The sequence below is a fragment of the Prolixibacter sp. DSM 2831 genome, from assembly GCF_056493735.1.
The window spans coordinates 519044-576714 of sequence record NZ_CM151379.1; the positions used below are offsets into that span (position 1 = coordinate 519044).

Here is a 57671-nt window from a genome sequence, read left to right on the forward strand (position 1 = left end):
GATACGGACACAAAAAATCCCGACAGGTTATAAAAACCCGCCGGGATTCACATTTACTAACCCACTAAAACAGGATGTCATTCCCCCCGGATATGACATCCAATTAGCTTCTTACTATCAATTTTCGATTTCTTCTACTGTATCACTCTCTCTACTGGTCTGCCGGGCGCGAGCTGTGGCGTTCACTTCGTTAATCACCGTCACCATCTGGTTAAAGGCATCGCCGTAAGTAGCTGCGTCGAGCGTACTGCTCAGCTCCATGTAACCCACCAAATCGGTGAGGGCCGAAACCATATCCACCATGATTTCCAGGGCCGGCTCGTATTTCTGCTCATTCTCCGTCGATTCATCCAGCTTCTGTTTATCCACCTCCACGAAGTCGGCCTCAGCTGTTTTCAATGCCTCGTAGTAAGGTAGAAGAGCCAAATCCGTTAACGCGGTCTGCCGCTCCGGTTTATCGAGCTCCGATAACAGCGACGACAGCGAGGCCGTTTGGTCTTTGTAGCCGGCCGCATACGAGGTCGTTCCCACGCCCTCAAAAACACGGTAAAGCGACAGCGCCTTCTCTGCATTCTCCGGAATCAGTCCAACCGCTATTCCATGCAGGATGTCGCGCAGCGAGATGAAGCCCTGGTCGCGTCGCTGGTCCAGTTCGGCTTTCTTTTGCGTCAGGGCGCTGGCGCTGTTCCGTTTCTTATTGATGACCATCCGGTTATAGGCAGCCACCAGTTTATCACTTAGGACTTTCAGTCTGCTGTCCGTTTCCAGCAACGCTTTAATTATCCGAAGCAGGTTTTCCGATAAGTAAATCGTATTGTCAACGGTCAGCAGTGATTTTAAAATGTACTTTTTCATGATTATTGGTTTGATTGTGGAAAATAACTCACCGTTACAGGGTGAGGACGTTGGTACATCGGTTATGCCGGGGCACAATCGGGAGGAGTATATTGTTGTTTATATGCCAGGCCAGCCGGCTTGTGCGTTGAGTTTGTGCCTGGGTTGCGCCGTAATTGGAATCCCGATCTGAAAATTTTTGGGAAGCAATCCCGTTGAATTTTTTCGATCTGAAAACTTTGAGGGAGCCCTTCGGTTAAATTTTTTCGATCTAAAACGATTTTGAGAGCCCGCCCACCGTATTTTCCCGATCTAAAAATTTTGAGGGTGCAATCCGGTTGTCGTTTTTCGATCTAAAAACTGTGAGGGCGCATTTCCGTTGAATTTTTCCGATCTAAAACGATTTAGGGAGCGATCACGTTGCCATTTACCGCCCTCAACGGTTTTAGGAGCAATATTTACTCCGGAAGTCCTGCCCAAAAGTTTTCAGATTAGCGATCTACACCGGTTGTTCGCCCTCAAACGTTTTAGGAACGAGATCTGCTCCGGCCGGGCGCCCTAAAAGTCATGGGGGCCAATATCGGCGACTGATAAGCTCCCTCAAAGCCATGGGGCCCGGAATTCAGCGCGGACCGGCCGACCGGACATCCCGGGGGACGAAAAGCGAACTCCGGTTTCCGGCTCATTTTTTTGGGACGAGTAACTAGATTCAGGTTTGGGTCATAACAGTTAGGATTTAAGGTTTAACTTCTGATTTTTGTCAATGGCAGATAACCAGGCACCTGTCGGGAATCGTTTCCCGGCGCTGTTCATTTTCTACCGAATGTTTTTGTTTATCGTGGTCGTAACCGGATATATCTTTTACAAATACAATTTCCTAACGGGAGTCTGTCTGTATCAAAACGTTGTATGAATGTACAAAATTCCGACAAAAAGTTTCTTATGTTTTGGAGCAGGTTTTGGCCAGGCGGGATAGGATGCGGCCTTTATTTATTAGGTTCTTCCGAGCTCACATTTAGCTATCAACTAAAAAGTGTTGAAAAGTAAATACGAAAAAAGAGGGGGAAAGCGTTAAATTAGAGAGCTAATAAAGATGGTAAGACGAAAAAAGCCTCCAAATAATATACAATTTATATTTACTCCTAGGCTAAATATAGTTAGAGATATTCTAACCTATTTAGGTTAAATTTTAATTTAAGAAGCTTTAATACAAGAAAATGGAATCAATAGTTGTCTTTAACAATAAAGGGGGAGTAGGAAAGACCACCTTACTCTGCAATTTAGCATCTTACCTGCAAAAAGTGAGAAATAAAAGAGTAATGGTTGTCGATATGGATCCACAATGTAATGCTACCGCATATATGTTTCCATATCCTCAAATAGAAGAAATATATGCTAATACTAAATTAAAAAAAACGATATATGAAATTGTAAAGCCTCTTCAGAGAGGGAAAGGATTTCAGGAAGGGAAACTTCCCATACTTAAGAGCCCTTATTTCGATGTAGATATTATCGTTGGAGACCCTGATCTTTCTCTTAGCGAAGACTTTTTAAGTAAGGATTGGCTAGATGGTAAAGCTGGAGATTTCAGAGGCCTCCAAACAACACTGATGTTTCGTGATTTACTTTCAAAGCTTTATGAATATGACTATGTTTTCTTTGATGTTGGTCCTTCTTTAGGTGCTTTGAACAGGGCTGTCTTAGCCGCTTCGGATTACTTTATTGTACCAATGTCTTCGGATATCTTTAGCATTCAAGCTTTGGAAAATATTTCTAAATCCTTACGTGAATGGGAAAAACAGCTAACTAGAGGTTTATCTGACTTCAAAGATAAGGAGGGAGAAGCTTTCGTGATTGATAATGTTGAGGTCACATGGCATTTAAAGTTTGCTGGCTATATAACGCAACAATATACTGCAAAAACGGTGGGTGGTAAAAAACAGCCTGTGAAAGCTTATGAACGCATCATAAAAAAAATTCCGCCTACCGTAAGGAAGCATTTGATGCAATTAAACAGTGTGATAATTTCAAATCCCAAAATAGGTGAGATTACCAATTTACACAGCTTAGTTCCGCTGTCTCAAAATAGCAGCGTACCAATATTTGCTCTTAAAGCAGAACATGGAGTAGTTGGGGCACATTTTAATAAAGTAAAAGAGTTTGAAGAAAAGATGGGGGCTATTTCAGACAATCTATTGAATAACTTAAATGAATTGTCATGATTAGTTGGCCCAACAATTTAGTAGAAGATATTGCACGAAGAAAATGTGTACTAGTGCTTGGGTCGGGAGTTTCTAAGAATTCGGTAAATGATGTAGGAGAACGACCTAAAGATTGGAATGAGTTTTTAAATCATGCATCTGAAAATATAAATGGAAGAACAGAAATTAAGAAACAAATTCGATCAGGTGATTATTTAACTGCATGCGAATTGATAAAAAAGGAATTAGGGAGAGATGACTTTAACACATTGGTTCGAGATGAATTTTTAACTCCGGCGTATCACCCTGCGACAATTCATAAGCATATATTTAATCTTGATTCAAGAATAGTCATAACTCCAAATTTTGACAAAATTTACGACACATATGCAAATACTGCTTCTCATGGAAATATAATTGTTAAAAAATTCAATGAATCTGATATCGCAGATTCTATTAGAAGACCAGAGCCTTTAATTATTAAGATACATGGTTCAGTTGAATCTCCAGATAATTTAATTTTTACGAGGAAGGATTATTCCGAAGCAAGGACCAAATACAGAGACTTCTATCATCTTATTGATGCTTTATCTATAACCCATACTTTTATATTCATAGGATGCGGAACAAATGATCCTGATATAAGGCTAATTTTGGAAGATTACTCTTTTAGGTTCTCGAAGAATAAAAAGCACTATATAGTGATGCCTAAAAATGCTGTGCATTCAAAAGTACGAGAGATAATTAGTGATACTATGAGTTTGAAACCTTTGCTTTACGACCCCAAAGAACATCATAAGATGCTAACAGATTCCTTGGAAGAATTGGTTTCGAAAGTTGAGCTAAAGAGAGATGACTTGGCTAATACTCGAAAATGGTAGGCCCATATTTACATAATATGGCGGCAACGTTTTTTCAATACTACATATAACTTTATTTTATTTTCCTTGCACAAGTGTTAAAATAATTCACTTCAACAAAAACCTCGCAGTCCTTTTACTGCGTTGCTCCACAAAGATGCTTTAAAACACTATGCAAGTTGCACCACCTAACACATCCTAAAAAGAAACAAATAATGAGACTTACAGCAATTATCATTGCAATACTACTCAGCTCCTGCTCAAACAACTGCAAGGAAATAACCAAGGAGTTTAAAAGCTCGACAATTAAAGCATCTTTATCAAACGGCAAATTTGATGGAGCTGTTGTTCAGACCTTTCATCAGAAAGACTATTGGTTAAAATCTCTTGCCACAATATGGAAGAACGGAGATATCAGAAAAATTGTACTGACGGATAGAGAAAATGTGAGCCATGATATGGTATACCATGAAGAAAAAAGACCAAAGGACAAAAGTGTGACCATTTACTACCAGGATAAAAATGATTCGACATTCAGAACAATACCATTCAATAAAGAATTTATAGACTTCTGTGCTGAAAATGCTTTTCTGTCGACGTACTCTCTGAATAACTTTGACACTACAATCAAAATATACAATATACCGGCAAACTCATTTAAAGCAACATCTTCCCCTTTACCAATTAACATTGAAAACAATACTATCAAAGTAACTGATATCGGTTATAAGACTGATTCACTATTGGTAACACTGTATTGGATGGTTGGAACCCCAAAAACTGAATTCAAAATTAAAATAGATAAAAACGCTCCCTAACACCTTGTACAAAGGATTCCAAATCCCCAGGAGTCATACGCCTTATTTCAGCAAAAACCTCGCAGTCCTTCTGCTCCGTTGTTCCACAAAAATGCTTCGCCCGGACGTGTGCCGCTCAATTTCTTGGTCGGTGTAGTTCCGGATGGTGAGCAAATCGAGGCCGTTGTTGTAGCGTACGTCAAAATCTTCCTCCAGCTCTTCCATCAGGGTTTCAAAGTCGTGGTCGGGTTTGGTCACCGCCACCGACAAACTCAGCGCCGACTGCTGTACCATATTCACCTCGATGCGGTAGCCGGCCAGCGTGGAGTAGATGTGCCCGATGGAGGCCTCGCCCATAAAGGAGAAGTCCTTGGGCGAAATAGTGAGCAGCACCTGGTTTCGTTTCAGAATGAAAATCGGGGTGTGTTCATCGGGATGCATTTCGTCGCCAATCACCGTCCCGATTTCGCCAGCCTGCAGGAACGAACGCACATACAGCGGAATATTCTTCTCGAACAACGGCTTCATGGTTTTCGGGTGAATCACCTTCGCACCGAAATAAGTCAACTCCACCGCTTCCCGGTAGGTTAACCGCTCCAGTTTCAGCGTGGCATCGAAATACTGCGGGTCGGCATTCAGGATACCCGGCACATCTTTCCAGATGGTCACACTTTCGGCATCCAGCAAATGACCGAAGATAGCCGCCGTAAAGTCGGAACCTTCGCGCCCGAGCGTAGTCGTCAGGTTCGAGGTCGTCGACCCGATAAATCCCTGCGTGACGTAACATTTCTCCTCCCGGAAATTGACCGTCTCTTTGGTCAGTTCTTCCGATAGCTCATAGTCGATAACAGCTTTCCGCCAGGTGTCGTCCGTGCGGATGCAACCACGCGCGTCCATCCAGCGACAGGGAAATCCGTTCTCGTTCAGGTACGCACTGACGACGCGGGTCGACAGCAACTCACCAAACGAAACAATCTGGTCGTATTCGTAATCGTAATTCAGCGACGGCGGTACCGAAACACTGCTGACCAGCCGCTCGAATTCGTCGTTCACGTCGTTGCGTACCGGGCTTTCCGTGTCGGGGAACAGCTCGTCGATGATGGCAAAGTGCTCCGATTTGATGGTTTCGATGTGCTTCCACAACGCTTCGTCGCCCGAAAAATAGGTGCGCACCACCTCTTCCAGCGCGTTGGTCGTCTTCCCGATGGCCGAAATAACAACGACCAGCTCTTCGTCGCGGTAGGATTGTAAAATGGTTGCCAGGTTACGAATGGCCGCGGCATCTTTCACCGAGGCGCCACCAAATTTGAATATTTTCATTTCCGAAAGGTTTTTTATCTCCAATGAGGCTGGCTCTAAAAGTCAAATTGAAAGATTTTAAACTACTAATGCAATCTAAAATCACCCCTCCCTTCAAAGTATCCGAGCTCCCCTAAAGAGGCGGCTTAAAGTCCCCTTCAGGGGATTTAGGGGTAATGAAATGTTTTTCCTACTCGAGCAACCTATTTATCTCGTTTCAAAAACAAATACTACTTATTTTTTTGCCTGCAAATCGTTTTGCTTTCCCGACCATTGCTCCCTCATTACCGGAAGCCAGCCGTCCGGAATAATTTCCTCCTTCAACACCCGAACAGCCTCCTGGTAGCCCACTTCCATGATCCGGTCGATTTGCGGGAAGTCGAACGTTCCGAACCGGCGTGCCTCCGGCGGATCGATAAAATAATCGCAAAGTTCCCGGCTCTTCTCCACATTCTGCGCGATACTCAACTGGAAACATCGCTCGGCAATTTCGCGGGTGCCGCTTATCTCTTCCACGGGCGAGTTGTGGTTGGCATGAATGCCAATGATCACATCCACCTTGTCGCGAATAGCGTCGGCCGGCAAGTTATTGAACAGCCCACCGTCCACATAGGTTTGCCCGTCGATTTTTTGCGGCGTGAAAACGAGCGGAATGGAGCTGGAGGCAATCACGAACTCGAACAGGCGGCCACTATGCCGGACCTCATTCGCACCCGTATTCAGGTTGGCCACCGACACATAAAACGGTTTCTTCAGCGCCGAAAAGTCGTTGTCTTCAATCTTCTCGGTGAGCAAATCCTGCACTTTCTTCAGGTTCAATAGTCCACCTTTTCGTAACCGGATATCGATAAGCCGGTAGAATTTTTCATGGCGAATCATCTCCGAGATTTCATCAGGGGCATAACCGGCCGCGTACAAAACGCCCACCAGCGCCCCCATGCTAGTCCCGGAAACCACGTCGGGCTGCAGGCCATATTCCTCGAGCGCCTTCAACGCCCCGATGTGCGCAAATCCGCGGGCTCCACCGCCACTAAGTGCTACACCAAACCGAACTTTTCTACTGGTCATTATAACTGAATTTTTGCTGGTCTTTGTTCTGCAAATATGCAAAGTTGGGTAACATAAAATCCGTTTCCAATGCTTTATCAGGAAAAATTTTTATCCACCTGAATTCATTATCAAAGAAGCAGTTGATAAAAGTGCACATCGATGTACCGGTCGAATTTACGGCCGGCCTCTTTCATTATGCCCATTAACTGAAAGCCCAACTTCCGGTGTAGCGCAAAACTCACTTCATTCCCTTCGGATATAAGCGAAATTACACAGTGAATTCCCTGCTCCTTGGCATATTTCAGAATCGCTTCGCTTAACCGTAAGCCAATTCCCTGTCCCCGGAAATTCTCATCAAGATAAATGGAAAACTGCACTGTTTTTTCGTACGCCTGCTTCTCCGACCACTTCGACAGCGAAGCATAACCCACTACCTCCTCATTGACCTCGGCCACCAGCACCGGATAATCTTCGTTGTGCAGGGCCAGCCACATACGTCGCTCCTCTTCCGACAGGGGAACCGTATCGAAGGTAGTCGTCGAATGCAGCACGGCATGATTATATATGCGGGTGATGGCGGGCACATCAGCCCCAGAAGCCATTCGGATTGTCAGCATAATGATTAGTTATGAAAAGATGGAAGATAGAAAAATCAGGAGAATTCGGCAAGAAGGGGAAAAAAGGATTCCCGCGGATTTTATCCACGGATGAGCTCCGATTAGACGGTAGACTCTGTCGTGTCCTGAAATAGGTTTACACGATTGATGAACGTAAAATAACTTAATCTGGCTCCTAAGTTGGCGGGCTGTCCCCCTTTGGAGGGGGAATCAAAGGGGGAGGATTGGGCATAAAGACATTGACTACAGCTTAAGTTATAATTAAAGATTGTTAACCCCGGAGCCATCATTCTCCATCCGGTGTAGTTTTTTATATTTTTGCATCCGGATAACGAAACAGCATCGTATTGAAACGCGAAGAGTTAATTGATTTTTATGCGCAACATCCGGGGGTACAATCCCTGGCGGGGCAACTCGGTACGCCTTCCGGGCAAAAGCTACACGCAAAAGGACTGAGCGGTTCGGCGCCCTCGGTGGCAATGGCAGCGCTCTTTCAGAAGAAACCTTTTGGTGCCCTGATGCTCCTGAGCGATCGCGAAGAGGCAGCCTACTTTTACGACGACCTGCAGACATTGGGACTGGAGGAACATGTCCTCTTTTTCCCGTCGTCGTACAAGCGCAGCGTTCAATACGAAAAAATCGAGAGCGAAAACATCATTCTGCGGACCGATGTGCTGAACCAACTGGTGGAAGCCGAAGAACGGTTCATCGTGGTGTCGTACCCGGAAGCCGTGATGGAGAAGGTCATTTCCGGAAAAGGACTGGAAAAACATACGCTGACTGTTCGCGTCGGTGAAAAACTCTCCATCTCGTTTGTCAACGAAGTGCTGTTCGAATATGGTTTCGAGCGCGTTGATTTCGTATACGAGCCGGGGCAATATTCCATCCGCGGTTCCATTGTCGACATTTTCTCTTTCGCGCACGAAGATCCGTATCGTATCGATTTCTTTGGTGATGAAGTAGAAACCATCCGCACGTTCGACATCGAAAACCAGATTTCGAAGGATGCCCTGAAAAAGATCTCCATCATCCCGAACATCCAGGAAGGATTACAGGAGGAGGAGCGAATTTCTTTTTTCGAATTCCTGAAGGACGATACGTTGCTGATCACCGACGATCTGCGTTTCAGCGCCGAGCGGATGACCGAAATGTACAAGAGTGCCCGGGAGAAAAATCTGGAAACTGATTTACCCGTAGACGATTTGGTCATTAGCGGAAACGCTCTGTTGGAACGGGCTGAAGCATTGACCTGCATCGAAATCGGGCCCAAAGCGCATTTCAAATCGGAAGAGATTCCGTTTCACATCAAACCGCAACCGGTTTTTAATAAGAATTTCAATCTGCTGGGCGATAATCTTCGTGAAAATTCCCAGCTGGGTTACATCAATATTATCCTGTCGTCGAGCGAGAAACAGGTGGAGCGTCTTCATGCCATTTTCGAAGACAAAGGCGATCCCCAGGAGTTCGACCATCTTCCGTTTGCACTGAAAGAAGGTTTCATTGACCATGACCTGAAACTTTGCTGCTATACCGACCACCAGATTTTCGAGCGGTACCACCGTTTCAAACTGCGTTCGAAGAAATCGGCGCGGCAGGCCATTACGCTCAAAGAGCTGGCTAAGCTGCATCCCGGCGACTATGTGGTCCATGTCGATCACGGCATCGGAAAATTTGCCGGCCTCGTAAGAACCGAGGAGGATGGCAAAACACAGGAAGCCATCCGGCTCATTTATCGTGATAACGATTCGTTGCTGGTGAGCATTCATTCGCTGCACCGCATCTCGAAATACAAAGGGAAGGACGGCACCGAGCCCAAAATTAACAAGCTGGGAACGGCTGCCTGGCAAAATCTGAAGAACAAAACCAAGAAGAAGGTCAAGGACATTGCCCGCGAACTGATTGGTTTGTATGCGCACCGCAAAGCGGAAGACGGTTTTGCGTTTGCCCGCGATTCGTACCTGCAGCAGGAGCTGGAGGCGAGTTTTATTTATGAAGATACCCCTGATCAGTTGAAAGCTACGGTCGCTACCAAGGAAGACATGGAGAAAACCATGCCCATGGACCGGCTCATTTGTGGCGACGTTGGTTTTGGTAAAACCGAAGTGGCTATCCGCGCCGCCTTCAAAGCGGTCACCGACAGCAAGCAGGTTGCTGTTTTGGTGCCGACCACTATCCTGGCATTCCAGCATTTTAAAACCTTCAACGAGCGACTGAGTGATTTTCCCTGCCGCATCGAGTACATTAGCCGGCTGCGGAAACCCGCTGAAGTACGGCACATCCTGAGAGAGGTGGCTGAAGGGAAAGTGGATATTGTGATTGGAACGCACCGTTTGGTAGGGAAGGATGTTAAATTCAAGGACCTCGGGTTGTTGGTTATCGATGAGGAACAGAAATTTGGGGTTTCCGTGAAGGAAAAATTGAAACACCTGAAAGTGAACGTAGATACACTGACACTGACCGCGACGCCGATTCCGAGAACGCTGCAATTTTCACTGATGGGAGCGCGCGATTTGTCCATTATCAACACGCCGCCGCCTAACCGGTTCCCGATCAACACCGAAGTACACGGTTTCAACGAAGATATCATCCGCGAAGCCATTACCTATGAAGTAGCACGTGGCGGGCAGGTTTTCTTCATCAATAACCGCGTACAAAATATTTACGAGGTTGAGGCGCTCATCAAACGGATTGTTCCGGGAGTGCGCACCGTTGTTGGCCATGGGCAGATGGAAGGTTCGCAGTTGGAGAAAGTGATGCTCGACTTCATCAACGGCGAGTTCGATGTGCTCATCGCTACGACCATCATCGAATCGGGACTGGATATTCCGAATGCCAATACCATCATCATTAACCAGGCGCATAACTTTGGTTTGAGTGAACTGCACCAGCTGCGCGGACGCGTGGGCCGTTCCAACAAAAAAGCGTTCTGCTACCTGCTCGCACCGCCGATGACCAGCATGACACCCGAAGCACGTCGCCGGTTACAGGCCATCGAAGAGTTCTCCGATTTGGGCAGCGGTTTCAGCATTGCCATGCAGGATTTGGATATCCGGGGAGCCGGAAACCTGCTGGGTGCAGAACAAAGTGGTTTTATTGCTGACATCGGTTTCGAGACGTACCACCGCATTCTCAATGAAGCCATTCAGGAACTGAAGCACGAAGAATTCCAGCAGCTTTATCAGGAAGAAGAATCGCGCGAAGCCAATGAAGCCTTCCTGAACCTGCGTTTTGTGAATGATTGCCAGGTGGACACCGATCTGGAACTGCTCTTCCCCGAAAGCTACATCTCGAGCATTTCGGAGCGCATGTTGCTCTACCGCGAGCTGGATAATATCGAGGACAACGATGCTTTGGAGCAATTCCGTGCTCAGCTCATCGACCGCTTCGGGAAACTGCCCGACTCGACGATTGAACTGCTGGAAGTGGTTCGCCTCCGCTGGACAGCCATCGAGCTAAACCTCGAGAAGATCATTCTGAAGAACAAGAAGATGATTTGCTATTTCCCGTCCGACCAGCAATCGCCGTTTTACCAGACCTCACTTTTCGGAAATATCCTGCAGTGGTTGCAGACACATCCGAAGAAATGCCGGATAAAGGAGTCGAAGGGAAAACTCAGCATTATCTTCAGCGAGGTAACTTCCATTCAACATGCCGTTACGCTGTTAAGTGAAATTGCTGAGAGTGTCATTCCCGCCAAGGTGGAAACCAATTGATAAAAATTGTTAATTAAGCCTTTAGCGTTACACATCCACAAGAATCCATTAACTTTGTCCCCCAAAGAAAAAGACCACGATGCATCGCATACACCAATTAATACTGACCTCTACAGTCTGTCTGATTCTGAGCACCGGTTTGTTCAGCAGGGTATCAGCGCAGGATAGTTTGGCTACAAGCTATTCAGCTCACATTGATACTGTATTGACCAAGAATGATTTGACCAGCGATAGTCTGTTGCACGTCAATCTGAAATCGATTGACATCATTCCTCCGTTTAAATTCAAGAACCATCATCAGGAAAAGAAATACGATGAGTTGGTGGAGGATGTGAAAAAAACGTATCCGCTGGCCATGATTGTCAGCAAGGAGTTGAACCGGGTAAAGAAAGAACTCGACCAGGTTTATACTTCCCCTGCCCGCCGGAAAAAATACATGAAATGGTACCAGCATTACATCAAGGAAACTTACATGGATACCCTGAAGACGTTGAACCTTCGCCAGGGGAGGCTGTTGCTTAAACTCATCGACCGGGAAACAGGAGAAACAGCTTACGATTTGCTGAAAGAGTACCGCGGCGGCGGACAGGCCTTTCTGTGGAACTCGCTGGCGTTTCTAACGGGTTCCAGCCTGAAATCGGATTTCGATCCGGAAGAGGATGCCATGCTCGAACATATCCTTCGCCGGTACGAAGCCGGAGAGTTTCATTAACAGAAAGTAAAATCACTTATTAAAACTTTTTAAGAACTTTTTTTTTACGTCCGGATTCGCTTATTTTTACTAGTTCAAAATAAACCAGAAAGCCTATCATGGACTTAAGTAAAAAGTTGCAGAGCGACAATCCGGTTTTTTACGGATTTGGCGAGTATGCCCCGACCAACCTCACCCACAGGGACATGCTCACGAAATATGAAAAAGCTCCCACGTACATTTATCCTGAAGGAAAAGATGTTTCGCAGGCGGTAGCTGATGAGATTGCCGATTTCATTAAAGAGAAACAAAAGAAAGGGGAAAAATGTGTTTTGGGGCTGCCTACCGGTTCGACGCAGTTGGGAATTTATGCCGAACTGGTGCGTAAGCACAGGGAAGAAGGCCTGAGCTTTAGCAATGTTGTTACCTTCAACATTGACGAGTACTACCCGATGTCACCGCATTCCATCCACAGTTACAACAACTACATGCAGCGTCATCTTTATGAGCATGTCGACATTCCGGAAGAGAATATTCACATTCCGGATGGAACGATCATGTTCGATTCGGTGCACGATTACTGCCGTGAATACGAGAAAAAGATTAAGGAAGCAGGTGGTATCGATTTAATGTTGCTGGGGATTGGCCGTACCGGTCACATTGGTTTCAACGAGCCCGGTTCGGGACGGAATACCCGTACCCGGATTATCACGCTCGATCCGGTCACCCGGCAGGAAGAAGCCACCGAATTCCAGGGGTTCATCAACGTACCCCGACGCGCCATTACCATGGGAGTCGATACTATTCTGGAGTCCCGGAAAATTATATTGGTAGCTTTAGGCGAATCGAAAGCCAGTGTCATCCAGAAAACCGTGGAAGAAGATCCGGACAGCGATGTTCCGGCCTCTTTCATTCAGGAACACCACGATGTAAAAGTAGTGCTCGACAGTGGGGCCAGTTCACAGCTGGTTAGGGTGCGCACGCCGTGGCTGGTCGACAACATGGACTGGAACGACGACAGATTGGTACGGAAAGCGGTGGTTTGGTTGTGTAAACAAGCAAAGAAGCCCATCCTGAAGCTGACCGGTAAGGACTACAACGATTTTGGCCTGAGTGATTTACTGGCCACGGTCGGTTCGGCTTACCGAATCAATATCAAGGTATTTAACGACTTGCAGCATACCATCACCGGGTGGCCCGGCGGAAAACCGGAGGTCGACGACTCGAACCGTCCCGAGAGAGCCGAACCGGCGAAAAAGCGAATTGTCATTTTCAGCCCGCACCCCGACGATGATGTTATCTCGATGGGAGGAACGCTACTTCGCCTGGTAGAACAGGGACACGACGTACACGTTGCTTACCAGGTGTCGGGTAATTTCGCGGTAGCGGATGAATACATTTCCCGTTACCTCGATTTCCATCACGAATATGCTGAGTTCTATAATCCGGGAAACGAAAAAGCCAAAGAACAGAAAGATAAAGTTCTTTCGTTCCTGAAAAATAAAAAGGACGATGAAGTGGACATCATGGACGTTCGGAAAGCCAAAGGTTTGATTCGCCGGATGGAAGCGCGTTCCGCTTTGCGGTATTTCGGTATTCCCGATTCGCATATCCATTTCCTCGATCTTCCCTTTTATGAAAGTGGAAGACGACAGAAAAATCCGGTTGGCGAAGAGGATGTCAAAATCGTGATGAACCTGCTGAATGAGGTGGAGCCGCACCAGATTTTTGCCGCAGGCGATTTGTCCGATCCGCACGGAACTCACCGCGTTTGCCTCGATACTATTTTTATTGCACTCGAGCACTTGCGGACCGATAAAGATTGGATGAAAAACTGCTGGGTTTGGCTCTATCGTGGTGCCTGGGCTGAGTGGGAAGCCGACGAAATTGAAATGGCTGTTCCCATTAGTCCTATCGAATTGGCCCGGAAACGTGAAGCCATTTTACGTCACCAATCTCAAAAGGAGGGTGCCATGTTTATGGGCGAAGACGAACGGGAATTCTGGCAACGTGCAGAGCAGCGAAACAGGGCGACAGCAAGTCTTTACGACCAGCTGGGAATGGCCGAGTACGAAGCCATGGAAGCCTTTGTTAAATACTATCCGTGAGAGATTTCAACGATCCGTTGATAAGTTTCAGCCTTCCTTTCGGGGAAGGCTTTTTTTGTACCTTTATAATTCGTTACATTTGTTTAAATTATGATTATCAATTAGTACAATGAAACCCCGGCAAGCTTTTCCCACACTCCTGCTGGTTCTGGTCATTGCATTTCAGGCAGCGGGCCGGAACCCCCGAATGGCGAAACCATTGGTGAAAGAGGAGTTCAGAGGGATATGGATTGCGACGGTAAACAACACTGACTGGCCATCTAAACCGGGTCTGCCTGCAGACCAACAACAAAAGGAACTGATTCATCTGATTGACCGGATTGAGAATACCGGATTAAACGCGGTAATTCTCCAGGTCAGGCCGGCTGCCGACGCCATCTATCCATCACCTACTGAACCCTGGTCGTATTATTTAACCGGCGAACAAGGCAAAGCGCCCACGCCTTATTACGATCCACTGCGTTTTGCGATTAATCTTTGCCATCAGCGCGGACTCGAATTTCACGCCTGGTTCAATCCATTCCGGGTAACGGCCAGCAGTTATCTCCATCTGGCTCCTAACCATCCCTTGCGGAAAAACAGTAACTGGATAGTCAAATATAACGGAAAGAGCTATCTCGACCCCGGCATTCCGGAAGTACGGGAATACGTCATTAACATCATTATGGATGTGGTGAAACGCTACGACATCGATGCCGTTCACCTCGACGATTATTTCTATCCCTATCCGGTAAAATCACTGACCTTTGATGACGAAGCTTCTTTTAAAAAATACGGTGGCAATGATTACCCCAACCAGTTGAAAGAATGGCGCCGGAACAACGTTAACCTGTTCATCAGTGAGTTAAATGAGAAGATAAAAGAGGAAAAGAGTTGGGTCAAACTGGGCGTCAGCCCTTTTGGGGTATGGCGGAACCTGTCGCTTGATCCGGATGGCTCCGCCGGGAAATGCGGATTATCCTCCTACGACGATTTATACGCCGATGCCCGTACATGGGTGAAGAACGGCTGGGTGGATTACATCATTCCCCAGTTGTACTGGGAGAGAGGAAATGCTTACGGCGATTTCGATACGCTGGCCCGCTGGTGGAATAACAATGTCGATAAGCGACATCTGTACTTCGGGCAAGCACTTTATAAGGCTGCCAGCTCGGCACCCGGATGGCAGGACCCCAATGAAATAGAGAAGCAAATCGATATTGCCCGGCAGATGAACAATGCCCGTGGCTTTGCCTTTTTCAGTGCTTCGCATTTGCTCGATTTGAGCCAGGAGCAGGTTAGCCGTTTGCGACAGGAGCTGAAAGAAGAACCGGCTATTGTTCCCAAGATGGCCTGGCTCGATAGTGTTCCTCCACCCGTTCCGGGCCATTTCCGGCTCGAGTCGACCATTAATGGTACCTGGCTGAAATGGAAGCTGCCGGCTAACTATAATGACGATCGTGTCCATTATGTGGTCTATCGGGTAAAAAAAGATACGACGGGAAACAATCCGATAACCGACGTTTTTGAAGTAACGGAACAACGTCAGCTGTTTATTCCTCCGTCTATGCGTAATAAGCTGGTTGACGAATGTTTCCGCGTATCAACTATCGACAGATTAAACAACGAAAGTGCTCTTTCGCCACTCATACAGATAAACGGGACTGAATTTAAATTAATGCAATAAATTTTGCTGCATTTAGTAACTGGTCATATGTATGTTATATTTTGAGTAACTTTGTATTCTCACTAAAACCGAACCATGGACGAGATTTTTAAAAAGATTGGAACAACTCAGACCCTCAGCCAGAAAATCGAGCGGAATATCGAGAAGGCTATCCGTGATAAGAAACTGGAAGTTGGTTCCCGTCTTCCCTCCGAGCGTGAATTATGCGAAATGTTTGCTGTCAGCCGTACGGCTTTGCGTGAAGCGTTGAGACGTTTAAGTGCCCGCGGTCTCCTCGAAATCCGGAAAGGTAGCGGAATGTACGTGACCAAGTTGGGAATGCAGGATGCTATTCAATCACTAAATCTGTATTACGACCTGAAGTTCGACAATAACCTGATAAAGCAGATTATAGAGGTAAGAAAAGCATTTGAACCTCAGATTACGATGATGGCTGCCCAAAACCGGACCGAAGAAGATCTCAAACAGATGGAGAAAAACCTGCTTGAGTTCGATAAGTGCGATCCGGATAATACCCAGTTAGAATCGGATATCGATAACCGGTTTCATATCTTGCTGGCCCGTGCCACTGGTAACCCAATTGCCATCGTAACCATGGAACCCATTCACAACCTGCTTCCGCGTATGCGCAATCTGATTTACGGTAGCATCGAAGGGGAAAAGGAAATTACCCTGGGCTATCACAAGGAAATTGTGAATGCTATCCGGGAAAAAGACGGTGAACGTGCTTCGGAACGTATGCAGGCACACATTAACCGCAACATGGAGGTTTACGAAAAGTTTCTCAATAAGGGAGAATAAGCTGTTTGCCCACACATATAACCCGGCTCCACTACAGCCGGGTATTTACTACACTGTTGAATATCGAACCGAACTGGTAACGTAGCCCGATGCCGCTCGAAATCTCGAACGATGTGGGCAGTTTGCGCGTGTTCAGTAATAAGTCCTCGTCTGAAATATCACCTAACGGCAGATACAATTGGTCATGAATGCTTTCGGCATTGAAACCGAAATTCACCGAAAGGCCTTTGGCTACCCGGAAATTAATGCCGGTATTGAATTGCAGACTGTACTTCTCGGGCATTTCCAGGTATTGATTTCCCCGCACCCTTGCTTCGATACCGCCCCAGGGCTGCACCATCTCGAAATCGACCGCGAGGGTATGTTTCCACAACCACTCCTTTGTTTTATCGAAAATGGTCTTTTCATTGTAGCCCACCGTTTCGCCGCCGGCATAATAAGCAACCGTGAAGGTGCGTTTATCCGCTTCGTCCCACGGAAAGAAGTTATACTCAACTGCCGGTTTCAGGCTGTAGGAATACTTGATATTACGATAGGTGCTGGAATACAGATTGAAGAATCCGCCGAACGACCAACGGTCCGATAAACTCCTGACAACACTGGATGAAAAACCCTTGTAAATATTTTCTGTTCGGACCGTCTCATCGTAGGTTGAGGTATCGGTTTCTACCGTTTTTTTATACTCGCGGATGTGGCTGGAGTAATTGATGTTATTCCGCACCCGCCATTCCTCGGTCACTTTAGAGGCACGTCCTGAGAACGAGTAGTCGAAGTTCTTCTTCCGTTCCTCCATGCTCAGCCCGCCGTTTCCCTGGATGCGAAACACCCAGTTGTGCCACGGGTCAACCAATGGTTTGGTGTCCGCGAAAGCGGTATCTTTTTTATTTCCTTTGATATTCACCGATTCAGCGCCGGTTGCTTCATTCACAAATGGCATTACGCCCATTTTCAGGGTACGAAGAAAAACATCACGCACCTCGTTCCAGGTTTGCGACGGGTAGGTATTGCAGTTCAAAGTAAAATCGCCAATTTGGTCGAACATGACGCTGTAGAAAGCCATGGAGTAGTTGGCACCGCCACTTCCGGTGGTCCGCTTCTTGACAATTACATGCACATCGGCAGCATTCGGGTCGTTTACAAAATCGACAAACGAAATATTTCGGCGGATGTAATTAAAATCAACGATATTTCCTTCCAGGTACAAACGCACCGGACCTTCTTTTCTTCCCTTACCGGGAAGCTCTTTCCCAACAACTCGCTGAAGAGGAAAAACCAGCAGAAAAAGCGCAATAAGATACAGTAAAAACGGAGTAGACCCTTTTTTCATAGTTAGCTCAAAATAGGTGGATGGCGGAAAATTGCAACAAATGTATAGAAAACGTTTATTATTTGAAAGATATTTCATTACGATATCATACCGGAATAGGATGATTTAAGGCTTGTAAACCAATTTGTTTCGCTCAGGATGACCAAATGCGTACCAGAAGAAGTGTCCCTGTCAGTGGTAACTTATTGTTTGGCTTACGGTAAGCATAAAAAGATTTTATAAAATTGCCTTGCTTTTTGAGCCTTTCGGCAGAAAAGATTGTTTCACACAAAAAGTAATACACACAGCTCATGACAACCAGTTTTTTGCTATTGATTCTCGGTTTGGTATTTCTCATCAAAGGTGCCGACTGGCTGGTATTTGGAGCCTCGGCACTGGCGCGCCGTTTCCGCATTCCGGAGCTGGTCATCGGATTGACCATTGTTTCGTTCGGGACGTCGGCACCGGAGCTGGTTGTCAATAGTTTCGCCGCGTTCCAAAATCATCCGGACATTGTTCTGGGGAACATCATCGGGAGTAACAACTTCAACCTGTTTCTCATCCTCGGAATTTCAGGCCTTATTCTTCCGCTAAGCGTACAAAGCACCACCGTGTGGAAAGAGATTCCCTTCTCGTTGCTGGCTGCACTGGTATTATTGATTCTAGCCAACGACCAATGGACAGGGCATGCAATCGATGTGATTTCGCGAACGGATGGCATGATTCTATTGCTCTTCTTCGCTCTGTTCTGGCTCTATCTTTTTCGGCAGGTGAAAAAAGAACGACTTAATTCATTGGCAGAATCCGAAACATCTTCGGTGAGTAACCGGAAGATGGCAGCCTATATTTTGGGTGGGTTGGTCATCCTTATCATTGGTGGAAAGGTGATCGTTAATAGCGCGGTGAATATTGCCCGTCATTACCACATCAGCGAGCAAATCATCAGCCTGACGATTGTTGCCGCGGGAACGTCGCTGCCTGAATTGGCTACTTCGGTGGTAGCCGCTATACGCAAGAACAACGATATTGCTGTGGGGAACGTCATCGGGTCGAACATTTTCAACATCTTTTTCATTCTGGCTATCAGTTCGCTCATTCGTCCCATTTCATTCGATGTTTCCTTCAACCGAGACATTCTGTTGCTCATTGGCGGAACATTATTCCTCTTCATCGCCATGTTTACCGGTAAGGTACGCAAGCTCGACCGCTGGGAAGCTGCATTACTGCTGATTGCTTTTGGTGTGTACTTTTACTTCATCACCTGATGCACGTGCGGCATCTCGGTGAAAGCAATATGCAGCCCGGCCTGTTTAAGTGCATTGGCAAAACTGTCGCAAATATACTCTTCGCCCACCATCTCATCGATACCAAACAAGCCCAGTTCTTTGCGTACTTCCGGTTTTACTCCTGACAGGATGACCCGGATACTCCGTTTCTCCATCTCTTTCAACAGCTCGATGAAATTGTGAATCCCGGTCGAATCGATGAAAGGAACATGCCGCATCCGCAGAATCAACACGTTTGATTTGTAGTGAATGTTTCGCAATGCATCGCGGTATTCCTGTGCTGCCGCGAAGAAAAAAGGACCGCTGATTTCGTATACATCCACACCGCGGGGCAATGCCGAATAGTTCTCGATCACGTCGGTATCCTGCTCCATCGGTTCCACTGATGACAATTTGCCCATCCGCTGCATAAAGAGCAAGGCTGAAAGCACAATTCCCACCTCGATGGCGACCGTCAGATCAACCAATACGGTCAGGAAGAAAACCGTCAGCAACACCAACACATCGTATTTCGAGCCTTTCAACACCGAGCGGAATGAACGCCATTCACTCATGTTATATGCCACTACGATCAGAATACCGGCCAGCACCGGCATGGGAATCAACTTGGCCCATTTCCCGAAAAACAACATAATGAGCAGTAAGGTCACCGCATGAATCATTCCTGCCAACGGGGTTCGTCCACCGTTTTTGACGTTCGTAGCCGTCCGGGCAATGGCTCCGGTAGCCGGTATTCCGCCAAAGAGCGGCGATGCCAGGTTGGCAACTCCCTGCGCAATCAGTTCGGTGTTCGAACGGTGATGTCCGCCAATCATTCCATCAGCCACCACCGCCGATAGGAGTGATTCAATGGCACCCAGCATGGCAATGGTCAGGGCAGGCTGAATGTAATGCTGTAAATTAGCCCAGTCCAGATGTGGGAACTGAACCGAAATAGTTCCCTGTATTTCGCCAAACACGCTCTCGATGGTATGAACCGGGAGATGGAACAGAGCCACGATGGGCGTAATGATCAGAATCGCCAGGAACGAGCCGGGAATCCGTTTCAGAAGCCGTCCACCATATATGGTGATCAATATAGTCGCTATGGTAATGATGATTGCTGCCGGATTCACCTGGCTGAGTGATGTCAGGTAAACGCTCCATTTCTGAAGAAAACCGGCTGGTAAATGTTCGGGATGCAGTCCCAGGGCATCTTTCACCTGTGTGGTGAAAATCACCAGGGCAATACCGGAGGTAAAACCCACCGTGAGTGGACGCGGAATAAATTTCAGCACCGCTCCCAGTCTGAGCAATCCAAATAAAATGAGAATCACGCCGGCCATCATGGTCGAAATCGCCAGGCCTTCGATGCCATAGGTACCAACGATACCCGCCACCACCACGATAAAAGCACCGGTAGGCCCGCCAATCTGCACGCGACTTCCACCTAAAAAGGAAATGAGGAAACCTGCCACGATGGCGGTCACCAATCCTTTTTCAGGCGAAACGCCCGAAGCGACCGCGAAAGCAATCGCCAACGGAATCGCCACAATACCGACAATCACACCGGCCAACAGATCGTTCACAATCGTTTGCCGGGAATAACCACCTTTCAGGATGGTAAAGAATTTGGGTTTGAAAATGCTCTGCATCGATTTCTGGAAGTAAGCTGCAAAAGTAGCCGAAAAACCGAATGCTGAATCAGATTGTCACGTTAAAATATTACTAATTCGGATGGGTGTGGGTTACTGGATTTGTGTGGATTAGGGAGATAGGTTTCTATAGCTAAGATGGTTTCTGTTGTTAGAAAAAAAGACGTTAGATGGCAGACTCCAGACATAATACTAAAGTAATTTCAGGTTTCCGATTGAGCTGCGTGGAGTTCAACCGGCGATCAACTTCCAAACTGCATCCAATTCGTTTTACACGAAATGCTTCCTGACGAAAAGCTTCGACACCCACCATAAAAGCACACCGAAGAATAGAAAGCCGATAGCTGCCATCCAGCCAAAAGGGAGTCCTTGCGTGGCATTACTGACACTCTGAAAAATCCAGTGGGTGGGGAAAATACCAAAGAGGTGTTTGAATTTGCCGGGAATGAAAAACGCGACAATGGGAACCAGTACCAGCAGATTAAACGCCTTAACGTACACCATTCCCTGCATCCGGTTTTCGGCAATGGAATTGATGGCCAGCACATACACCGGAACCACCAATGCAGCGAGCAATGAAAGTATCAGGTTCACACCCCATCCGATACTGAAGAAGGGCTGAACCCAAAAAAGAATCACATTCAGGGACACCGTAAACAGATAGGGAATCAGCATCCGGGAAAGGATGTACTGTAACTTGGTCAGCGGCACAACGCCGTACGTTTTGGCAATCTTCTCATGAAAAGTTTTCATTTGTGGCAATTGAATATACTTTTAATTGGACTAGTCTTATGTTTATCAGCAGGTTTTGGACACCATTCATGCCCTATCACACTCATTCACTAACATTTCCACATCAGCGGCGAGACACAATTCGGGAAAAAGGTCCTGATCGGTCAATACGGAAAGGTTGAAATGATTAATTTTAGGGGACCCTAAACCAACAGAAATGAAGACGGACCAGGCTATTATGCATTTTATCACTTTCAGTAATTACAGGAACCCAATCGTGTATTCTGAAGGAATGAAGAAATTACTTAGACCATATTCGCTAAAGGTTGGGTTACACACCTAATTAGGAAATAATAACAATTTATAGTAATAACGCAATCTGGTTGGGTTACACATACGTTATGGGCAATTACAAATCCAATGTATTAAAGTATAAAAGTGATATCTACTAATTTCAATTTCCATATATGAAACAACTAACTATTCTTCTCTTTTTGGCAATAGCATCAAAGTGTATAGCGCAATCACCGACGAATTATGTAATAATGAATCAATTTGTAAACGATATGGTTTATGATTCGTTAGATTCACAGGTTTTAGTCTCCATACCGAGTACGGATAATGTTCATGGAAATTCAATTGGTTTTATCGATCCGGAATCGGCTACTTTATCAGGTTATTACTTTGTAGGAAGTGAACCAAGGCCAATAGCCATAACAGATGACATGAAATATCTGTACGTTGGATTAGATGGAGCCAAGAATGTTAAAAAATTTAATATTTCAACGCATAACATTGAACAAACCTTTACTATTGGTTCTGATAATTTTAATGGTCCTTATTTTGCCGGCAATATATCTTGTCAGCCCGGTACCGATTCGGTCATAGCAGTAGCCCGGCGTGCTCAGGGTTATGCACAAGGAGTTTGTATTTATAAAAATGGTATACAACTACCTGATACAATAAGCAGCTATCCAACAACAATCGACCTTGTTCATTATTATAGTCCCACTGCTCTGATTGGTTATAATAATTCAAATACAGGCTATGATCTTTCAACCATGTCAGTTGACTCTCAGGGGGTCAGGATGGTTAGTCATATGGGTAATCTATTTGGTGGATTTGATATTGATTTTTGTATTCATAAAGATTTAGCCCTTTCCGATAATGGAACTATTCTGGATTTATCGGGAGGCACACCATCTCCATTAGCACAAATAACCTTACCTACCACTCAAGGATTTGGTCCCGTTCGAAGTTGTTTTGATACAGGCTCAAATTTAGTTTGTTTTGCAACAAAAGGTTACTGGAACGACAGCATTTACATATTCAGATATAATGCGACTACCTATCTCAAATATGACCAAATACGTGTAAACGGATTTAGTGGTAACGTGAATAAGATAATATGTTGGGGTAAGTCGAAATATATGGTTAGTACAGCAGATGGGAAACTACTGGTAATTAATGGTATATTGCCTACAGTGACAATCAACGTCACAGATTCCTTAACTTCATCTTCTGTAAAATGTATTGGCGAAATAACCTCCGAGGGTAGTTCGAATGTAAATTCTCGTGGAGTTTGCTGGAGTACAACCGGGAAACCGACCGTTACAGATAGTTCAATCTATAACGGGTCGGGGACAGGGCAATTTAGTGTAACGATAAATCATCTGAAACCCAACACAAAATATTATGTCCGTGCTTTTGCAACTAACTCATCAGGAACATCATACGGAAATGAAGTTTCATTTACAACTTTAGCGAATCTGCCGACTTTAATGACCAATGAAATTACCGGACTTACAGCAACTACTGCCATAGGCGGTGGAGAGGTTACTGACGACGGATATGATTCGATGACAGCCAGAGGTGTTTGTTGGAGTACTTCAGAAAACCCAACCATTACGGATAACTCAATAAATAACGGAGTAGGCAAGGGACAATTTAGTGTAACGATAAATAATCTAACACCCAACACAAAATATTATGTTCGTGCCTTTGCGACCAATTCTGCAGGAACATCGTACGGAAATGAAGTTTCATTTACCACTTTAGCCATTCAATTGCCAGCATTAACAACGAATGAGATTACAGAAATTACAGCCACTAAAGCCACTAGCGGTGGAGAGGTTACCAACAACGGAAACGATTCGATAACAGCCAGAGGCGTTTGCTGGAGTACAACAACGCCCCCAACCATTACAGATAGTTTAATCTATATCGGAGCAGGGACAGGACAATTTAGTGCAACGATAAATAATCTGACACCCGATACAAAATATTATGTTCGTGCCTTTGCGACTAATTCTGCAGGAACCTCCTATGGAAATGAAGTTTCATTTATAACGCTGGTAGCCACAGGGATAAATCAAAATACTGAAAACAATTTAACTATTTTCCTAAATCCGGAGAACAACATATTATCAATAAACGGATTGTTGGGCAAATCCAATATCTCAATCTTTGATATGAATGGCAGGTTAATGATGAACAAACAGCTTATTAGCAATCAAATAAATTTAAGTAGCCTGGAGAGGGGGGTATACATTGTAAGGATTCAAACCGAAAATGGATATTTAGTGAAAAAGATAATCATAAGATGAAGGGCAAATTAAATAATGCCAGCCACTAACAAATGGTATCTCTAAATCCACCAACCAACATAATCTATGAACAAACAAACCTCCATCCTGCTGGGTATTTGCCTCCAGCTACTTGTTTTTTCTCCGGTGAACGGACAAACAGCAAACGACTCAACACTAGTTGCAGCTGAACCACAGCAAACGTTGCTTAGTCAGCGTGAAGTGACCGGTTCAGCGGTCTCGCTCGATTCGGCTGACTTCGATACAGGTTACATCGTATCGCCCTGGGAGCTTATCCTGGGGAAAGTAGCCGGATTACAAATCACGTCGAACAGCGGTACTCCGGGCACTGACTTTACCATTGTTAACCGGGGCGAAACATCGCTGTTTACCAACAGTGCTCCGCTGGTCGTGGTGGATGGCATGGCGCTGGGAAAGGTGCCACCCGACATCAATCCCAATGATATTGTGGCTATCAAGGTACTGAAGGGTGCTTCAGCCGTAGCCATTTATGGAGAACGGGCTGCCAACGGTGCCATCATCATCACCACCAAACGGGGCGGCGATCAACTGAGAGTAAGTTACAGTGGTCAGTTGGGCTTGTCGGTGCTGCCTAAAAAAGTACCCGTCTTTTCGGGCGATGAATTTCGAAATCTGGTGAATACCTATTATACAGATTATCCGGGAGTGGTGAGTGAAGTTGGTACAGGTAATACCGACTGGCAAAAAGAGATCTACCGTACCGCTACCGTGCAGGATCATCATGTGAGCGTTTCGGGCAAAGCCAACGCCGTGCCTTTCCGTCTTTCACTGGGGAATACACATCAGAATGGCATTGTGAAAACGTCGTTGTACGACCGCACCACGGCCGGGCTATCTGTCAATCCCGAGTTTTTCGAGCATCAACTCTCGATTGACCTGAATGCCCATGGGATTTTCAGTAACAACCGGGTTGCTGATCCCAATGCCGTGAAGAATGCCGTTACCTTCGACCCGACTCGTCCCATAAAGGATGGCAGTCCCTATGGAGGTTATTTTACGTGGCAAGATCCGTTGGCACAATTGTCGTCGGTATATCCTTCGAACCCGGTGGCCTTGCTGAATCAGAAGAATGACGAAATCAAACGAAACCGGCTCATTGGAAATATCAAAGTGGACTACCGGTTGCATTTCCTGCCCGATATGCATGTGGTATTCAATTACGGAATGGACCATACCGACAACAAGGACCACACGATAACCGACCCTTCGGCAGCCTGGACCATCCAAAACTACGGGTCCGGTGAAATCAGACTTCACGATGAAACGTTTAAGAACCAGGAGAGGGACCTGTACCTGAACTACCGGAAATCGCTCGGGGAAGGGGCCAACACGCTGGATGCAACGGCCGGTTATTCCTCCTACCGTCACACCTACACCGACCATTTTAGCAGAACCACAGCGGATGCGACTTACACCATTGGAACATATGATTATTCCATGGAAGATAATCAGCACTCGAAGTACGTGAGGGTGAACTATTCCCATTCTAATAAATATGCGTTCAATGTTTCGGTACGACAGGATGGCTTTTCCTTTTATAACGATAAGAACCGGAACCACCTGTCGATGCTGGGAGCCTTTCGCTACCACCTGAAACAGGAGCCCTTCCTGAAAAACAGTCAGACTTTTTCGAAGCTCGATTTCACCGCAGGTTTCGGCACTACGGGTGCTCATTGGCCTATCCCCGGCTTCGTTAATTATTCCGTTGATCCGGGTATTAAGCATGCCAGTGTGAGTTCCAGTGAAGTGGGATTTGATTTTGCACTGACCCAAAGCCGGATTCAGGGCTCGGTAGAATTCTACTCCAAAATAAGCGATGATTTGTATCTCAAAATGACAACTCCGACCGGAGGTAGTTTTGGGAATTACGTGATGACCAACGGCGGGAAAATCAGGAATAGCGGCGTTGAATTGACCATCAGCGCCCCCATTATTTCGAACAGCGAATGGCAATGGCAAATCAATGCTAATGCTTCGTACAACAAAAACAAGATTAAAGATTTGAACAGTGTGGTTTCGGTATACGAGGCCACCGGGGCACTACTCGGTAGTTACGATGGACTTTCCTATACGAACCCCGATCCTTACATGCGCGTTCAGACGGTTGGGTACCCGACCAACTCATTCTATGTTCTTCGCCAGGTATATGATAGCAAGGGGCAGCCCGTCGAAGGAGTTTTCCTGGATGCCAACGGAAATGAAACCGACGGGGGTAATCTTGACAACCGCTATCATGACAAGCATGTCGCTCCTAATGTGATGATGGGCCTTTCATCCTCGCTGCGAAACCATGAATGGGATTTGTCCTTCTCCGGGCGTCTGCAATTGGGTAACTATGTGTATAACAACGTGGATGCGGAGAGCGCTTACCTGAATGTTTACAGTGCGCCGGGGTTCTTCCGGAACATCTCCCAATCGGTGAATGATTCGCATTTCATGGGCAAACGTATTTATTCCGATTATTACGTGCAGAATGCCGGTTTCTTCCGGATGGATTACATTAGTCTGGGAAGAACGTTCCAGCATGTCTCGGGGAGTCAGCTCAATCTACATGTGGCTGCGAATATTCAAAATGCGTTCGTGATTAGCGGATACAAGGGGCTGGACCCGGAACTGGCCGGTGGTGTGGATAATTACATGTACCCCCGTGCCCGGACGTTTTCGCTTTCGGTGAAGGTGAGTTATTAGGGTCTTTGTGGGTCGATTCCGGCAACGCCGGATAACTATTCATCACCCCAATGAATTTGGGGGCAGGAGAGTCGACTCTTCCTAACAACCCCGAAGTGGGTTGAATAAGACTATATGTACTTTTGGCTTGTTCCAAAAGTACCCAAAGCCCCGATGCTTCGGAGAAGTCAAAGTGATCCTTCCTCCCGCTTCGCGATTTTTTCTTGCTTACCCACAACCCTGAATCCCCGCCAAAAACCGCTCCCTCCAACTCCGGCCCGGCCTACTTTGACCGGCCAGCGCACTTATCGCCTGTCGGCGATGTTGAAGAGGAGGCGAATAGGAGGTGAGAATAAAAAAATCCCAGCAATTGCCGGGATTCTTTATTCTATCTGAATTATTCAATTTCAATTAAACTCTATCCGGAAAACCGGTTTGTGACCACGAAGGGTACTATCGTTATTCCAGACTTCGTAACCAAGCGTCATCGCGGTGACTTTCTTTCGTAACCGATCGTTTTTCTCGTCCCAGTACCACTTCTCGTCGAACTGTATTTTCCCGATTTTGTCGCGCGTAAATTCGCCGGAAGCTTCCATCGCTTTCACCTCCTGGATGGAATACTTCTTCCGGGTAAAATAATCCATAGCCGTCAGTTTGCCGGCATAAACGGCATCGAAGATGTCATCGATGAGTTTCTTCCGTTCTAATTTGCTCAGGCATTCCGTCGTCCAGGTGTCATCTTTGTTCGGATTCAGTATGATGGTATCATACGTAATCTTTCCCATCGACGTTCCCTGGGGGGCAGGCGTCGCCGCTGTTTGTTTTTCTTTCTTCTCCTGACTACATCCTGAAAAGATGAATACAAGAGCGGCAAGAATGAAGAGGCTTCGTTTCACTTATCTTCGGTCAAAAGTTAAACGTTCGCCGCGGAACTCTTCGTTGAATTTTCCTTTTCCGTCGGCATTGGTATTCTCGTACACCAGGTTACCGTTCACAAAGGTGTGGGTCACCTGGTAGTAGAACGATTCACCTTCGAAAGGCGACCATTCACATTTGTAGAAGAGGTTGTCCTTCGAAACGGTCCAGCGAGAGGGTTCTACCAACACCAGGTCGGCTTTGTAACCTTTCCGGATGTAGCCGCGCTTTTTCACGCCAAACAGTTCAGCTGGGGCATGGCACATTTTCTCGACAACTTTTTCGATGCTGATTTCACCTCTCCGGTGCAGTTCCAGCATGGCAACCAGCGCGTGTTGCACCAGCGGTCCGCCGGAGGGCGCCTTCAGGTACTTATTATTTTTTTCTTCTTCGGTGTGTGGTGCATGGTCGGTGGCAATCACATCGATGCGGTTTTCATTTACCGCTTTTAAAACGGCCTCGCGGTCACCAGCTGTTTTTACTGCCGGGTTCCATTTGATGCGTGTGCCGTACTTTTCGTAATCGGCATCGCTGAACCAAAGGTGGTGCACGCAGGCTTCCGCCGTAATTTTTTTGTCCTTCAACGGAATATGATTATCAAATAGCGCCATCTCCTTGGCGGTAGAAAGGTGCAGTACATGTAACCGCGCACCGTTCTTCTTCGCCAGTTCAACCGCTTTGGAGGTGCTCAGGAAGCAGGCTTCGGCACTACGGATTTTCGGATGTTCGCTAATCGGAATGTCTTCGCCGTATTTTTCTTTGGCGGCAGCCAGGTTAGCCTGGATGGTCGGCTCGTCTTCGCAGTGGGTGGCAATCAGCATCTTCGATTTACTGAACAGGTTGGCCAGCGTCTCCGGGTTATCGACCAGCATGTTGCCGGTGGAGGAGCCCATGAAGACTTTCACACCGCAAACCGTTTCCGGGTCGGTTTTCAATACTTCGTCGATGTTGTCGTTGGTGGCGCCCATGTAAAACGAGTAGTTGGCCATCGAAACTTCGGCAGCGCGGGCATATTTTTGTTCGAGTAATTCCTGCGTGGTGGCTTGCGGAACGGTGTTGGGCATCTCCATAAAGGAGGTGATGCCGCCGGCTACAGCCGCTCTCGATTCGGTAGCAATTTCGGCTTTGTGGGTAAGCCCGGGTTCCCGGAAATGCACCTGGTCATCGATAGCGCCAGGTAGGAGGAGTTTCCCGGAAGCATCAATGACTTCGGCTTTCGCCAACACACTTTCCGGTACTTCTTTTCGAAAAATTTTCTCAATGTTTCCGTTTCGAATCAGGATGCTTGTCCCTTTCATGATTTTTCCTTCATTCACTACCTTGGCATCCCTGATGACAATGTCCTTCATTTTTGAGTTTGATTGATTTTGTTTTTAATTATTTGGTAGTGGCTTGTGTTCCACTGGTTGTCGGTTGAAAGTAAGCATTTTTCGATGGATTTGAAAGCGCCTGATTTAATCAGTTGTCATGACGAGCTTCCAATTTAAAACTATTTTCTCCTTTATTTTATTGCGTGGCATAAAAAAAGAGCAACTTCGCGAGCTGCTCTTAACCTGTATCTTAGGCAATTTAAGTTCGTTTGTATGAGCGGAACCAGCTCCTCATCTTCATCTTCATCACCCCGAAAAAGGCCTCTCCGAAAATACCGCCGCTCATTTTCGACGATCCTTCCTGCCTTTCGGTGAAAATAATGGGAACTTCCACGATGTTGAAGCCGAATTTCCAGGCCGTGAATTTCATTTCAATCTGGAATCCGTAACCTTTCATCTTCACTTTATCGAGCCGGATGGTTTCCAACACTTCGCGCCGGTAACACTTAAAACCGGCAGTGGTGTCCATCACCGGCATCCGGGTCACCGTGCGCACATACACCGATGCGAAATACGACATCAGTACGCGGCCCAGCGGCCAGTTAATTACGTTAATTCCGGTGATGTAACGCGAACCGATGGCGACATCGGCACCTTTGTTGGCCGCAGCATCGTACAGCCGGAGCAAATCTTTCGGGTCGTGTGAAAAATCGGCATCCATCTCGAAAACATAGTTGTAGCCGTGTTCGATGGCCCAGTGAAAACCGGTGATGTATGCCGTACCCAAGCCCAACTTTCCTTCGCGTTGAAGCAGGTGCAGGCGGCCATCGTAGTCAGGCATCAAACGTTTAATAATGTCGGCAGTTCCATCGGGCGAATTGTCATCGATAATCAGCAGATGGAATGGATGCTCGAGGCCAAATACCGTGCGAATCATCCGCTCGATATTCTCCTTCTCATTGTATGTAGGAATAATTACTACGCTGTCTGGCACAATTAAACTTTTTTTGTGTCCGGTAAAGATAAGATTATTCTTTGTGGTTCGAAGCGGGGTATTGGACTGTGATTAACGTTTTTTAGTATTTTTATCGAAACGATTAACCTGATAGCCTTTGGAACTTTTTCGCGATCTCGGTTTGTTAAGCCCGGTATACGTGCCGTTGATTTTGTCGGTCGTTCTTTTCTTCTCAGCCGGAAAAGACGATCACAGCAAAGTGTGGCTGGGTTGGGGCATGCTCAATGCAGCTTTCCTGTTTCTGGCCAATTACTTTTATTTCCAGAAGCATTACGAAATCTATACCTACCTGCACAGTTTGCACATTTCGTCGGTACTGGCGGCTTACCCGTTTATCTACACGTATATATTAAAACTCACGTCGCCTCCCGGGAAAAAGGTGCGGGCCTGGATTCATTTCCTGCCATCCATCATTTTCTTTTTCCTGAGTGCGCCGGTTTTCTATCTCATGCTCGATGTGCAGGAGCGGGTACAGTTCATGTCGGAGTACCGCTTCGCCCCCGATTTTTCCAATCCCTTGATGAATTATCTGTTGGTGGTTCGTTTCCTCAATATCGTTTGCCTCTTTGTGCAAATTTTCCTCTACTTTATTTTGTCGTTCCGGTTGCTTCGAAAGCATCGCTACGAAGCGGTCAACTGGTTTGCCGATTACGGGAAAATCGGGCTTAAGTGGATGTGGTTGTTCAACGGGCTCTTTTTCGGCATGGCTATTCTCAGCATTTTCTTCTATTCCGTCAATCCGGTTAAATTATTTGGTGACGACCGCTACCTGGTGGTTCCCCTGTTTTTGCTGGGGTTGCTTATCTGGGCGTTGGGTGTGCTGGGATTTCGCCAAAAACCGCTCTTCGATGAGCGCGACCGTCTGGCCGTAAGGCTGGAGGGACATGATGAACCTGATTCGACCATTATCAAAAAAATCAGGACGATTTTTCAGGAGCAGAAGCCCTGGTTGAACAACGATTTCAAGCTGGCCGACCTGTGCCTGGAGCTGGGAACCAACCGCACGTATGTGTCGCAGGCCATCAACCGCAGTTACGGTGTGAACTTCAACACCTTCGTTAACCAGTACCGGGTCGACGAGGCCAAGCGACTGCTTTCCCGTCAGCCCGTCCTCTTGCTCGAGGAAGTGGCCATCCGTTCCGGTTTTGGTTCCAACGTATCCATGTCGCGTGCCTTCAGACAACTCGAAAATGTAACGCCCGGCATGCTGCGCGACCGGTTGCGATATGCCACTGAGGCAGAAAGTGTTTAGGGCGGCTTCACGGTCTGCGGCCTGTAGCGTACTTGCAGGCCCGGGTTCTCACTGGTCGTTCCGGGGGCTCATTCCAATCGCCCCGGCACTCCCGTTCGTCCAACCGGCCCCGCTTCGTCCGGCTGCCGGCCTCCGCCCGGCCGCAGGAGTTGGTTGCAGGTTCCAAAATTTCATGTTTCAGGTTGTATACCGCGGTTTCTGTTGTCCTTCTCTGAAGACGCATCTTCCGCTCCTGTCAGGAGAGGCGTCCCGGAATATTAATCCGTTGTCGTAAGTCGAGATTTCAAATACTTTTTTAGCGGATTCGTCAACCGAAGTTGTTGGATTTCAATAAAAATAAAACAATTATCCAAAGCCGGGAGTTAGTAAAGTAGAAACCAATAACAGTTTGAATGAAGTATTTCGTAAAGATAAACGATGTAAAATCGACCGATAAACTGGAAGGAGCCTGGAACAACGACGACTATAAGGAGTTGCTGGCAAGATTTGAGTATCCTGATGCGGATCAATTAAAGCCAACCGAATTGAAGGAATTTCTTTTTATGGCCATTTCCGACTTCGAACCCAATGAGGCGGCTGCAATTCTGCTCGACTACAAACTTTCGGATGTACTTGCGGAAGGGCAAATTGATAATCTTTCGCACGAGATGCTGCGGGTGAAGGTCTTTGAAAATTATTCCGAGATCGACCTTCACCAGGATTTGTTCAACATTAATCAATTGCTTTACCAAGCCTACAACGGAAAGTTCCCCCCGGGCAAAGTGAACATCGTACAATTCGAAATAAAGGGCGAAGACAATGGCTCTGAGGAACTCACAAAGGAAAACGCGTTGAAAGCGCTAAGTTACGGCCTTTCAGACAACAATTTGCTCAACCGCTTACTAAGCGATCAACTGGAGGGACGGACATCCTTTCCCGAGGCTGAAGGAATTGTGTGGAGCTTGCAAAATGAGGGAGACGATGCTTACTCGATGACGATTTCAGAAAAGTGGCTGACCAAAAACGATTTTGTGAACCTGGAATATGAATGCACGGTGCAGCCGTTTGAAGGTCCGGATGAGGAAGAATAAGCATCGGCAGATTCGGTTTGTAGCCTCAGTTGCTCCTCAATTGTATCTTAAGTACCACACGATGCAATGGCAGGGCAGTGAGATGTAGAAGAATTTATTGGAAAAAAAATCAAGCTATGGAAAACGACGAAAACAAGAAACCTGAAGAGAAGACTTTTCAGGATAAAGCAGAGCAATGGATCGATAAAGCGGAAGAATTTATGGACGATACCGCAGACAAAATACATGAGAGCGAAACCTACCGGAAGGCAAACAAATCTGTTGAAAATGCCACAAAAAAGCTTTTTCGGAAAGCCGGAAGGTTGTGGGGAAAATCAGAGCATTACTTTAAAAACAGGGATACAAAATAATACTCATTGGACTTATGCTGCTATAGCAAGTGTGCATACTACAAACCTATAATCAGCAATTTGAAGAAGGCCGCCAACTGGATGTGTTGATTGGGTAAGTTCGGTTTCAGGTTTCAAAATTTCAAGTTCCAGGTTGCACTTCGCGGTTTCTGTTGTTCCTATTGTTGGAAATGTTTCTTAAGTTCTCTTCCAATAAGGTTCGCCCCCACTTCGCCGTCAGGCGAAAAGCGGGCTGGCCGGTCAAAGAATTTCCCGCCAGGGAAAGATGTTCATCACCTTCGGCGAAGCCGGAGGATTGGCAACCTGAATAGAAAGCAACTCCAACGGAGTTGAATAAAAAAAGACGCTGTTGCGCCGCACACAGTTTCCTGAAGCATGCCCGACAACGGAAAAGCACATCCAAAGTGGATTTTAAGTATAGATACAGTAGGGATAGAGTACTAAACAGTCTTCATTTGCGCACCGGTTGAAGCGGGTTGTCCCGGGTTTTACATCCTGTCGTTTCCTGAAGCCGTTTTCCCCACCTCTATTCACCGAATAACAACTTTTACGTATTTTTTTGAAATAAATTGGTCCACCTAATCAGGCACTTGAGATTTTATGTCAAAAAAGAGTGGAAAAAGGTTTGGAGTGTAAGGAAAAAATACGCTTTCTTTGCATCCGCTTTCCGAAAGGGAGGCAGCGTTCAGAAGGTGATGAAAAGAGATGTTTCGGACCGCGTGAAAGGTTTATTCACTGCTTGGGAGTCCAACCGGGATGGCGAGATAATCCTGGCAGTAAAGACCGGGGTTCGGCAGGCAAGACATCACTAAAAAAAAATCTTGAAAAAGTATTTGGAGAATCGGGATAAAAGGTTTTATCTTTGCCGCCACGTTTTTTAGAAACGGGCGTTGATTTCCGGGTACTGAAGCCTTAAGAAAAAGGTAAAAAAGATTTGGAGATAACGCGAAAAGATTTCTATCTTTGCAACGCTTTTTTCGGCCCGTCCGAGGTGCAACCGAGGGTTGGGCAGGAGAGGCAAGAGTTAAGAAGAAGACAAGTTCATTGAAAATATTGAAAAGGAAAGAAGATAAGCACCAGAAGTTCAATTTTCTTTTAGAGGAAAAACTGATCGTGCCAGGCAAATAGACATTTAAACTTTTTGATTACAACGAAGAGTTTGATCCTGGCTCAGGATGAACGCTAGCGGGAGGCTTAACACATGCAAGTCGAACGGTAACAGGTCCTTCGGGACGCTGACGAGTGGCGCACGGGTGAGTAACGCGTATGCAACCTGCCCTGTACAGGGGGATAGCCCGGAGAAATCCGGATTAATACCCCATAGTTTCCGTGAATCGCATGGTTTATGGATTAAAGTTTCGGCGGTACAGGATGGGCATGCGTGGCATTAGCTTGTTGGTAGGGTAACGGCTTACCAAGGCGACGATGCCTAGGGGTTCTGAGAGGATGATCCCCCACACTGGGACTGAGACACGGCCCAGACTCCTACGGGAGGCAGCAGTGAGGAATATTGGTCAATGGGCGAGAGCCTGAACCAGCCATCCCGCGTGCAGGATGACGGCCCTACGGGTTGTAAACTGCTTTTCTGCAAGAAGAATGGTCATTACGTGTAATGATTTGACGGTATTGCAGGAATAAGCATCGGCTAACTCCGTGCCAGCAGCCGCGGTAATACGGAGGATGCAAGCGTTATCCGGATTCATTGGGTTTAAAGGGTGCGTAGGCGGCTATATAAGTCAGTGGTGAAATGCTGCAGCTCAACTGTAGAACTGCCATTGAAACTGTATAGCTTGAGTGCGCCTGAGGTAGGCGGAATGAGTAGTGTAGCGGTGAAATGCTTAGATATTACTCAGAACACCGATTGCGAAGGCAGCTTACTAAAGCGTAACTGACGCTGATGCACGAAAGCGTGGGGAGCGAACAGGATTAGATACCCTGGTAGTCCACGCCGTAAACGATGATAACTCGCTGTTGGCGATACACAGTCAGCGGCTTAGCGAAAGCATTAAGTTATCCACCTGGGGAGTACGATCGCAAGGTTGAAACTCAAAGGAATTGACGGGGGCCCGCACAAGCGGAGGAACATGTGGTTTAATTCGATGATACGCGAGGAACCTTACCTGGGCTTAAATGTAGAGTGACCGTTGCCGAAAGGTGACTTCCCTTCGGGGCGCTTTACAAGGTGCTGCATGGTTGTCGTCAGCTCGTGCCGTGAGGTGTCGGGTTAAGTCCCATAACGAGCGCAACCCTTATCGTCAGTTGCTAGCAGGTAATGCTGAGGACTCTGGCGAGACTGCCACCGTAAGGTGAGAGGAAGGTGGGGATGACGTCAAATCAGCACGGCCCTTATGTCCAGGGCTACACACGTGTTACAATGGTCGGTACAAAGGGCAGCTACCTGGTAACAGGATGCTAATCCCAAAAGCCGGTCTCAGTTCGGATTGGAGTCTGCAACCCGACTCCATGAAGCTGGATTCGCTAGTAATCGCGCATCAGCCATGGCGCGGTGAATACGTTCCCGGGCCTTGTACACACCGCCCGTCAAACCATGGAAGTTGGGGGTACCTGAAGTCTGCAACCGCAAGGAGCGGCCTAGGGTAAAACCAATGACTGGGGTTAAGTCGTAACAAGGTAGCCGTACCGGAAGGTGTGGCTGGAACACCTCCTTTCTGGAGCCGACACGATAGGTTTCTGAGAGGAAATTAGAGCAGAAGGGTGTTTACTTCTTCCTTTTTAAAAGATACTGTAAAACACAAGAGCAATTGAATCCCGATACTTCGGGGGAGAATTGAAGTTGAGAATTCAATGCAAAGCGGTTCTCACTATTCAATGCACGGGGTCTGGTTAGAGCAGAGGCAGAGCAGGAAACGGACATTATCAATTATCCATTTTCAATTCTCAATTCTGCAGACAGTCCCGTAGCTCAGCTGGTTAGAGCGCTACACTGATAATGTAGAGGTCCCCAGTTCAAGTCTGGGCGGGACTACACAGGCAATGAAAAATGAGCAGTGAACAATTAGCAATATTGTTCATTACACATTGTTCATTACTAATTGCACAGACGGGGGATTAGCTCAGTTGGCTAGAGCGCTTGATTTGCATTCAAGAGGTCATCGGTTCGACTCCGATATTCTCCACGAGGGTGTAAACACCAGGGAGCGGCTTACCGGATGAAGAGTAAGCAGGCAGAAAAGTTCATAAAGAAACGTATTGGAACACGAAGGATTAGGCTGGCGCCTGAAAGAGGAAAGGGTTCGATTCCCTGTAATCCACATATCCTGAAAGGGATGAAGTTCATTGACATGCTGGAAGAAAAACAACAGAGTTACAAGAGAAACGCCGAAGGATAAAACCTTCGAAAAGGCGAGAGAAAGTACGAAAGGGCGTACGGGGGATGCCTTGGCTCTCAGAGGCGACGAAGGACGTGATAAGCTGCGAAAAGTCGCGGGGAGGTGCAAATAACTGCTAATCCGCGAATATCCGAATGGGGCAACCCACCATATGTAAGTATGGTATCCTGTTATGCAGGAAGCTAACCCGGAGAACTGAAACATCTAAGTACCCGGAGGAAAAGAAAACAAAAGTGATTCCCCTAGTAGTGGCGATCGAACGGGGAAGAGCCCAAACCGGAAGTGTTTCGGCACTTTCGGGGTTGTAGGACTGCGATATACGAAGTAAGACGAAACGGAAGTGTTCTGGAAAGTCACACTACAGAAGGTGAAAGTCCTGTACGTGTAAGGCTTGCGGAGTTAGCAGTATCCTGAGTAGGGCGGGACACGAGAAATCCTGTCTGAATTTGCCAGGACCATCTGGTAAGGCTAAATACTACTGAGAGACCGATAGTGAACCAGTACCGTGAGGGAAAGGTGAAAAGCACCCCGAACAGGGGAGTGAAAAAGTACCTGAAACCGTACGCCTACAAGCGGTCGGAGCCCCTTTGGGGGTGACGGCGTGCCTTTTGCATAATGAGCCTACGAGTTACTCCTCACTGGCAAGGTTAAGTGGTTCAGCCACGGAGCCGAAGCGAAAGCGAGTCTGAACAGGGCGAACTAGTCAGTGGGGGTAGACGCGAAACCATGTGATCTACCCATGACCAGGTTGAAGTCCCGGTAACACGGGATGGAGGACCGAACCAGGGGACGTTGAAAAGTCCTTGGATGAGTTGTGGGTAGGGGTGAAAGGCCAATCAAACTTGGAAATAGCTCGTACTCCCCGAAATGCATTTAGGTGCAGCCTTGGTTATGAGTCTTGCAGAGGTAGAGCTACTGATTGGATGCGAGGGCTTCACCGCCTATCAACTCCAGACAAACTCCGAATGCTGCAAGATGCTCACCAGGAGTGAGGGCGCGGGTGCTAAGGTCCGTGTCCGAGAGGGAAAGAACCCGGACCATCAGCTAAGGTCCCCAAGTGTATGTTAAGTTGAACAAACGAGGTCTGATTGCTTAGACAGCTAGGATGTTGGCTTGGAAGCAGCCATTCATTTAAAGAGTGCGTAACAGCTCACTAGTCGAGCGGTCGGGCGTGGATAATAATCGGGCATTAAACATACCACCGAAGCTATGGATTGTAAATTTATTTACAGTGGTAGGGGAGCATTCCGGTCAGCGCTGAAGGTGTACTGCGAGGTATGCTGGAGCGTCCGGAAAAGCAAATGTAGGCATAAGTAACGATAAGGCAGGTGAGAAACCTGCCCGCCGATAGACTAAGGTTTCCTGATCAACGCTAATCGGATCAGGGTTAGTCGGGACCTAAGGCAAAGCCGAACGGCGAAGTCGATGGCGAATCGGTTAATATTCCGATACTTCTCTAGACTGCGATGGGGTGACGAAGTGATGAAAGACCCGCGTACTGACGGAATAGTACGTTGAAGGGCGTAGCCGTTGAACTGCGTAGGCAAATCCGCGCGGTGAGGTGAACCCCGACAGTACCGAGAGCCTTCGGGCAATCGGATAGTGGTCCTAAGGGCTTCCGAGAAAAACCTCTAAGCTATAGGTGTAGAGAACCCGTACCGTAAACCGACACAGGTAGTCAAGGAGAGAATCCTGAGGCGCTCGAGTGATTCGTGGCTAAGGAACTAGGCAAAATGGCCCCGTAACTTAGGGAGAAGGGGCGCTGGCGCGAGCCAGCCGCAGTGAAAAGACCCAGGCGACTGTTTATCAAAAACACAGGGCTATGCTAAATCGCAAGATGATGTATATGGCCTGACACCTGCCCGGTGCCGGAAGGTTAAGAGGGGATGTTATTCGTAAGAAGAAGCATTGAATCGAAGCCCCGGTAAACGGCGGCCGTAACTATAACGGTCCTAAGGTAGCGAAATTCCTTGTCGGGTAAGTTCCGACCTGCACGAATGGTGCAACGATCTGGGTACTGTCTCGGCCACGAGCTCGGTGAAATTGTAGTAGCGGTGAAGATGCCGCTTACCCGCAACGGGACGGAAAGACCCCGTGAACCTTTACTGCAACTTCACATTGGTTCTGGGTAAGTGATGTGTAGGATAGGACGGAGACATTGAAGCGGGTTCGCCAGGATTCGTGGAGTCATCCTTGAAATACGTCCCTTTGCTTGCCTGGGGCCTAATCCCTAACGGGAGACAGTGTGTGGTGGGTAGTTTGACTGGGGTGGTCGCCTCCAAAAGAGTAACGGAGGCTTCTAAAGGTGCGCTCATGGCGATTGGTAACCGCCAGCAGAGCATAATGGTATAAGCGCGCTTGACTGTGAGACCTACAAGTCGATCAGGTAGGAAACTAGAGCATAGTGATCCGGTGGTTCCGTATGGAAGGGCCATCGCTCAAAGGATAAAAGGTACTCCGGGGATAACAGGCTGATCGCTCCCAAGAGCTCATATCGACGGAGCGGTTTGGCACCTCGATGTCGGCTCGTCACATCCTGGGGCTGGAGAAGGTCCCAAGGGTTGGGCTGTTCGCCCATTAAAGTGGCACGCGAGCTGGGTTCAGAACGTCGTGAGACAGTTCGGTCCCTATCTGTTGTGGGCGTAGGAGACTTGAGAGAGCCTGACGTTAGTACGAGAGGACCGCGTTGGACATACCTCTGGTTTACCAGTTGTTCCGCCAGGAGCACCGCTGGGTAGCCATGTGTGGAAGAGATAAGCGCTGAAAGCATCTAAGCGCGAAGCTCGCCTCAAGATGAGGTCTCCTTAGAGGGTCGTTGGAGACTACGACGTTGATAGGTCGCAGGTGTAAAGACGGTGACGTCAAAGCCGAGCGATACTAATTGCCCGAAACTTTCCTTGCCGGTTTTATAAATTGGTGTTTTTGTTGTAATGAAATTGTTTTCTTCCAGGGTTCATGTCAGTAATAGTAAGTTTTAAGTCGAAAGATTTAAGTTTTAAGAAAAGGGAGAACGCCGAAAAGCGAAGTCCGGCCCGACATCAAAGAGCATCTTAACACTTAACACCTAAAACTTAATCACTATTACAAAAGATATTGTATAGCTGAAAAGCAAAGCTGAAAACTTTAGGTGGCTACAGCGACGGGGTTCCACCTCTTCCCATTCCGAACAGAGAAGTTAAGCCCGTCAGCGCCGATGGTACTGCAGAGATGTGGGAGAGTAGGTCGCCGCTTATTTTATTAAAGCCCGGTTCCTTTATTGGAGTCGGGCTTTTTATGTAAAAGCATGATATCACTCTATATCTTCAGTTCATTATTAACAATAATTAATAAGCTGACGATAGCAGTTTATCTTTGTTAAAGAATAAATTACCAGCGAGTTAGTAAGCGGCTGGTTTAACGATAGTTTAATAAATCGGCAAAAACTTATATTAACTGGCCTTGCAGGGCATTTGATATGAAGCAGACCATATAACATATGATAAAATGGTCGCGGAGTAATGTCACGACGCCGAAATAGCTATCTTTGCGCAGATGAATTTTCAGAGACAAATAGGACTCTTGTTTATCCTGCTGGCGTTGGCCGGCACGGTGAAGGCTCAACGTGGTATGCCCGAGAATGTGGGCAAGCAACGTCTGTCTGCCAATCCACAGAAGAAGGACTCAAAGGACTCCATTGTTTCGATCATTCATGTATTTAATATGGTGGACGGCTTGTCGCGTCCGCAGCGCGTACAGCTTGATACAGCCTTGACGGATTTTCAGGAGTACAAGCCCTATTACGAAAATAATATTTCGGTGCAAAACCTGGGAAACTTTGGGACGGCTTACCAAAGCAACCAGTTCTTCAACCGTAAGCAATATTCCGATTTCATTTTTCTGAATAATCACGGAGCGTACGGCGTCTGGCCCAGGACGACCGATTACTACAATACCACTACTCCTTATACCCTATTGCAATACGGGCAGTGGTTCAATAACCGGCCCAATGGCGAAACCTGGCTGGATGTTTTGCACACACAAAATGTATCGCCCGAGTTTAATTTTGGGATTCATTACGGCTCGATTGGTTCGCAGGGGCAATACCTCAATGCGGAAGCAAAAGACAATAACCTGAGCATGTTTTTGAGCTACAATGGCCCGAAATATGACCTCTGGTGTACCGTCGGGCACAACAGTTTTAAGAATCAGGAAAGTGGTGGATTGCTTCGCCCAACGGATGTTAAGAATCCGGATTTGAAGCCGGAGAACATGCCGGTTTGGCTCGATGGCGCCAACTCGAAAATGCAGAATCTGTACGCGAGTTTATCGCACCAGTTTAAAGTAGGAAGCTGGAAAGAGGTGAAAGAGGAGAATGAGATGTATCAGAAATTCGTTCCCCGTGTGGCTTTCATGCATACCATCGATTTTGCTAACAGTCAACGCGCATTCACCGAAACGGACCCGAATCCGTATTTTGTGTTTAATAATCCAGTGGATACAGTTTACTTTTACGGAAAAGGACACCAGCCATTGATCAATTCAAAAGTAGGGACCACATCCGATTTGGCTACCAACGATAAAGCTGGTGAAACAAGGGTTACCAATACTTTTCGGATGAAAGTCCTGGAGTCGGCTGACCGGAAGTATTCTTTCGGCAAGCAGGCATTCATCGGAAACGATTTGATTAAAGTTTACTACCCGATGAAAGGTGCGAACGACACCGTTGGGTTGACACAGTCGCACAACCTCACGAATACGTATATCGGTGGTGCATTGTACCGTACCGAAGGAAAGTTCTGGAGTTGGAACGCTTTTGGAAAATACTACATACAAGGATATAAATTTGGTGATTTTGACATCAGTGGTTATGTCGAAAAACCCATTCGCACCAAGCGTGATACCTCGGTGCTTCACATTTACGGAAGAATGCAAAACGAGACGCCGGATTATTTCTTGCAGCATTACTTCTCGAATCACTATGAATGGGACAATAACTTCGATAGAACCTACAACTTATCAGTGGGCGGATATTATGACAATCCGCATTGGCGTCTGACCACTGGTGCCGACTATCGTATCGTTAATAACTATATTTATTTTAACGAGAACGCTGTGCCCGAGCAGGCAAGCTCGGAGTTCTCTGTCATGCAGGCTTATCTGGCCAAAGAATTTGTGGCAGGAGGACTACATTTCTATAACAAGTTTGTTTATCAATGGACTACTACTGATAAATATCTTCATCTGCCGGAGATCATGTTCCGGAACCGTACTTATTATCAAACGCTGGTTTCGCAGGTTTTGCATGTGCAAATCGGGTTTGATTTTCATTATGAATCCAGTTACTATGCCGATAATTATAATCCGGCGACTGGAATGTTTTATGTTCAGAATACCGAAAAAGTCGGTAACTACCCTTGGCTCGATGCCTTTATCAATCTTAAACTGAAACGTACCCGGTTCTATTTAAAATATTCGAACCTGGGTGAAAAGTTTATGAACGGGGGCTATTTCAGAACCCCAACTTATCCCGAACAGATTGCAACTATGTGCTTTGGCGTAGCCTGGTCGTTCTATAACTAGACCGCCCGGCATTTGGCACGTTTGCAATTATTCCCTTACATTTAGCTTATGAGAACCAGAAGATACATAATTCTTCTCTTCGCTGTTTTCTCTTTACTGGTCATTTCATGTGAGCGGGCTACTGCCCCAACACGTGTCGAGGATGACCATTTCCCGAAACAAACGAACGAATTGGACAAAGTCCTGAAAGACGGGAAACTGAAAGCAGTTGTAGATTATAACTCCACCAACTATTTTGTCTACCGTGGTCGTCCCATGGGATTTCAGTATGAATTGCTGAAAGCCCTGGCCAAACACATGGGAGTAACACTGGAAATCAATGTGCGGAATAACCTGGAGGAGACATTTAATGATTTGAATGCCGGCCGGGTTGATCTCGTGGCCAAAAACCTGACGATAACGAAAGAACGTAATCAGATTGTTTCGTTTACTTACCCATTGGGACAAACCCGTCAGGTGCTGGTGCAGCGAAAACCCAGGAACTGGCGTCAAATGACCGAAGAGGAGATCAATCAACATTTGATCCGTAATCAGCTCGACCTTGCCGGGAAGACAATTTATGTGCAGAAGAATACCGCTTACGCGGAAAGGATGCGCAGTCTGTCCGACGAGATTGGAGCTGAAATTCACCTGAAAGAAGACTCGGTTTACGGCGTGGAACAGTTGGTAGCCATGGTGGCCGAAGGAAAGATAGACTACACGGTTTGCGACGAGAATGTGGGAAAAGTCAACGAAGGCTACTACCCCAACCTCGATGTGAAAACTCCGGTCAGTTTTCCTCAGTACCTGGCTTGGGCAGTCCGGAAAGATTCGCCTTCGCTGAAGCAATACATCGATGAGTGGATTAAGAATTTCCGCAAGTCGGACCAGTACCGGAAACTGTACAATAAGTATTTTCGTAATCCGCGCACAGCTTCTATCGTGCAGAGCAATTATCACTCGCTCAATGGGAACCATCTTTCGCGCTACGATTCTATCATTAAGAAAGATAGTAAGGAAATTCACTGGGACTGGCGTCTGGTGGCTTCAATCATTTACCAGGAATCGCGCTTCGATCCCCATGCCGAATCGTGGGCAGGAGCCGTTGGCTTGATGCAGTTAATGCCCGAAACGGCCGATTGGTTCAATGTAAACGATCTGTTCGATCCGAAACAGAATATTTACGGCGGAACGCAGATGCTTTCGTGGCTCGACAATTATTTTTCCGACGATATTCCGGATAAGACCGAACGGTTGAAATTCGTACTGGCGGCTTACAACGTTGGTTTGGGACACGTACTTGATGCTCGTCGTTTGGCCCGGAAATATGGGAAAGATCCGAATATTTGGGATGGTAATGTCGACTACTTCCTGCTGCACAAATCAGTGGCGAAGTATTACAAGGACCCGCTCGTGAAGTGGGGATATTGTCGCGGAGAAGAACCTTACAACTATGTGAAAGAGGTTTGGGATCGGTACCTGCATTACCGAAATCTGTTTAAGGCGTCCTGACGGGCATCTGTTTCAGAACTTCCCGGAATTCGGAGAAAATCATCGCGGTAGCACCCCAGATGATATGACCGTTGAAGCGGAAACAGGGAACTTCCCTGGGACCGTTTCGCGTCTCAATCTGCGTGGTTTGAATAGCGTCGGGGGCCAGTAATTCGTTGACCGGAACCAAAATCAAATCATCCACTTCGGTGTGATTGATCTGAAAATCCGGCTTCGATTCGCTCCAGCCAACTACCGGTGAAATAAAGAAGTTGCTGACCGGAACGTATAACGGGCTTAGTCTACCTAAAATATCGATGTTGGAAGGAAGCACTCCAACTTCCTCCTGCGATTCCCGTAAGGCGGTAGCAATCAAATCGGGGTCCTGTTCTTCTTGTCTTCCTCCCGGGAAGGAAATTTGGCCGGCGTGATTTTTCATTGTTTCCGGCCGCCGGATGAAGCAGGTGAAAAGTTGATCATTGTCTGGGAATAAAGTCAGCAAAACACCACTTTGGTTGACAGACAAATCACTGGTAACCGGCTTTAATTTCCGCCCGACCGGAAGGAGCAAACGATGGGCTTTTTCTCCCGGAAGGGAATGCGAAAGAGCAAACCGGAGATAGGATTGTATGTGATAAAAGTCTGTCATAGATGCATCTGAATTTAAAAACTTTCCATTGAAAGCTTTTTCAATCGAAACGGATGGCTTTGTCAGGCGTGATGCGGGAGATGTACCACGAGGGAATTACCAGCATCGATACAGTAATCACCAGCGTTCCGATATTCAATAAAACAAAGTGAAGTAGCTTAAGGTTGATGGGAACGGTGTTGACGTAGTATGAAGTCGGGTCGAGTTTGATGATACCGAACTGTGCCTGAAGGAAACAAATCAGTAAACCAATGATGTTGCCCCACAGCATTCCTTTTCCGATAAGGAAAGTAGACAGGTAAAGAAACACCTTCCGAACACTCATATTTTCAGTTCCCAGCGCTTTCAAAATACCAATCATGTTGGTGCGTTCCAGGATCAGGATCAGCAGACCGGATACCATGTTGAATCCTGCAACCATTAAAATCAGCGCCAGAATAACCCAGACGTTCATGTCAAGGAGGTTCAGCCAATCGAAAATCTGCGGATACTTATATTTGATACTCACGGTCCGCAAAACCGGTAAGTTTTTCTGGTCCTCGTATCGAAGCGTGAGATTGCGAACTTCCTGCGTCATGTGGTCAATCTCGTCGTAATTGTTCAGCGCAACTTCAAAACCACTGACCTGATTGCTCGTCCAGTTATTCAAACGTTGAATGTGCTTGATGTCGGCCAGAATAAACAGTTTGTCGAACTCTTCGAGATTGGTTTTATATATTCCGGTTATTTTAAACCGTCTCATGCGCGGAGCACTCGAGGCATCGTTCAGGAAATACATGAACAGCGGATCTCCCAACTTCAGTTTCAATAAGTCGGACAGCTGCTGCGAGATAATGACGTCGTCGGTACGAACTGAATCGGTCACATGAAATATTTTGCCCTCGACCATGTTTTTGCGGAAAAAGCTCCAGTCAAAATCGGGGCCGACTCCTTTTAGCACAACACCCTGAATTTCCTTTTTGGTTTTGATGATACCGGGTTTGGTGGCAAACATCTCCACGTGCCTGACATCGGGCATGCCTCGCAGTGAGTCGAGCCACGGCTGTTGTTTGGGGACGGGCTTGGTTTCGTATGACGAATTGGAATCGTAGTTCACCACTTGAATATCGGAACCAAAACCAATTACTTTCTTGCGGATTTGCGATTTGAAGCCGGTGACAATTGCTACGGAGAGAATCATCACGATAAGTCCCAATGCTATACCGATAATGGCGAATGAAACAATGGAACGCGAAAACCGCTTTTTCCCCTCGCGGGTAGAAAAAATCCTACGTGCTATATATAGTTCTGTGTTGATTCGGGACACCTTGGTAATGATTTTGCGTAAAGGTAGCGAAAAATTCTCCGGTGCTAAGCCCGGCGACGGTTAATGAACGGCAATGCCCAAAGGGAAATCAAACCGACGATAAGCATCATAGACGTTTGGGCCGCATGTACCAGAAAGGCAAAAATAACGCCGTTACTCTTCGCCACACCATAAAGAGCCAAACCTTCGATGGTCATCACGTGCCAGGCACCAATTCCTCCCTGAACCGGGGCCACCATTCCATAACTTCCCAACACAAATACGGTCATGCCGGCCAGAATAGGTAAGCCGCTGGTGAACCCAAAAGCCTGGAATGAAACGTAGCTCATCAGGAAGTACATGGCCCAGATAAACACGGTGTGAAAAACAAACGCCAGCTTATTATCCATGCTTTTGAATGAGCGGAATCCTTCTCCAAAATTGCTGAGTACTTCGTTGAATTTTTTAGCTGCCGGCAGATGGCCGTATTTCTTCCGGAAGATAATGAGGGCTGCAATTCCGAAAATTACAGCTCCAGTTAGTACCGGCGAAGTGAGAACAGCAAGCACTTTGTCTTCAACTTCCGGGTTGTGGTGAAGGAAGAGCAACATCTCGTCGAACTGTGTAACAAACACAAATAGCGTAAGCAGCAGAAGCATGATGACGTCGACGAAGCGTTCGAGTACCACGGTACCCAGCAGTTTCGACATCGAAATATCTTCGTATTTTGATAGTGCACCGCAACGCGAAACTTCGCCCAAACGCGGAAGGGCCAGATTCATCAGGTAGCCAATCATCACGGCAAAAAAGGTGTTGAGTTTGCGGGGCTTTTTTCCTAAAGGTTTGATCAGGATGACCCAGCGCAAGGTGCGACTGATATGACTTAGCAGGCCAAGAAACAGTGAAAACCAAATCCAGCGATAATTGACGTCATTTTTCAACACCGATTTAATGCGGTCGATATCCTGACCACGGTAAACCAGCCAGAAGAGAAATATGCCTAATGCCAAAAAAATTAGTGCCTTGGCTATATCGAGTATTTTTTTCTTCAAAACGATTCGGGTTTTTGGATTGGTAAATTACCAGGGCAATCTACTATCGTCTTCGGGCGAAAGCCACTGAATTTTTGTACTTTTGGACTTCTTTTAAGTTGAGCAAATTTAGCTTTTTTCGGGAAACACAACACATTTAGTCTAAGTCTTGATAACTCGGATATGACAGTAAGGGCAAAGAAAAACCTGGGACAGCATTTTCTAACGGACAAAAATATTGCCCGCAAGATTGTGGAGAGCCTGCAGAAGAAGGATATTAAACAAGTGCTGGAAGTTGGGCCGGGTATGGGCGTGTTGACGCAATTCCTGTTGGAAGAAAAAGACTTGCAGACCTATGTGGTGGAAATTGATCGGGAGTCTGTTGCTTATTTGCACGAACATTACCCGGAGCTTGGAGACCATGTGATTTCGGGTGATTTTCTGAAGATGAATTTATCGGAGAAACTTACCGGACCTTTTGCTTTGATTGGAAACTTCCCCTATAATATTTCTTCCCAGATTTTTTTCAGGGTACTGGAATACCGTAATCAGATTCCCGAAGTGGTTGGAATGATCCAGAAGGAGGTCGCTGAGCGAATTGCAGCCGGACCCGGCAGTAAAACCTACGGAATCCTGAGTGTGCTGCTGCAGACCTGGTACGATATCGAGTATTTATTTACAGTACACGAACACGTTTTCTCACCGCCACCTAAAGTAAAATCGGCTGTTATCAGGTTAACCCGAAATGAGGTGGAATCGTTGGAATGCGACGAAAAGCTGCTATTCACTATCGTGAAACAAAGCTTTAATCAACGGCGCAAAACGTTGCGAAACAGTTTGAAGGGACTTGTTCCGGAAATCGATACGCTCGATCCGGTTTGGCTGAAGAAGCGTCCGGAGCAGTTGTCAGTTCAGGAGTTTATTGAACTGACCCGCGAAATAGAAAAGGTACGCTCGTCCGGAAATTAAACCGTGTTGATCGCTTCAACCGGGTCGAGGCCGGACGCCTTTCGTGCCGGTAACATCCCGGCTACTACTCCAATGGTCGCTGAAATGAAAATTCCGGTGAGAATGTTTCCCAGCGTTAGCGAGATCTGGAAGGACGAAACATGACTGACAAAAACGGCCCCGCCATATACAATTAGTAGGCCAATCAATCCTCCCATAACGGAAAGCACGACCGATTCGAAAAGGAACTCCAGCATGATGAAATAATTTTTCGCGCCGAGCGATTTCTGGATTCCGATGATCCGCGTCCGCTCCCGAACCGAAACGAACATGATGTTCGCAATACCGAAACCTCCCACAAGGATAGCAAATCCCCCGATGATCCATCCCGCCAGGTTGAAAACCCGGAAGAAATTATCGAGCTGGCCCGAAATCAGGCTCACTTCGTTTAGTGCAAAATCGTTTTCTTCGCTCGGTTTCAGCCGCCGGATGGAACGCATTACTCCCTCTAAATCGTCGTGGAGCCGCTGTGCTGATACACCTTCTTTCCCTTTTACAATGATACTTTGTCCCATATCGCTGCGTATGTCGACCATGCGGGCGGCAAATTTGATGGGAAGCAGCACCCGCTTGTCCATGCTGGTACCAAACATGTCTTCACCCATTTTGGTAAAGACACCGATGATATAAATTTTATAGCCTTGTATTTTGATGGTTTTCCCAACCGGATTTTCATTCGGGAAAAGTTGTGATGCCACATCGGCTCCCAGCATACCTAGGTTCCGTGCTGAATTCATCTCAATTTCGGAGAATGCCCTTCCGCGTGCCACATCCAGTGACCAGATCTGAATCAATCCGGGCGAAGTTCCCATGATTTGCACATTCTCGGCACTATTTTTCCCCACTTGTACGGTGCGCTGAAAACCGACATTAAACGACGCGTCCTGGGACAGTTGCGAGCGCCGCAAAATGTCATCCGCTTCCTGTAGGCTGGGAACCGGGCGGTTCAGGTATTTCCACCAGGGGTATTCCGTTTCTCCTTCGGGCGGAGCCCACGGCCATTTCTGAATATAAATTACGTTACTACCCAACGACTCCATACTATTGCGAATGGCCCGTTCCAGCGAGTCAATCACGGTTAAAACTGATATAATACTGAAGATGCCGATCGTAATTCCTAAAAGCGAAAGAAATGTCCGCAATTTGTTTACGATTAAAGCATTGTATGCAAAACGGAAACTTTCGAGTATGAGTTTGAGTAAAAGCATAGCGTTTAATGGTTGTTTAAAGGTAGGAATAATTTAAAAAGGGACCTTGGCTCGCTTTTGTTTTTATGTTTATTGAAAATATTATAAATCAATTTATAAAAGGCCTGAAAACTTACGGCTTTTTATTAACTTTGCGGGTAAAAGTTAAATAATTATAAATGAGCGGCTTAAAGAAGATAAAATCAGCGTTGATTTCTGTTTATCACAAAGATAAACTGGATCTCATTGTTCAAAAACTGAATGAGCTGGGGGTAACGATCTATTCGACCGGGGGCACACAAAAGTTTATTAGTGAATTGAATGTGCCGGTATCAGCAGTTGAAGATTTAACCACGTATCCTTCCATTTTAGGCGGACGAGTAAAAACGCTTCACCCGAAGGTGTTTGGTGGAATCCTTGCTCGCAGGGAGAATGAAGGGGATAAGGAACAGCTGAAACAGTACGAGATTCCTGAGATTGATTTGGTAATTGTCGACCTTTACCCCTTTGAGGAAACGGTTGCCACGGGAGCTTCGGAAGCCGATATCATTGAGAAAATTGATATTGGTGGAATTGCGTTGATTAGGGGAGCCGCCAAGAATTTTAATGATGTACTGATTGTTTCCCACCGTGGTCAGTACGAAGCGTTGCAGGCTTTGCTCGATGAAAAAGGAGGAGAAACTTCGCTGGACGACCGGAAAGCTTTCGCCGGAGAGGCATTTGCAACTTCTTCGCATTATGATACTGCTATTTATAATTATTTTGCTGGCGAATGGCCGGAAAATTTCCGTGCCAGCCAGAATGAGTCGAAGTCGTTGCGCTACGGCGAAAACCCTCATCAGAAAGGTGTTTTCTTCGGCAAGTTTGACGAAATGTTCGAGCAACTTCACGGCAAGGAGATTTCATATAACAATTTGCTGGATATTGATGCGGCTGTCAATTTGATTGACGAGTATGACGACACGACATTTGCTATCCTGAAACACAACAACGCCTGCGGATGTGCCAGCCGCGAGAATCTTGTAGAAGCATGGAAAGATGCATTGGCCGGTGATCCGGTATCTGCTTTTGGTGGAATTTTAATTACCAACCGGGAAGTAGATGCGGCTACCGCTGCCGAAGCGAATAAGATTTTCTTTGAGGTAATTATTGCTCCTTCCTATTCAGCGGAAGCACTCGAAATTTTGGAGAGTAAGAAGAACCGTATCATCCTGATAAGGAAAGAGGCGAAGACGCCGGATGTACAGTTCCGGAGTGTGCTGAATGGGGTGATTGTGCAGGAAAAAGACAGGAAGCAGGAAGTAGCCGAAGAACTGAAGCCGGTAACAAAAAAAGTACCTACAGCAGAACAGGTGGAAGATTTATTGTTTGCAAATCGCTTGGTTAAACAATCAAAATCGAATACGATCGTTCTAGCTAAGGGAAAACAACTGCTGGCGAGTGGCGTTGGCGAAACTTCCCGGGTGGATGCACTGAAGCATGCCATTGAAAAAGCAAAATCATTTGGTTTTGATTTGAAGGGCGCTGTGATGTCATCTGATGCGTTCTTTCCATTTGCCGACTCGGTAGAAATTGCACATAACGAGGGGATCGATTGTGTGATTCAGCCGGGGGGATCAATTCGGGATAAAGACTCCATCGAATTCTGCGATGCGCATGATATGGCGATGGTCGTAACCGGAATCCGGCATTTTAAACATTGAGAAGTATTAACAATAAATGAACTAAGACACGTATACGTATGGGCCTATTCTCGTTTCTTACCCAGGAAATTGCCATCGACCTTGGTACGGCCAATACCATCATTATTCATAATGATAAAATTGTTGTTGATGAACCATCGATTGTGACCATCGATATGAAAACCGAAAAAATGGTCGCCATCGGGGAGAAGGCAAGGCAGATGCAGGGGAAAACACACGCGAATCTGAAAACCATCCGTCCGTTGCGCGACGGGGTGATTGCTGATTTTAACGCGGCTGAACAGATGATCAGAGGGATGATTAAAATGATTCATCCGAAAAGCCGTTTGTTTTCACCGGCATTAAAAATGGTAGTTTGTATCCCGTCCGGTTCAACGGAAGTGGAGATCAGGGCGGTACGCGACTCGTCGGAGCATGCCGGCGGACGCGAAGTTTACATGATTTACGAACCGATGGCGGCCGCTATTGGTATCGGCCTCGATGTAGAAGCACCCGAGGGAAATATGATTGTCGATATCGGAGGTGGTACTACCGAGATTGCCGTTATCTCGCTTGGCGGAATTGTGACGAACAAGTCCATCCGTATTGCGGGTGACGACCTGACCGGCGACATCATGGAATACATGCGTCACCAGCACAACATCAAGATTGGCGAGCGCACGGCAGAGGAGATCAAAATCAACGTAGGAGCTGCATTGTCTGAGTTAGAGGATGCACCATCGGATTTTATCATCCAGGGACCGAACCAGATGACGGCATTGCCTATCGAAGTTCCGGTATCTTACCAGGAAATAGCGCATTGCCTGGAAAAATCGATTTCGAAGATTGAAACAGCTATATTGAGTGCATTGGAGCAAACTCCGCCGGAGTTGTATGCCGATATCGTGAACCGCGGTATCTGGCTGGCAGGTGGTGGTGCGTTGCTGCGCGGGCTCGACAAACGCCTGTCCGATAAGATTAATATTCCGTTCCATATTGCTGAAGACCCGTTGCGGGCTGTGGCCAGAGGAACCGGAATTGCACTGAAGAATGTGGACAAATTCTCATTCCTTCTTCGTTAACATGAAATAAAATTAACGCGGACCAGGGAGGAGTATATTCCTCCCTTTTTTGCCTATGAGGAGTTTACTACGTTTTCTGGCTAAGTACCACGCCGTATTTTTATTTGTATTTCTGGAAGTGTTGTCCATCATGATGATCGTGAAGTACAATAATTATCAGCGTGTCAAATTTTTGAATTCCAGTAACCAGTTAACCGGAAGCATTTATGACGGTTATTGGGGGATTGCGCAGTATTTTTCCTTGAAACAGCTCAATGACGAACTGGCTGAAGAAAATGCCAAGTTGCGCTCGGAGTTGATGCGCGAAGAGCTTTCGAAGATAGGAAACGATGCTCCGCAACAAGATTCACTGTATCAGCAAAACTTTTTCTTCCTCACTGCCAAAGTGATTAACAACTCGGTGAACCGGGTTCATAATTATATTCTGCTGAATAAAGGCTCGCGACATGGAATAAAACCCGATATGGGAGTGGTTTCCAGCAATGGTGTGGTCGGTGTGGTAACGAACGTGTCGAAAAATTACTGTACCGTTATTTCGCTCCTGAACAACCGGTTGAAGATTAGCGCAAAGATCAAGCGTAACAATTATTTTGGTTCGCTTACGTGGAATGGCGATGATTACCGCAAGGCCGAACTCGACGAAATTCCGTTTCATGTGGATGTGGCCAAAGGCGATACCATCGTGACGAGTGGTTATTCGGCCATCTTCCCGGAAGGATTGATGTTGGGGACGGTTTCTGATTATTCACTCCAGGGAGGTAGCAATTTCTACAAAATTACGGTTGACCTTTCGGTCGATTTCAAGAATCTGGTGTATGTAGATGTCATTCAGAACAAAACACGTGACGAAATACTGAAGCTCGAATCAACGGACGAAAATGATCAATGATATTCTGAAATACGGCATAATGTACGTTGTGCTGGTCCTGGTTCAGGTCCTGCTCATCAACAATGTGCAATTGGGGGGGATGTATTCTCCTTTCATCTATATTCTTTTCATCTTATTGCTGCCGTTCGATACGCCCCGTTATCTGTTGCTGATACTCGGTTTTTTACTGGGATTGACGATTGACGTTTTCTCCAATACGCCGGGAATTCATGCATCAGCTACGGTATTCACAGCTTTCTTGCGCCCGGGAGTTTTGATGTTGATCTCTTCCAGGGACACGTATGAACCGGGAAGTGCACCGCGAATCAGTACGTACGGTTTCGAGTGGTTCCTGAAGTATGCTGTTATCCTGGTGTTGGCGCACAACCTGTTTCTTTTCTTTGTGGAAGCATTTACCCTGCACGGGTTATTTCATACCTTGCTTAAAGCAATCATCAACGCCTTTTTATCGATAATTTTAATAGTTTTGAGCCAATATCTGGTATTCCGGAAATAGAACGGTTCGAAATTAATAGTGGTGGATTCCAACGCAAAACGTACATACCTTATTGCAGCCATATTTTTAGTAGTAGCTGTGATGTATTTAATTCGCCTGTTTACGCTGCAGGTGGTTGATACTTCATACAAACTTTCAGCTACCAACAATGTGGTGCGCCGTATTGTGAATTACCCTGCGAGAGGATTGGTTTACGATAGGAAGGGGACGCTACTGGTTTACAATCAGGCTGCTTATGATGTGCTGGTTACGCCTCGCGAGTTGCAACCGTTCGACACGCTGGATTTCTGCAACATTACCGGTGTATCGAAAGAAGAGCTGAAGGAGCAACTGCAAAAAGCAAAGGATTACTCTTACTTTAAACCTTCCGTTATCATCAAGCAGTTGTCGGCTCAGCGATATGCCATTCTGCAGGAACAGTTATACAAGTTTTCCGGGTTCTTCGTGCAAACACGTACGCTTCGTGAATATCCGCAGAAGATTGCATCGCACGTGCTGGGCTACGTTGGCGAAGTGAACCAGCAGATGATTAAAAAGGATCCGTATTACGAAACGGGTGACTACGCTGGTATTACCGGACTGGAAAAATCATACGAAAAAGAGCTTCGTGGTAAAAAGGGAGTCAACTACCTGATGGTGGATGTGCACAACCGGATAAAAGGCTCTTTTCAAAACGGTCGTTACGACACAACCGCAGTGATTGGCGAAAATGTCGTGACTTCGCTGGACGCCGATTTGCAACGCTACGGCGAAAAACTGATGCAGGGAAAAGCAGGTAGTATTGTGGCCATCGAACCTTCGACCGGAGAAGTACTGGCGTTAGTCAGTTCACCGACGTATGATCCCAATTTGCTGGTTGGCCGCGACCGGGGAGAGCATTATCTGGCGCTGGCCCGTGATACGCTGAATCCGTTATTCAATCGGGCGCTCATGGCGCAGTATCCGCCGGGATCGACCTTTAAGATGGTGAATGCACTCATTGGATTGCAGGAAGGAGTGCTAACGCCCCGTATGCGCTATTGGTGTCATCACGGTTACACAGTGGGGAATTATCACATGGGATGTCACCATGATTCTGCTTTTGCACTGACTGGGTCCATTGCTGAGTCGTGTAATGCTTATTATGCGCAGGAATTTCGCAGTATCATGGAAAATCCGAAATACCCGGATGTACGAAAGGCTTACGATACCTGGCGGAAAGACGTGATGAGTTTTGGTTTTGGCCGTACGCTGGGAACCGATTTTCCGAATGAGCTGAAAGGATTTGTTCCTTCTTCCAATTTTTATGAGAAGTACGTGTTTAAAGGTTCCCGTTGGCGGGCTTTGCCGATTATTTCGCTGGCTATTGGGCAGGGGGAGTTAGGAATTACTCCTTTGCAGCTGGCCAATTATGCAGCCATATTGGCGAACCGTGGATATTATTATATTCCTCACATTGTCAAGAAAATTCAGAACGAAAATATTCCCACGCGGTTTACAGAGCGACATTATACTGATATCGACACTACTCAGTTCCCGAAAATTATTGAAGGAATGGAGGAAGTGCTAAAGCCCGGTGGAACCGCGGCAATGTCCCGGATTCCAGGGATTACGATGTGTGGAAAAACCGGAACGGCACAGAACCCTCATGGGGCCGATCACTCGGTTTTCATGGCATTTGCGCCGGCTGATCATCCGAAGATTGCCATTTCTGTTTATGTAGAGAATGGAGTCTGGGGTGCCCGGTATGCTGCACCGATTGCCAGTTTGATGATTGAAAAATACCTGACGGATTCGATTTCTTCCGGGAGGAAATGGCTGGAGAAACGCATGATGGAAGCCAATTTGCTGGAACCGAAAAAGCCTAAAAAGAAGGCTCCGGCGGAAAGAGAAACAACCGTCAGCAGCACGACAAATAAAACTCCTGAAAGGGATACGGTACCTCCTAAAGAGATAGCGGTAAAAAGAGATTCACTGGTTATACAAGAAGATACAATCAATTGATACGCAGGAATAACATATGGTATAATCTTGATTGGATCACGGTCCTACTTTACGTGATTCTGGTGATCATGGGGTGGCTGAATATTTATGCCGCCGTGTACAACGAAGACCACCAGAGCATCATGGACATGACCCAACGCTATGGTAAGCAGCTGATTTGGATCTTAATGGCTTCGTTTATTGCCATTACCGTGCTGATTATTGATAGTAAATTTTATGTCGCGTTTGCCTATGTGTTTTATGCTGTGGTTATTGTTCTGCTTGTTGCCGTCCTCTTCTTCGGAAAGGAGGTGAACGGTGCGCGCGCCTGGTTTGAAATTGGTGGCTTTGCTTTGCAGCCCGCTGAACTCGGGAAGTTTGTTACGAACCTGGCGGTAGCCAAGTATATCAGCCAGTACAATTTCAAGATGCACCGGTTTAAATCGTTAGCGGTGTTGGGGATGTTAATCGGTATTCCCGCACTGCTGATTATTGCTCAGAACGATACCGGTTCGGCGTTGGTTTATGCCGTATTCATTTTGGTTTTCTACCGCGAAGGCTTGTCGGGGATGTTTCTGTTCTGGGGATTTGCTGCAGCGGTGTTGTTCGTTCTTACACTTATTTGGAATGAAGTTCGCCTTGTAGGCTTCCTCATATTTGCATCGATACTGGCGTATGGAATTGTTCGCCAGAAAATGAAGGAAGTCGTTAAGATGATCGTCATCTTTGCGGCCATTTTGGGGGGTGTGTACCTGTTTAGTCACATGGTTCGTCCCGGATGGTCGACGGCTATGATTTTATATGTTGCAACAGGAATTTCGATTTTCATTTTCATTATTTACGGTATCCGGAAAAGAATTCAGCCGGTGTTGTGGGTTGTGCTGTTCTTTGTCAGCTCGCTGGCACTCAGTAAGTCGGTTTCTTTTGTGTATGAAGATGTGTTGGTCGCTCACCAGCGCGACCGGATTGATGAGGTACTGGGCATTCGCTCCGACCCGTTAGGCGTGGGTTACAATGTGAATCAATCGAAAATTGCCATTGGCTCGGGCGGTGTTACAGGAAAAGGTTTCCTGAAAGGAACCCAGACAAAGTTCAACTTTGTGCCCGAGCAGAGTACCGACTTTATCTTCTGTACGGTAGGCGAAGAGTGGGGCTTCCTGGGAACTTCGACGGTGATTATCCTATTCATGATATTGTTGATACGCCTGTTATTTCTTGCTGAACGACAGCGCTCCCGGTTTAGTCGGGTATATGGATATGGTGTGGCCGGAATTCTATTTTTTCACTTCGCTATTAATATCGGTATGACTATCGGTCTGGTGCCGGTGATCGGTATTCCCCTTCCGTTTTTCAGCTACGGCGGGTCGTCGCTATGGTCGTTTACATTCCTGTTGTTTATCTTTTTGCGCCTCGATGCTAGTCGAATGGAAATCCTTAGATAATAGCACGATAAGAACCCAATTTGAAGAATACCCTTTATTTTACTATCTTTGAGAGCCATTAAAATGAAGCTATCGCCTAACGTGCTGTCTAATAGGTAAATATATGCCTTCCTGAAAACGGCTTCATTATCCTTATTTGGCATCAATTTTATTTTGGGGTTATTTATAATTTTTCTAGGGTATGATGAAGTATCGTTCTTATTCTTTGTCCAATTTTCGTTCGATTCCGCAAATCGATCTGCTTTCTGAGAAACAGAAGTTGACCATAGAAGTGGTGGGCACTGTTTTGCCATTCAAGGTTAGTAATTATGTTATTGACGAGCTGATTGACTGGGAACATTTCGAGCAAGATCCTTTTTTTATTCTCACCTTCCCGCAACGGGGAATGCTATCAGATGAACATTTTAACGAAGTAGCTGATTTACTGAAATCAGGTGCTGAAAAAGCCGAAATAAAACAGGTGGTCGACCGCATTCGTTTGCAGCTGAATCCGAACCCGGCCGGACAGGAGCACAACGTACCGGTTTTTGAAGGTGAACGTTTGGCTGGTATCCAGCATAAGTACCGTGAAACCATGTTGTTTTTTCCCAGCCAGGGACAAACCTGCCATGCTTATTGCACGTTCTGTTTCCGTTGGTCGCAATTTGCTTTGCAGGATACAAAATTTGCCATGAAGGAAGCCGATCTGATGGTGAAATACCTCAGGGCTCATCCCGAGATTTCGGATGTGCTGTTCACCGGAGGCGATCCGGCAGTGATGAAAACCAAATTTTTCAGACATTACCTGGAAGCCATTATGGATGCTGACCTTCCCGGTGTGAAGACGATTCGAATCGGGACAAAAGCATTAACCTATTGGCCTTATCGTTTTACGACCGATGATGATGCGGAAGAGTTGATGGATTTATTCCGCAAGGTAACCGACAGCGGAATTAATTTGAGCATCATGGCCCATTTCAATCATCCAAGGGCGTTGGAAACAGATGCGGTTCAGGATGCGATTGCCAATATTCTTTCTACGGGTGCCCAGATTCGTTCGCAGTCGCCGTTGATGAAGCACATCAATGATCATCCGTTTTTGTGGTCGAAAATGTGGCGCAAACAGGTCGATTTGGGTATTATTCCTTATTACATGTTTATTGCTCGCGATACCGGCGCGCAAGACTACTTCGCGGTAACGCTGGACAATGCCTGGAAGATTTTCCGCAAGGCTTATCAGCAGGTAAGTGGTGTGTGTCGCACTGTTCGCGGCCCGAGTATGTCGAGCGAACCGGGCAAAATACGCATTGTGGGGGTATCGGAAATTAATGGAGAGAAAGTGTTTGTGTTAAACTTCATTCAGGGGCGGAACCCCGATTGGACGAACCGGCCGTTCTTTGCGAAATACGATCCGGATGCCATTTGGATAAGCGATTTAAAACCGGCTTTCGGAGAGGACGAGTTTTTCTTCGAAGAGGAGTTGGTTTCAATGAGTGATTAAATAATTTAGCCCCGCTTTAGTCGGGGCATTTTTATTTCTACCCCGGCCTCTTCTATTGCAAACTGGATGATTTCCGGAAAGAAGCGGGCAAAAGCCTCATCGAACTGTGCATATTCTTCCTTCAGTGTTTTCATCGCGAAAGGCGTTTCTTCGGGGAGGGAAGTGCGGCGGCTTAAAATACTTAGCGACTCCTCGATTCCTTTGAATTGTGCGTATGATTCCAGGCGTTTATGCTGAATGAGAAACGGTGCAAACAGCTTGACGCGGGCGGGCAATATTCGGTAGTTAGACATCAGTA

Annotated in this window: 40 protein-coding genes, 2 tRNA genes and 3 rRNA genes (1 of these 45 cut by a window edge); 29 read left to right on the forward strand and 16 right to left on the reverse strand. The window is 46.5% G+C overall.

Going from position 1 to position 57671, the window contains the following annotated elements; all coding sequences use genetic code 11:
- Positions 1-117 precede the first annotated feature (117 nt).
- Positions 118-855: a DUF6261 family protein gene (locus AC060N_RS02085; protein ID WP_479525676.1), complete on the reverse strand. Its 738-nt coding sequence runs from the start codon at positions 853-855 to the stop codon at positions 118-120.
- Between the two features lie 1196 nt (positions 856-2051).
- Between AC060N_RS02085 and AC060N_RS02090 the strand changes: the two genes are divergently transcribed.
- From AC060N_RS02090 to AC060N_RS02100, 3 genes are all read left to right on the forward strand, one after another.
- Positions 2052-3056, forward strand: a complete 1005-nt coding sequence (locus AC060N_RS02090) for a ParA family protein (protein ID WP_479525677.1) — start codon at positions 2052-2054, stop codon at positions 3054-3056.
- A complete protein-coding gene (locus AC060N_RS02095; protein ID WP_479525678.1) occupies positions 3053-3916 on the forward strand; it encodes an SIR2 family protein in 864 nt (287 codons plus the stop codon). The genes AC060N_RS02090 and AC060N_RS02095 overlap by 4 nt, the downstream gene beginning before the upstream one ends.
- Before the next feature lie 194 nt (positions 3917-4110).
- The gene (locus AC060N_RS02100) at positions 4111-4713 is read left to right on the forward strand and encodes a hypothetical protein (RefSeq protein WP_479525679.1); all 603 of its coding nucleotides are present in this window, start codon (positions 4111-4113) and stop codon (positions 4711-4713) included.
- A gap of 42 nt (positions 4714-4755) precedes the next feature.
- Here AC060N_RS02100 and AC060N_RS02105 read toward each other — a convergent pair whose 3' ends face one another.
- The 3 genes from AC060N_RS02105 to AC060N_RS02115 all read right to left on the reverse strand — a co-directional run bounded on the left by AC060N_RS02105 (position 4756) and on the right by AC060N_RS02115 (position 7658).
- Positions 4756-6012 (reverse strand): aspartate kinase, encoded by a 1257-nt coding sequence (locus AC060N_RS02105; RefSeq protein WP_479525680.1) that lies wholly within the window; start codon positions 6010-6012, stop codon positions 4756-4758.
- 213 nt (positions 6013-6225) lie between these two features.
- On the reverse strand, positions 6226-7059 hold the full coding sequence (locus AC060N_RS02110; protein ID WP_153641163.1) for a patatin-like phospholipase family protein: 834 nt from the start codon (positions 7057-7059) through the stop codon (positions 6226-6228).
- A gap of 110 nt (positions 7060-7169) precedes the next feature.
- Positions 7170-7658 (reverse strand): N-acetyltransferase family protein, encoded by a 489-nt coding sequence (locus AC060N_RS02115; protein ID WP_479525681.1) that lies wholly within the window; start codon positions 7656-7658, stop codon positions 7170-7172.
- Positions 7659-8005: 347 nt separating this feature from the next.
- Between AC060N_RS02115 and mfd the strand changes: the two genes are divergently transcribed.
- From mfd to AC060N_RS02140, 5 genes are all read left to right on the forward strand, one after another.
- Complete coding sequence (mfd, locus tag AC060N_RS02120; protein WP_479525682.1) at positions 8006-11371, forward strand: transcription-repair coupling factor; 3366 nt, start codon at positions 8006-8008, stop codon at positions 11369-11371.
- A gap of 79 nt (positions 11372-11450) precedes the next feature.
- Entirely contained in the window at positions 11451-12083 is a 633-nt protein-coding gene (locus AC060N_RS02125) for a DUF4294 domain-containing protein (RefSeq protein ID WP_479525683.1), read from the forward strand.
- A gap of 98 nt (positions 12084-12181) precedes the next feature.
- On the forward strand, positions 12182-14170 hold the full coding sequence (nagB, locus tag AC060N_RS02130; protein ID WP_463234694.1) for a glucosamine-6-phosphate deaminase: 1989 nt from the start codon (positions 12182-12184) through the stop codon (positions 14168-14170).
- Between the two features lie 109 nt (positions 14171-14279).
- Entirely contained in the window at positions 14280-15836 is a 1557-nt protein-coding gene (locus AC060N_RS02135; protein WP_463234692.1) for a glycoside hydrolase family 10-like protein, read from the forward strand.
- A gap of 75 nt (positions 15837-15911) precedes the next feature.
- Positions 15912-16637, forward strand: a complete 726-nt coding sequence (locus AC060N_RS02140; protein ID WP_106541391.1) for a FadR/GntR family transcriptional regulator — start codon at positions 15912-15914, stop codon at positions 16635-16637.
- 31 nt (positions 16638-16668) lie between these two features.
- Here the strand turns inward: AC060N_RS02140 and AC060N_RS02145 are convergent, their stop codons facing one another.
- A complete protein-coding gene (locus tag AC060N_RS02145) occupies positions 16669-17964 on the reverse strand; it encodes a hypothetical protein (protein ID WP_479525684.1) in 1296 nt (431 codons plus the stop codon).
- Between the two features lie 290 nt (positions 17965-18254).
- On the opposite strand from AC060N_RS02145, the gene AC060N_RS02150 reads away from it, so the two are divergent.
- On the forward strand, positions 18255-19208 hold the full coding sequence (locus AC060N_RS02150; protein WP_479525685.1) for a calcium/sodium antiporter: 954 nt from the start codon (positions 18255-18257) through the stop codon (positions 19206-19208).
- Here AC060N_RS02150 and AC060N_RS02155 read toward each other — a convergent pair.
- Both AC060N_RS02155 and AC060N_RS02160 read right to left on the reverse strand, forming a co-directional pair.
- On the reverse strand, positions 19193-20863 hold the full coding sequence (locus AC060N_RS02155; RefSeq protein ID WP_479525686.1) for a SulP family inorganic anion transporter: 1671 nt from the start codon (positions 20861-20863) through the stop codon (positions 19193-19195). The genes AC060N_RS02150 and AC060N_RS02155 overlap by 16 nt on opposite strands.
- 270 nt (positions 20864-21133) lie before the next feature.
- Positions 21134-21616, reverse strand: a complete 483-nt coding sequence (locus AC060N_RS02160; RefSeq protein WP_479525687.1) for a hypothetical protein — start codon at positions 21614-21616, stop codon at positions 21134-21136.
- Between the two features lie 524 nt (positions 21617-22140).
- Here AC060N_RS02160 and AC060N_RS02165 point away from each other — a divergent pair.
- Together AC060N_RS02165 and AC060N_RS02170 are read left to right on the forward strand one after the other, a co-directional pair.
- Positions 22141-24201, forward strand: a complete 2061-nt coding sequence (locus AC060N_RS02165) for a T9SS type A sorting domain-containing protein (protein WP_479525688.1) — start codon at positions 22141-22143, stop codon at positions 24199-24201.
- Positions 24202-24267: 66 nt separating this feature from the next.
- A complete protein-coding gene (locus AC060N_RS02170; RefSeq protein ID WP_479525689.1) occupies positions 24268-26910 on the forward strand; it encodes a TonB-dependent receptor domain-containing protein in 2643 nt (880 codons plus the stop codon).
- A gap of 386 nt (positions 26911-27296) precedes the next feature.
- Here AC060N_RS02170 and AC060N_RS02175 read toward each other — a convergent pair whose 3' ends face one another.
- The 3 genes from AC060N_RS02175 to AC060N_RS02185 all read right to left on the reverse strand — a co-directional run bounded on the left by AC060N_RS02175 (position 27297) and on the right by AC060N_RS02185 (position 30108).
- On the reverse strand, positions 27297-27785 hold the full coding sequence (locus AC060N_RS02175; RefSeq protein ID WP_479525690.1) for a hypothetical protein: 489 nt from the start codon (positions 27783-27785) through the stop codon (positions 27297-27299).
- Entirely contained in the window at positions 27786-29153 is a 1368-nt protein-coding gene (locus AC060N_RS02180) for a dihydroorotase (RefSeq protein ID WP_479525691.1), read from the reverse strand.
- A 220-nt stretch (positions 29154-29373) separates the two neighbouring features.
- On the reverse strand, positions 29374-30108 hold the full coding sequence (locus AC060N_RS02185; RefSeq protein ID WP_479525692.1) for a polyprenol monophosphomannose synthase: 735 nt from the start codon (positions 30106-30108) through the stop codon (positions 29374-29376).
- A gap of 118 nt (positions 30109-30226) precedes the next feature.
- On the opposite strand from AC060N_RS02185, the gene AC060N_RS02190 reads away from it, so the two are divergent.
- The 3 genes from AC060N_RS02190 (at position 30227) to AC060N_RS02200 (ending at position 32801) form a co-directional block, all read left to right on the forward strand.
- Entirely contained in the window at positions 30227-31381 is a 1155-nt protein-coding gene (locus tag AC060N_RS02190; RefSeq protein WP_479525693.1) for an AraC family transcriptional regulator, read from the forward strand.
- A gap of 392 nt (positions 31382-31773) precedes the next feature.
- Entirely contained in the window at positions 31774-32451 is a 678-nt protein-coding gene (locus tag AC060N_RS02195) for a hypothetical protein (RefSeq protein ID WP_479525694.1), read from the forward strand.
- Between the two features lie 116 nt (positions 32452-32567).
- Positions 32568-32801, forward strand: a complete 234-nt coding sequence (locus AC060N_RS02200; protein ID WP_106541400.1) for a hypothetical protein — start codon at positions 32568-32570, stop codon at positions 32799-32801.
- Positions 32802-33041: 240 nt separating this feature from the next.
- Here AC060N_RS02200 and AC060N_RS02205 read toward each other — a convergent pair whose 3' ends face one another.
- Positions 33042-33200, reverse strand: a complete 159-nt coding sequence (locus AC060N_RS02205) for a hypothetical protein (RefSeq protein ID WP_463235079.1) — start codon at positions 33198-33200, stop codon at positions 33042-33044.
- A gap of 748 nt (positions 33201-33948) precedes the next feature.
- On the opposite strand from AC060N_RS02205, the gene AC060N_RS02210 reads away from it, so the two are divergent.
- The 7 genes from AC060N_RS02210 to AC060N_RS02240 all read left to right on the forward strand — a co-directional run bounded on the left by AC060N_RS02210 (position 33949) and on the right by AC060N_RS02240 (position 43201).
- A 16S ribosomal RNA gene (locus AC060N_RS02210) occupies positions 33949-35470 on the forward strand.
- A 243-nt stretch (positions 35471-35713) separates the two neighbouring features.
- Positions 35714-35787 (forward strand) — tRNA-Ile (locus AC060N_RS02215).
- 77 nt (positions 35788-35864) lie between these two features.
- Positions 35865-35938, forward strand: a tRNA-Ala gene (locus AC060N_RS02220).
- Between the two features lie 230 nt (positions 35939-36168).
- Positions 36169-39051: ribosomal RNA gene (locus AC060N_RS02225) — 23S ribosomal RNA — on the forward strand.
- A gap of 223 nt (positions 39052-39274) precedes the next feature.
- Positions 39275-39385 (forward strand): 5S ribosomal RNA (rrf, locus tag AC060N_RS02230).
- The 16S, 23S and 5S rRNA genes sit together here with 2 tRNA genes alongside, the layout of an rRNA operon.
- Before the next feature lie 297 nt (positions 39386-39682).
- Entirely contained in the window at positions 39683-41710 is a 2028-nt protein-coding gene (locus AC060N_RS02235; RefSeq protein WP_479525695.1) for a putative porin, read from the forward strand.
- A gap of 48 nt (positions 41711-41758) precedes the next feature.
- A complete protein-coding gene (locus tag AC060N_RS02240; protein WP_479525696.1) occupies positions 41759-43201 on the forward strand; it encodes an MltF family protein in 1443 nt (480 codons plus the stop codon).
- Here AC060N_RS02240 and AC060N_RS02245 read toward each other — a convergent pair.
- Genes AC060N_RS02245 through AC060N_RS02255 form a run of 3 tightly spaced genes read right to left on the reverse strand, consistent with a single transcriptional unit; the run spans position 43188 to position 46166 of the window.
- On the reverse strand, positions 43188-43829 hold the full coding sequence (locus tag AC060N_RS02245) for an NUDIX hydrolase (RefSeq protein WP_479525697.1): 642 nt from the start codon (positions 43827-43829) through the stop codon (positions 43188-43190). The two genes, AC060N_RS02240 and AC060N_RS02245, sit on opposite strands and share 14 nt — an antisense overlap.
- Before the next feature lie 40 nt (positions 43830-43869).
- Entirely contained in the window at positions 43870-45135 is a 1266-nt protein-coding gene (locus AC060N_RS02250) for an ABC transporter permease (protein WP_479525698.1), read from the reverse strand.
- A gap of 44 nt (positions 45136-45179) precedes the next feature.
- A complete protein-coding gene (locus tag AC060N_RS02255) occupies positions 45180-46166 on the reverse strand; it encodes a lysylphosphatidylglycerol synthase transmembrane domain-containing protein (RefSeq protein ID WP_479525699.1) in 987 nt (328 codons plus the stop codon).
- 162 nt (positions 46167-46328) lie between these two features.
- Between AC060N_RS02255 and rsmA the strand changes: the two genes are divergently transcribed.
- Entirely contained in the window at positions 46329-47114 is a 786-nt protein-coding gene (rsmA, locus tag AC060N_RS02260) for a 16S rRNA (adenine(1518)-N(6)/adenine(1519)-N(6))-dimethyltransferase RsmA (RefSeq protein ID WP_479525700.1), read from the forward strand.
- On the opposite strand, the gene AC060N_RS02265 is transcribed toward rsmA, so the two are convergent.
- Complete coding sequence (locus AC060N_RS02265) at positions 47111-48361, reverse strand: ABC transporter permease (RefSeq protein ID WP_479525701.1); 1251 nt, start codon at positions 48359-48361, stop codon at positions 47111-47113. The two genes, rsmA and AC060N_RS02265, sit on opposite strands and share 4 nt — an antisense overlap.
- A gap of 158 nt (positions 48362-48519) precedes the next feature.
- On the opposite strand from AC060N_RS02265, the gene purH reads away from it, so the two are divergent.
- The 7 genes from purH to AC060N_RS02300 all read left to right on the forward strand — a co-directional run bounded on the left by purH (position 48520) and on the right by AC060N_RS02300 (position 57373).
- Positions 48520-50043, forward strand: a complete 1524-nt coding sequence (gene purH / locus AC060N_RS02270; protein ID WP_479525702.1) for a bifunctional phosphoribosylaminoimidazolecarboxamide formyltransferase/IMP cyclohydrolase — start codon at positions 48520-48522, stop codon at positions 50041-50043.
- Between the two features lie 38 nt (positions 50044-50081).
- Positions 50082-51104: a rod shape-determining protein gene (locus AC060N_RS02275; RefSeq protein ID WP_106543198.1), complete on the forward strand. Its 1023-nt coding sequence runs from the start codon at positions 50082-50084 to the stop codon at positions 51102-51104.
- A gap of 55 nt (positions 51105-51159) precedes the next feature.
- Positions 51160-51993, forward strand: a complete 834-nt coding sequence (mreC, locus tag AC060N_RS02280; RefSeq protein ID WP_479525703.1) for a rod shape-determining protein MreC — start codon at positions 51160-51162, stop codon at positions 51991-51993.
- Positions 51983-52489, forward strand: coding sequence for a rod shape-determining protein MreD (gene mreD, locus AC060N_RS02285; RefSeq protein WP_479525704.1), 507 nt, complete (start codon positions 51983-51985; stop codon positions 52487-52489). Before mreC ends, mreD begins: the two co-directional genes overlap by 11 nt.
- A gap of 21 nt (positions 52490-52510) precedes the next feature.
- Positions 52511-54472: a penicillin-binding protein 2 gene (mrdA, locus tag AC060N_RS02290; RefSeq protein ID WP_479525705.1), complete on the forward strand. Its 1962-nt coding sequence runs from the start codon at positions 52511-52513 to the stop codon at positions 54470-54472.
- On the forward strand, positions 54469-55893 hold the full coding sequence (gene rodA, locus AC060N_RS02295) for a rod shape-determining protein RodA (protein ID WP_479525706.1): 1425 nt from the start codon (positions 54469-54471) through the stop codon (positions 55891-55893). The genes mrdA and rodA overlap by 4 nt, the downstream gene beginning before the upstream one ends.
- A gap of 181 nt (positions 55894-56074) precedes the next feature.
- Positions 56075-57373 carry a KamA family radical SAM protein gene (locus AC060N_RS02300; RefSeq protein WP_479525707.1) on the forward strand — a complete coding sequence of 433 codons (1299 nt, stop codon included), beginning with the start codon at positions 56075-56077 and terminating at the stop codon, positions 57371-57373.
- 5 nt (positions 57374-57378) lie between these two features.
- Here AC060N_RS02300 and AC060N_RS02305 read toward each other — a convergent pair whose 3' ends face one another.
- A protein-coding gene (locus tag AC060N_RS02305) for an acyl carrier protein phosphodiesterase (protein WP_479525708.1) crosses the window boundary here: on the reverse strand, positions 57379-57671 show its final stretch. Its footprint extends 319 nt past the window's final position; 293 of the gene's 612 nt are visible here — the last part of the coding sequence; the start codon falls outside the window, past its right edge — the gene reads right to left on this strand; its stop codon occupies positions 57379-57381.

Bases quoted from the DNA above. Each gene is read 5' to 3' on its own strand.
- nagB (WP_463234694.1), top strand. From the start codon at position 12,182: ATGGACTTAAGTAAAAAGTTGCAGAGCGACAATCCGGTTTTTTACGGA.
- AC060N_RS02205 (WP_463235079.1), bottom strand. From the start codon at position 33,200: ATGTGCTTTTCCGTTGTCGGGCATGCTTCAGGAAACTGTGTGCGGCGC.
- AC060N_RS02110 (WP_153641163.1), bottom strand. From the start codon at position 7,059: ATGACCAGTAGAAAAGTTCGGTTTGGTGTAGCACTTAGTGGCGGTGGA.
- AC060N_RS02155 (WP_479525686.1), bottom strand. From the start codon at position 20,863: ATGCAGAGCATTTTCAAACCCAAATTCTTTACCATCCTGAAAGGTGGT.
- AC060N_RS02090 (WP_479525677.1), top strand. From the start codon at position 2,052: ATGGAATCAATAGTTGTCTTTAACAATAAAGGGGGAGTAGGAAAGACC.
- AC060N_RS02235 (WP_479525695.1), top strand. From the start codon at position 39,683: ATGAATTTTCAGAGACAAATAGGACTCTTGTTTATCCTGCTGGCGTTG.
- AC060N_RS02240 (WP_479525696.1), top strand. From the start codon at position 41,759: ATGAGAACCAGAAGATACATAATTCTTCTCTTCGCTGTTTTCTCTTTA.
- AC060N_RS02135 (WP_463234692.1), top strand. From the start codon at position 14,280: ATGAAACCCCGGCAAGCTTTTCCCACACTCCTGCTGGTTCTGGTCATT.
- AC060N_RS02105 (WP_479525680.1), bottom strand. From the start codon at position 6,012: ATGAAAATATTCAAATTTGGTGGCGCCTCGGTGAAAGATGCCGCGGCC.
- AC060N_RS02165 (WP_479525688.1), top strand. From the start codon at position 22,141: ATGAATCAATTTGTAAACGATATGGTTTATGATTCGTTAGATTCACAG.
- AC060N_RS02125 (WP_479525683.1), top strand. From the start codon at position 11,451: ATGCATCGCATACACCAATTAATACTGACCTCTACAGTCTGTCTGATT.
- AC060N_RS02300 (WP_479525707.1), top strand. From the start codon at position 56,075: ATGATGAAGTATCGTTCTTATTCTTTGTCCAATTTTCGTTCGATTCCG.
- AC060N_RS02140 (WP_106541391.1), top strand. From the start codon at position 15,912: ATGGACGAGATTTTTAAAAAGATTGGAACAACTCAGACCCTCAGCCAG.
- mreD (WP_479525704.1), top strand. From the start codon at position 51,983: ATGATCAATGATATTCTGAAATACGGCATAATGTACGTTGTGCTGGTC.
- AC060N_RS02265 (WP_479525701.1), bottom strand. From the start codon at position 48,361: ATGCTTTTACTCAAACTCATACTCGAAAGTTTCCGTTTTGCATACAAT.
- AC060N_RS02145 (WP_479525684.1), bottom strand. From the start codon at position 17,964: ATGAAAAAAGGGTCTACTCCGTTTTTACTGTATCTTATTGCGCTTTTT.
- AC060N_RS02170 (WP_479525689.1), top strand. From the start codon at position 24,268: ATGAACAAACAAACCTCCATCCTGCTGGGTATTTGCCTCCAGCTACTT.
- AC060N_RS02160 (WP_479525687.1), bottom strand. From the start codon at position 21,616: ATGAAAACTTTTCATGAGAAGATTGCCAAAACGTACGGCGTTGTGCCG.
- AC060N_RS02150 (WP_479525685.1), top strand. From the start codon at position 18,255: ATGACAACCAGTTTTTTGCTATTGATTCTCGGTTTGGTATTTCTCATC.
- AC060N_RS02095 (WP_479525678.1), top strand. From the start codon at position 3,053: ATGATTAGTTGGCCCAACAATTTAGTAGAAGATATTGCACGAAGAAAA.
- AC060N_RS02195 (WP_479525694.1), top strand. From the start codon at position 31,774: ATGAAGTATTTCGTAAAGATAAACGATGTAAAATCGACCGATAAACTG.
- AC060N_RS02115 (WP_479525681.1), bottom strand. From the start codon at position 7,658: ATGCTGACAATCCGAATGGCTTCTGGGGCTGATGTGCCCGCCATCACC.
- AC060N_RS02275 (WP_106543198.1), top strand. From the start codon at position 50,082: ATGGGCCTATTCTCGTTTCTTACCCAGGAAATTGCCATCGACCTTGGT.
- AC060N_RS02200 (WP_106541400.1), top strand. From the start codon at position 32,568: ATGGAAAACGACGAAAACAAGAAACCTGAAGAGAAGACTTTTCAGGAT.
- AC060N_RS02100 (WP_479525679.1), top strand. From the start codon at position 4,111: ATGAGACTTACAGCAATTATCATTGCAATACTACTCAGCTCCTGCTCA.
- rsmA (WP_479525700.1), top strand. From the start codon at position 46,329: ATGACAGTAAGGGCAAAGAAAAACCTGGGACAGCATTTTCTAACGGAC.
- AC060N_RS02180 (WP_479525691.1), bottom strand. From the start codon at position 29,153: ATGAAGGACATTGTCATCAGGGATGCCAAGGTAGTGAATGAAGGAAAA.
- AC060N_RS02245 (WP_479525697.1), bottom strand. From the start codon at position 43,829: ATGACAGACTTTTATCACATACAATCCTATCTCCGGTTTGCTCTTTCG.
- purH (WP_479525702.1), top strand. From the start codon at position 48,520: ATGAGCGGCTTAAAGAAGATAAAATCAGCGTTGATTTCTGTTTATCAC.
- mreC (WP_479525703.1), top strand. From the start codon at position 51,160: ATGAGGAGTTTACTACGTTTTCTGGCTAAGTACCACGCCGTATTTTTA.
- AC060N_RS02085 (WP_479525676.1), bottom strand. From the start codon at position 855: ATGAAAAAGTACATTTTAAAATCACTGCTGACCGTTGACAATACGATT.